General features: G+C 69.4%; 50 protein-coding genes (1 of these 50 cut by a window edge). 28 read left to right on the top strand and 22 right to left on the bottom strand.

Annotated features, from left to right (window positions below; all coding sequences use genetic code 11):
• The 3 genes from Q9G87_RS51310 to fdxA form a co-directional block, all read right to left on the bottom strand.
• A protein-coding gene (locus Q9G87_RS51310; RefSeq protein WP_305923993.1) for a DUF4178 domain-containing protein crosses the window boundary here: on the bottom strand, nucleotides 1-610 show its 5' portion. 53 nt of this gene lie to the left of the window's left edge; the window shows 610 of its 663 coding nt (coding positions 1-610); its start codon is at nucleotides 608-610; its stop codon lies beyond the left edge, outside the window.
• A gap of 77 nt (nucleotides 611-687) precedes the next feature.
• Nucleotides 688-1758, bottom strand: a complete 1071-nt coding sequence (dapC, locus tag Q9G87_RS51305; RefSeq protein WP_305923992.1) for a succinyldiaminopimelate transaminase — start codon at nucleotides 1756-1758, stop codon at nucleotides 688-690.
• Nucleotides 1759-1851: 93 nt separating this feature from the next.
• Nucleotides 1852-2178, bottom strand: a complete 327-nt coding sequence (gene fdxA / locus Q9G87_RS51300; protein ID WP_305923991.1) for a ferredoxin — start codon at nucleotides 2176-2178, stop codon at nucleotides 1852-1854.
• A 105-nt stretch (nucleotides 2179-2283) separates the two neighbouring features.
• Between fdxA and Q9G87_RS51295 the strand changes: the two genes are divergently transcribed.
• The 9 genes from Q9G87_RS51295 to Q9G87_RS51255 all read left to right on the top strand — a co-directional run bounded on the left by Q9G87_RS51295 (nucleotide 2284) and on the right by Q9G87_RS51255 (nucleotide 15849).
• Entirely contained in the window at nucleotides 2284-2514 is a 231-nt protein-coding gene (locus Q9G87_RS51295; protein WP_305923990.1) for a putative acetyltransferase, read from the top strand.
• Between the two features lie 17 nt (nucleotides 2515-2531).
• The gene (locus tag Q9G87_RS51290; RefSeq protein ID WP_305923989.1) at nucleotides 2532-3596 is read left to right on the top strand and encodes an ABC transporter substrate-binding protein; all 1065 of its coding nucleotides are present in this window, start codon (nucleotides 2532-2534) and stop codon (nucleotides 3594-3596) included.
• A 74-nt stretch (nucleotides 3597-3670) separates the two neighbouring features.
• Nucleotides 3671-4474 (top strand): class I SAM-dependent methyltransferase, encoded by an 804-nt coding sequence (locus tag Q9G87_RS51285; protein WP_305923988.1) that lies wholly within the window; start codon nucleotides 3671-3673, stop codon nucleotides 4472-4474.
• Between the two features lie 112 nt (nucleotides 4475-4586).
• The gene (locus Q9G87_RS51280; RefSeq protein WP_305923987.1) at nucleotides 4587-7106 is read left to right on the top strand and encodes an ICP22 family protein; all 2520 of its coding nucleotides are present in this window, start codon (nucleotides 4587-4589) and stop codon (nucleotides 7104-7106) included.
• A gap of 4 nt (nucleotides 7107-7110) precedes the next feature.
• Nucleotides 7111-8931, top strand: a complete 1821-nt coding sequence (locus Q9G87_RS51275; RefSeq protein ID WP_305923986.1) for a UvrD-helicase domain-containing protein — start codon at nucleotides 7111-7113, stop codon at nucleotides 8929-8931.
• 116 nt (nucleotides 8932-9047) lie between these two features.
• Nucleotides 9048-10823: a sigma factor-like helix-turn-helix DNA-binding protein gene (locus Q9G87_RS51270; protein ID WP_305923985.1), complete on the top strand. Its 1776-nt coding sequence runs from the start codon at nucleotides 9048-9050 to the stop codon at nucleotides 10821-10823.
• A 34-nt stretch (nucleotides 10824-10857) separates the two neighbouring features.
• Complete coding sequence (gene cysS / locus Q9G87_RS51265) at nucleotides 10858-12213, top strand: cysteine--tRNA ligase (protein ID WP_305923984.1); 1356 nt, start codon at nucleotides 10858-10860, stop codon at nucleotides 12211-12213.
• A 215-nt stretch (nucleotides 12214-12428) separates the two neighbouring features.
• Entirely contained in the window at nucleotides 12429-14918 is a 2490-nt protein-coding gene (locus tag Q9G87_RS51260; RefSeq protein ID WP_305924035.1) for a penicillin acylase family protein, read from the top strand.
• A 79-nt stretch (nucleotides 14919-14997) separates the two neighbouring features.
• On the top strand, nucleotides 14998-15849 hold the full coding sequence (locus tag Q9G87_RS51255) for a hypothetical protein (protein ID WP_305923983.1): 852 nt from the start codon (nucleotides 14998-15000) through the stop codon (nucleotides 15847-15849).
• A 73-nt stretch (nucleotides 15850-15922) separates the two neighbouring features.
• Here Q9G87_RS51255 and Q9G87_RS51250 read toward each other — a convergent pair whose 3' ends face one another.
• A complete protein-coding gene (locus tag Q9G87_RS51250) occupies nucleotides 15923-16348 on the bottom strand; it encodes a hypothetical protein (RefSeq protein WP_305923982.1) in 426 nt (141 codons plus the stop codon).
• A 201-nt stretch (nucleotides 16349-16549) separates the two neighbouring features.
• Here Q9G87_RS51250 and Q9G87_RS51245 point away from each other — a divergent pair, with 201 nt between their 5' ends.
• Nucleotides 16550-17332, top strand: coding sequence for a hypothetical protein (locus tag Q9G87_RS51245; protein WP_305923981.1), 783 nt, complete (start codon nucleotides 16550-16552; stop codon nucleotides 17330-17332).
• Between the two features lie 229 nt (nucleotides 17333-17561).
• On the opposite strand, the gene Q9G87_RS51240 is transcribed toward Q9G87_RS51245, so the two are convergent.
• From Q9G87_RS51240 to mshB, 3 genes are read right to left on the bottom strand one after another with little or no spacing between them, the layout of a single operon-like run.
• Entirely contained in the window at nucleotides 17562-18056 is a 495-nt protein-coding gene (locus Q9G87_RS51240; RefSeq protein ID WP_305923980.1) for a flavin reductase family protein, read from the bottom strand.
• A 17-nt stretch (nucleotides 18057-18073) separates the two neighbouring features.
• On the bottom strand, nucleotides 18074-18490 hold the full coding sequence (locus tag Q9G87_RS51235) for a DUF6113 family protein (RefSeq protein ID WP_305923979.1): 417 nt from the start codon (nucleotides 18488-18490) through the stop codon (nucleotides 18074-18076).
• A gap of 11 nt (nucleotides 18491-18501) precedes the next feature.
• On the bottom strand, nucleotides 18502-19407 hold the full coding sequence (mshB, locus tag Q9G87_RS51230) for an N-acetyl-1-D-myo-inositol-2-amino-2-deoxy-alpha-D-glucopyranoside deacetylase (protein WP_305923978.1): 906 nt from the start codon (nucleotides 19405-19407) through the stop codon (nucleotides 18502-18504).
• Between the two features lie 79 nt (nucleotides 19408-19486).
• Between mshB and Q9G87_RS51225 the strand changes: the two genes are divergently transcribed.
• Both Q9G87_RS51225 and Q9G87_RS51220 read left to right on the top strand, forming a co-directional pair.
• Nucleotides 19487-21559 (top strand): S9 family peptidase, encoded by a 2073-nt coding sequence (locus tag Q9G87_RS51225; protein WP_305923977.1) that lies wholly within the window; start codon nucleotides 19487-19489, stop codon nucleotides 21557-21559.
• 124 nt (nucleotides 21560-21683) lie between these two features.
• Entirely contained in the window at nucleotides 21684-23114 is a 1431-nt protein-coding gene (locus tag Q9G87_RS51220; protein ID WP_305923976.1) for an alpha/beta fold hydrolase, read from the top strand.
• 141 nt (nucleotides 23115-23255) lie between these two features.
• Here Q9G87_RS51220 and Q9G87_RS51215 read toward each other — a convergent pair whose 3' ends face one another.
• The 3 genes from Q9G87_RS51215 to Q9G87_RS51205 all read right to left on the bottom strand — a co-directional run bounded on the left by Q9G87_RS51215 (nucleotide 23256) and on the right by Q9G87_RS51205 (nucleotide 28501).
• Nucleotides 23256-25013 (bottom strand): ABC transporter ATP-binding protein, encoded by a 1758-nt coding sequence (locus Q9G87_RS51215; RefSeq protein WP_305923975.1) that lies wholly within the window; start codon nucleotides 25011-25013, stop codon nucleotides 23256-23258.
• Between the two features lie 3 nt (nucleotides 25014-25016).
• Nucleotides 25017-27158, bottom strand: a complete 2142-nt coding sequence (locus Q9G87_RS51210; protein WP_305923974.1) for an ABC transporter transmembrane domain-containing protein — start codon at nucleotides 27156-27158, stop codon at nucleotides 25017-25019.
• 179 nt (nucleotides 27159-27337) lie between these two features.
• Nucleotides 27338-28501, bottom strand: a complete 1164-nt coding sequence (locus Q9G87_RS51205) for an MFS transporter (protein WP_305923973.1) — start codon at nucleotides 28499-28501, stop codon at nucleotides 27338-27340.
• Between the two features lie 45 nt (nucleotides 28502-28546).
• On the opposite strand from Q9G87_RS51205, the gene Q9G87_RS51200 reads away from it, so the two are divergent.
• Genes Q9G87_RS51200 through Q9G87_RS51175 form a run of 6 tightly spaced genes read left to right on the top strand, consistent with a single transcriptional unit; the run spans nucleotide 28547 to nucleotide 36389 of the window.
• On the top strand, nucleotides 28547-32041 hold the full coding sequence (locus tag Q9G87_RS51200; protein WP_305923972.1) for a nitrate reductase subunit alpha: 3495 nt from the start codon (nucleotides 28547-28549) through the stop codon (nucleotides 32039-32041).
• The gene (narH, locus tag Q9G87_RS51195; protein WP_305923971.1) at nucleotides 32041-33645 is read left to right on the top strand and encodes a nitrate reductase subunit beta; all 1605 of its coding nucleotides are present in this window, start codon (nucleotides 32041-32043) and stop codon (nucleotides 33643-33645) included. The genes Q9G87_RS51200 and narH overlap by 1 nt, the downstream gene beginning before the upstream one ends.
• Nucleotides 33642-34196, top strand: coding sequence for a nitrate reductase molybdenum cofactor assembly chaperone (narJ, locus tag Q9G87_RS51190; RefSeq protein WP_305923970.1), 555 nt, complete (start codon nucleotides 33642-33644; stop codon nucleotides 34194-34196). Before narH ends, narJ begins: the two co-directional genes overlap by 4 nt.
• Nucleotides 34193-34873, top strand: a complete 681-nt coding sequence (gene narI, locus Q9G87_RS51185; RefSeq protein ID WP_305923969.1) for a respiratory nitrate reductase subunit gamma — start codon at nucleotides 34193-34195, stop codon at nucleotides 34871-34873. The genes narJ and narI overlap by 4 nt, the downstream gene beginning before the upstream one ends.
• Nucleotides 34874-34920: 47 nt before the next feature.
• Nucleotides 34921-35541, top strand: coding sequence for a phosphotransferase (locus Q9G87_RS51180; protein ID WP_305923968.1), 621 nt, complete (start codon nucleotides 34921-34923; stop codon nucleotides 35539-35541).
• Nucleotides 35542-35582: 41 nt separating this feature from the next.
• Nucleotides 35583-36389 (top strand): SDR family oxidoreductase, encoded by an 807-nt coding sequence (locus Q9G87_RS51175; RefSeq protein WP_305923967.1) that lies wholly within the window; start codon nucleotides 35583-35585, stop codon nucleotides 36387-36389.
• On the opposite strand, the gene Q9G87_RS51170 is transcribed toward Q9G87_RS51175, so the two are convergent.
• Both Q9G87_RS51170 and Q9G87_RS51165 read right to left on the bottom strand, forming a co-directional pair.
• Complete coding sequence (locus Q9G87_RS51170; protein WP_305923966.1) at nucleotides 36386-37063, bottom strand: phosphotransferase; 678 nt, start codon at nucleotides 37061-37063, stop codon at nucleotides 36386-36388. The genes Q9G87_RS51175 and Q9G87_RS51170 overlap by 4 nt on opposite strands.
• Nucleotides 37064-37181: 118 nt before the next feature.
• Complete coding sequence (locus tag Q9G87_RS51165) at nucleotides 37182-38369, bottom strand: RtcB family protein (protein WP_305923965.1); 1188 nt, start codon at nucleotides 38367-38369, stop codon at nucleotides 37182-37184.
• Nucleotides 38370-38579: 210 nt separating this feature from the next.
• Here Q9G87_RS51165 and Q9G87_RS51160 point away from each other — a divergent pair, with 210 nt between their 5' ends.
• From Q9G87_RS51160 to Q9G87_RS51150, 3 genes are all read left to right on the top strand, one after another.
• Entirely contained in the window at nucleotides 38580-39185 is a 606-nt protein-coding gene (locus Q9G87_RS51160; protein WP_305923964.1) for a response regulator transcription factor, read from the top strand.
• Nucleotides 39176-40993: a sensor histidine kinase gene (locus Q9G87_RS51155; protein ID WP_305923963.1), complete on the top strand. Its 1818-nt coding sequence runs from the start codon at nucleotides 39176-39178 to the stop codon at nucleotides 40991-40993. The genes Q9G87_RS51160 and Q9G87_RS51155 overlap by 10 nt, the downstream gene beginning before the upstream one ends.
• Nucleotides 40994-41071: 78 nt before the next feature.
• Entirely contained in the window at nucleotides 41072-42526 is a 1455-nt protein-coding gene (locus tag Q9G87_RS51150) for a multicopper oxidase family protein (RefSeq protein ID WP_305923962.1), read from the top strand.
• 16 nt (nucleotides 42527-42542) lie between these two features.
• Here Q9G87_RS51150 and Q9G87_RS51145 read toward each other — a convergent pair whose 3' ends face one another.
• Nucleotides 42543-42836, bottom strand: coding sequence for a cupin domain-containing protein (locus Q9G87_RS51145; RefSeq protein WP_305923961.1), 294 nt, complete (start codon nucleotides 42834-42836; stop codon nucleotides 42543-42545).
• Between the two features lie 248 nt (nucleotides 42837-43084).
• Between Q9G87_RS51145 and Q9G87_RS51140 the strand changes: the two genes are divergently transcribed.
• Entirely contained in the window at nucleotides 43085-43672 is a 588-nt protein-coding gene (locus Q9G87_RS51140; RefSeq protein ID WP_305923960.1) for a recombinase family protein, read from the top strand.
• A 101-nt stretch (nucleotides 43673-43773) separates the two neighbouring features.
• On the opposite strand, the gene Q9G87_RS51135 is transcribed toward Q9G87_RS51140, so the two are convergent.
• Both Q9G87_RS51135 and Q9G87_RS51130 read right to left on the bottom strand, forming a co-directional pair.
• The gene (locus Q9G87_RS51135) at nucleotides 43774-44112 is read right to left on the bottom strand and encodes a hypothetical protein (RefSeq protein ID WP_305923959.1); all 339 of its coding nucleotides are present in this window, start codon (nucleotides 44110-44112) and stop codon (nucleotides 43774-43776) included.
• Between the two features lie 228 nt (nucleotides 44113-44340).
• Nucleotides 44341-44955, bottom strand: coding sequence for a TetR/AcrR family transcriptional regulator (locus tag Q9G87_RS51130; protein WP_305923958.1), 615 nt, complete (start codon nucleotides 44953-44955; stop codon nucleotides 44341-44343).
• Between the two features lie 78 nt (nucleotides 44956-45033).
• Between Q9G87_RS51130 and Q9G87_RS51125 the strand changes: the two genes are divergently transcribed.
• Together Q9G87_RS51125 and Q9G87_RS51120 are read left to right on the top strand one after the other, a co-directional pair.
• Nucleotides 45034-46248 (top strand): amidohydrolase family protein, encoded by a 1215-nt coding sequence (locus Q9G87_RS51125; RefSeq protein WP_305923957.1) that lies wholly within the window; start codon nucleotides 45034-45036, stop codon nucleotides 46246-46248.
• A gap of 100 nt (nucleotides 46249-46348) precedes the next feature.
• Nucleotides 46349-46951, top strand: a complete 603-nt coding sequence (locus tag Q9G87_RS51120) for a transposase (protein WP_305923956.1) — start codon at nucleotides 46349-46351, stop codon at nucleotides 46949-46951.
• A 609-nt stretch (nucleotides 46952-47560) separates the two neighbouring features.
• On the opposite strand, the gene Q9G87_RS51115 is transcribed toward Q9G87_RS51120, so the two are convergent.
• From Q9G87_RS51115 to Q9G87_RS51105, 3 genes are all read right to left on the bottom strand, one after another.
• Nucleotides 47561-49456 (bottom strand): CocE/NonD family hydrolase, encoded by a 1896-nt coding sequence (locus Q9G87_RS51115; RefSeq protein ID WP_305923955.1) that lies wholly within the window; start codon nucleotides 49454-49456, stop codon nucleotides 47561-47563.
• A 323-nt stretch (nucleotides 49457-49779) separates the two neighbouring features.
• Nucleotides 49780-51018, bottom strand: a complete 1239-nt coding sequence (locus tag Q9G87_RS51110) for a serine hydrolase domain-containing protein (protein WP_305923954.1) — start codon at nucleotides 51016-51018, stop codon at nucleotides 49780-49782.
• Between the two features lie 130 nt (nucleotides 51019-51148).
• Nucleotides 51149-51508 carry a DUF1048 domain-containing protein gene (locus tag Q9G87_RS51105; protein WP_305923953.1) on the bottom strand — a complete coding sequence of 120 codons (360 nt, stop codon included), beginning with the start codon at nucleotides 51506-51508 and terminating at the stop codon, nucleotides 51149-51151.
• Nucleotides 51509-51817: 309 nt separating this feature from the next.
• Here Q9G87_RS51105 and Q9G87_RS51100 point away from each other — a divergent pair, with 309 nt between their 5' ends.
• Nucleotides 51818-52546 (top strand): GbsR/MarR family transcriptional regulator, encoded by a 729-nt coding sequence (locus Q9G87_RS51100; RefSeq protein ID WP_305923952.1) that lies wholly within the window; start codon nucleotides 51818-51820, stop codon nucleotides 52544-52546.
• A 32-nt stretch (nucleotides 52547-52578) separates the two neighbouring features.
• Here the strand turns inward: Q9G87_RS51100 and Q9G87_RS51095 are convergent, their stop codons facing one another.
• Entirely contained in the window at nucleotides 52579-52743 is a 165-nt protein-coding gene (locus Q9G87_RS51095) for a hypothetical protein (protein WP_305923951.1), read from the bottom strand.
• Between the two features lie 196 nt (nucleotides 52744-52939).
• Between Q9G87_RS51095 and Q9G87_RS51090 the strand changes: the two genes are divergently transcribed.
• Together Q9G87_RS51090 and mihF are read left to right on the top strand one after the other, a co-directional pair.
• Nucleotides 52940-53656 carry a TetR/AcrR family transcriptional regulator gene (locus tag Q9G87_RS51090; RefSeq protein ID WP_305923950.1) on the top strand — a complete coding sequence of 239 codons (717 nt, stop codon included), beginning with the start codon at nucleotides 52940-52942 and terminating at the stop codon, nucleotides 53654-53656.
• Between the two features lie 447 nt (nucleotides 53657-54103).
• Nucleotides 54104-54415, top strand: coding sequence for an integration host factor, actinobacterial type (mihF, locus tag Q9G87_RS51085; protein WP_305923949.1), 312 nt, complete (start codon nucleotides 54104-54106; stop codon nucleotides 54413-54415).
• A 27-nt stretch (nucleotides 54416-54442) separates the two neighbouring features.
• Here the strand turns inward: mihF and Q9G87_RS51080 are convergent, their stop codons facing one another.
• The 3 genes from Q9G87_RS51080 to Q9G87_RS51070 all read right to left on the bottom strand — a co-directional run bounded on the left by Q9G87_RS51080 (nucleotide 54443) and on the right by Q9G87_RS51070 (nucleotide 57038).
• Nucleotides 54443-55504: a recombinase family protein gene (locus Q9G87_RS51080; RefSeq protein WP_305923948.1), complete on the bottom strand. Its 1062-nt coding sequence runs from the start codon at nucleotides 55502-55504 to the stop codon at nucleotides 54443-54445.
• A 523-nt stretch (nucleotides 55505-56027) separates the two neighbouring features.
• A complete protein-coding gene (locus Q9G87_RS51075; protein WP_305923947.1) occupies nucleotides 56028-56249 on the bottom strand; it encodes a hypothetical protein in 222 nt (73 codons plus the stop codon).
• A gap of 381 nt (nucleotides 56250-56630) precedes the next feature.
• Nucleotides 56631-57038, bottom strand: a complete 408-nt coding sequence (locus Q9G87_RS51070; protein WP_305923946.1) for a Tn3 family transposase — start codon at nucleotides 57036-57038, stop codon at nucleotides 56631-56633.
• A gap of 32 nt (nucleotides 57039-57070) precedes the next feature.
• On the opposite strand from Q9G87_RS51070, the gene Q9G87_RS51065 reads away from it, so the two are divergent.
• A partial coding sequence (locus Q9G87_RS51065) for a hypothetical protein (RefSeq protein WP_305923945.1) occupies nucleotides 57071-57253 on the top strand: 183 nt, incomplete at its 3' end.

Genomic DNA, 57253 nt, shown 5'->3' with positions numbered 1-57253 from the left:
AGCTGGCCGTCCAGCCGCTGCCCTGAATGCGTTCGAAGGACAGCAACCGTCCGTCGGAGGCGCGGTAGTCGGCGAAGTCGAGCAATCCCCGATCGGGGTTACCGGTGTCTCCCTCGCTCCGGAACGCCGCCGTGCCCCGCTCGATCGGGAAGAACTCCACGCCCTCCATGATCAGCATGCTCTTGGCCGGGATCATGCCCTGCGTGGGCACGTCGTTCCAGAGCAACACTTCCAAATGCGGCCGCTCGCCGGCACGCACCTCGACCGAGAGCCACTGGCGGCGCCGGGAAGCATCCCGCAACAGGTATTCGGTCCACTGCTGCCCCTGCCACGAAATGTGCATGGCGCCCAGCACACGGGCGGGCGACCCGAGCACTTCGATCCGATCACCCACCTGGATCGTGCGCGGGTCGATGTAATCGGTGCCGGCCTGCCCCGGCACGCTGACCGGAGCCGGCATGGGGGTCTCGACGGAAGCGACCTCGACCACCGGCGGCGGCGTGCTCGTGCGGCCCTTCCTGTCTTGCCGCAAGGTGGCCACGAAGGCTCCCAGCAGCAGGAGGACCAGGGCGATGCTCAGCCCGAGTACGACCATGGAGGTCACGCTCATCGATCAGCTCGCTCCACTCGCGGCCTGCCTCGGCGTAAGCCCTTATCGATTTGTTGGCTTGCTTTTGACGGGCGATCCTACTGGAGGCGGCGCACCGCCGCACTGATGCGTTCGTCAGTGGCGGTGACGGCGATCCGGATGTGCCGCGCACCTGCCGCTCCGTAGAACTCGCCGGGGGCGACCAGAATACCGATTTCGGAAAGCTTGCCTACCTGGTCCCAGGCGTTCTGCCCGTTCGATGCCCAGAAGTAGAGCCCTGCCGTCGAATGGTCGATCTGCCAGCCCGCCTGCTCCAGCGCGGGCCGCAGCAGGGCGCGGCGCGCGGCGTAGAGCTCGCGCTGGGCGTCGGCGTGCGCGTCGTCCCCGAGCGCGGCCGTCATCGCGGCCTGCGCGGGGGCCGGCATCATCATGCCCGCGTGCTTGCGGATCTCCAGCAGCCGCTTGACCAGGACGGGATCGCCCGTCACGAACCCGGCACGGTAGCCGGCCAGGTTGGAGCGCTTGGAGAGTGAGTGAACCGCGAGCAGCCCTTCGTGGGAGCCGCCGCAGACGTCGGGGTGGAGGATCGAGACCGGCTCCTCTTCCCAGCCGAGCTCGATGTAGCACTCGTCGGAGGCGACGATCGTGCCGCGCTCGCGGGCCCAGGAGACGACCTTGCGCAGGTGCTCGGCGGGCAGCACCCGGCCGGTGGGGTTGCCGGGCGAGTTGACCCAGAGCAGGTCCACCTGCTCGGGGCCGAGCGCGAGCGTGCTGTCGGAGGCCGTGGCCACGGCCCCGGCCAGGCGGGCGCCCACGTCATAGGTGGGGTAGGCCAGCTCGGGGAAGACCACGCGCCGGGCGCCGAGATAGGTGGGCAGCCAGGCGACGAACTCCTTGGAGCCGATCAGCGGGAGCACGTCCTGCTGCTCGACGGTGACGCCGTGCCTGCGCCGCAGCCACCCCGCCGCGGCCTCGCGCAGCGCCTTGGTGCCGTGGGTGAACGGGTAGCCGGGGCTGTCGGCGGCCTGGACGAGGGCGTTCATGACGACCTCGGGCACGGAGTCGATCGGCGTGCCGATCGAGAGGTCGACGATGCCGTCGGGATGTGCGAGCGCGCGCTCCTTGTACGGCTCCAGCCGGTCCCAGGGGAAGTCGGGCAGGTTGTTCACGGTTCTCCAGGGTGTCGCATTGCCGTACGAAAAGCACACGCCGCGAGGGCGCATCCGGACCGGATGCCCCCTCGCGAGGCGTATCAGGACCGGTTAGTGGTCCTCAGCCTGCGGCGGCAGGGCGGCCACCACCGGGTGGTCCTTGTCGATCTTCCCGACCTTGGAGGCACCACCGGGCGAGCCGAGGTCTTCGAAGAAGTCCACGTTCGCCTTGTAGTAGTCCTTCCACTGCTCGGGAAGGTCGTCCTCATAGAAAATCGCCTCGACGGGGCATACAGGCTCACACGCGCCGCAGTCCACGCACTCGTCGGGGTGGATGTAAAGCATGCGCTCGCCCTCGTAGATGCAATCGACGGGGCATTCCTCGATGCACGCCTTGTCCAGGACGTCCACGCAAGGCTGCGCGATGACGTAGGTCACCTCGAGCTCCTTCTTCTCCGCACCATGGCATGAGTCTGACCGCGGTTTGCTACGCCCTAGTATTGCCGTGCTTGCCAGCTGGCCGAAACGGAGGGTGGCAAACTCGTGGCCGCACGCCTCGTTATCGCGATCACAAGTCAGGACACAGGTAAACGGATCACCACACGCAGGCGCGTACCTGGAGGGTATCGCGATGCGGTAGGGATCCTCGAGTCCTGGGAGTCTGGCGTGCTCAGACTTCGTAAAAAAGACGGCACGCTGGTGGAGATTCTTGAGGAGACGCTGGTGGCGGCCAAGGTCGTCCCGGCCGCGCCTCCTCGACCTGAGCGAATGTAACGGTAAGTATTTCAAGTGTGACTGTACGTACCTGCGCCGCCGCAGCAGCCCTTCTCGCCAGCGCCGGATGCGGCGCGTCCACATCATCGTCGCAACCGGCTGAGAACCTGCCGCCGGTCAACGTGCAGGCGGGCTCGCTGAAGTCCGGCTTCGCCAACATGGAGCGCCTCGCCGAGGCCGCCAAGCGGGAGGGCGAGCTCAACGTGATCGCGCTGCCCCGCGACTGGGTCAACTACGGCGAGATCATCGACACCTTCGCCGACAAGTACGGGCTCAAGGTCAACGAGCTCGAGCCCGGCGCGAGCAGCCGCCGCCAGATCGACGCGGCCGCGCAGCTCAAGCCCGACGTGTTCGACCTGACCCTGGACGTCGCGGTGCGCGAGGCGGCCAGGTTCGCGCCATACAAGGTGCTGGGCTGGCAGGACCTGCCCGACGACGTGAAGGATCCGTCCGGCGCCTGGTACGCCGCCTACGGCGGCTACATGTCCATCGGGTACGACCCGCGCGCGGTCAAGCCCCCTGCCTCCTTCGCCGACCTGCTCCAGCCCGGCTACCGGGTGGCGCTCGACGGGGACCCGCTGCGCTCGGCGTCGGCGTTCGGCGGCGTGATGGCGGCCTCCATGCGGGCCGGAGTGCCTCGGCCCGAGCAAGGGGTGGAGCTGTTCGCCAAGCTCAAGCAAGGCGGCCGGCTCACCGACCTGGCCAGGGCCAACACGATCGTCGCCTGGGATCACCTGAACGCCGCCCGCAGCGCCGGCCAGCCCGACGCGTGGCAGGTGACGATCCCGCGGGACGCGGCGCTCGGCGGCTACCACGTGCAGGCGATCAACAAGGCCGCCCCGCACCCGGCCGCGGCCCGCCTGTGGCAGGAGTTCCTGTTCTCGGACGAGGGCCAGAACCTGCTGCAGAAGGGCTGGGCCCGGCCGGCCCGCGGTGAGGCCATGACCATGAAGGGCACGCTCGACACGGCCCAGGCGGCCAAACTGCCCAAGGCGCCCGGGCCGCCCGTCCTCATGACGATTCCCCAGGCAGACGCGGCGAAGGCGTACTTGAAGAGGGAATGGACGAAGAGCGTGGGATGAGTCCAATGTGACTTGATATGTCCTAGGGACGTTCAGGCTCTAAAGTGAACAGACAGCACGGCCACGGGGGCCCGATGTCTGACGAATGTGAGCTGATCGTCTTGCGATACGACACACCGAGTTTGGAGCGGTGGAACAGTCGCGCCTACGACAGCAGCTTCGGCTACGTCTCCACACAGGGCGCACCGCTGGTCGACCTGCTGGATCCGCGGCCCGGCGAGCGCGTGCTCGACCTCGGGTGCGGCACGGGCGTGCTCACCGCGCAGCTCGCCTTCAGGGGCGCGGACGTCCTGGGCATCGACGGCTCGTCCGCCATGATCGAGAAGGCGCTGGCGCAGTACCCGGGCATCAACTTCATCGTCGGGGACGGGCACGACTTCACCGTGGTGGACCCGTACGACGCGGTCTTCTCCAACGCGGCGCTGCACTGGATGAGCCGGGATCCCGCCGTCGTGATCGCCAACGTGCGCGAGGCGCTCACGCCCGGCGGGCGCTTCGTCGCCGAGATGGGCGGGGCGGGCAACTGCGCCGAGCTGACCGCCGCGATGCTGACCGCCTGGCGCGAGTACGGCCTGCAGGAGCCCGACCTGCCGTGGTACTTTCCCACGCCTGCCGAGTACGCCCGCCGGCTCGAGCAGGAGGGGTTCGTCGTCAGGCTGCTCGAATACTTCGACCGGCCGACCCCACTTGACGAATGCCCTGGCGGGGCGGCCGATTGGGTACGCATGTTCGCCGCCTCGGCGCTCAAGGGGCTCGCGCCGGACATCGTGGAGCCCCTGCTTCGTCGGGTCAATGAGCTGGCAGCGCCCGCGCTTCGCAGGGAGACTGGCTGGATGGCCGACTACGTGCGTTTGCGCTTTGCCGCTGTTCGGCGCTGATGCGTAGTGCATGATGCGTAGGGCTGTTTTGCCGGACTATGGTCTGTTCCGTGGGCGGCGAGATTATGGCTGCACCGCTGCGGCGGCGTGAGGGGCTGGTGAACGGAACGGGATGAACTTCTGCCTGAGCGACCTCGTACCACCGTTGAGGTGGAGCGACGCGTCGACGATCACGCTACTCACCGGGCAGCCGGACCTGCCGGATGCGTGGTGGCGCAGTCTGCCCATGCCGCATGTCCTCGCCGCCATCGGCCCGGAGTCCCTGGGCGAGCTGCTGACGGAGATCGCCCTCGAGCAGTGGCCGGCGGCGGCACTGGGTGACGTGCTGCCCGCGCTGCACGTGCTCGACCCGGATGACGCCGACGAGCCCGCCGTCGCGATCGCGCTCGACCGGGCCGGGTCGTGGCCCGGGCTGCTGGGGCTGACCAGCCAGGAGCTGGTCGACCAGCCGTTCATTCAGGCGCGCCCAGTACTCAACACGCTGTTCGCGGCCGTGTTCGCCCGCATTGCGTCCCCGCAGGCCGCCCGGACGGCCTCGGTGGCCTCATCGGCGGCCGGCCCGGCTCCCGCGGCGGCTATCCCCGCGCCGCGGGACGAGCAGCACGGCCTGCCACAGCCCACCGAGCCCGCATCCGCGCCGGAACCCGAGCCCGCGCCGGAGCCGGTGCCCGCGACCGAGCCCGTCGCTGAGGCGCCGCAGTCGGTGCCAGCGCCCCAGGAGCCCGCGCAGGCCGCGCATGCGCCGGTCGAGCATGAGGCCGCCGCGCTGGCCGAAGGCGACCTCCAGCCCGCCGCAGCAGGCGCGGACGGCCTCGAGAGCGCCCCCCAGGAGGCGGCGGCTCAGGAGGGCGCGGCTCAGCAGGCCGCGGCTCAGCAGGCCGCGGCTCAGCAGGCCGCGGCTCAGCAGGCCGCGGCTCAAGACGTGCCGGAAGGCGCCGCGCCGGTGCTGGACGCCGATGCCGAGCCCGCTGTCGAGGCGGGCGATGGGCCCGAGCCCGTGCTGCACGCGGCCGAGGAGCCCACGCCGGAGCCGTCGGCCGAAGAAGCGGCCGCGTTTGCGGAAGAAGCGCCCCGGCGCACTCCCGAGGCCGAGGGCACCCCGGAGCAGGCCGCCGAAGCCGCGGGCGCTCCGGAGGAAGGCGCCGCGCCGGTGCTGTACGCCGACGCCGACCCCGCCGTGGAGGCGGGCGATGGGCCCGAGCCCGTGCTGCACGCGGCCGAGGAGCCCACGCCGGAGCCGTCGGCCGAAGAAGCGGCCGCGTTTGCGGAAGAAGCGCGCCGGAGCTCGCCCGAGGACGATGGCGCCCCGGAGCAGGCCGTCGAAGCCGAGGACGCTCCGGAGGAAGGCGCCGAAGTCGTCGGCGCACCGGAGGAGACCCCCGAAGCCGTCGGCGCACTCGAGGAGAGCCCCCAAGCCGAGGGTGCTCTGCAGGAAAGCGCGGAAGCCGAGGGAGCCCTGGAGGAGCGCCCCCAAGCTGAGGGCGCTCCGGAGGAGAGCGCCGAAGCAGGACAGGCGGACGAGGAAGAGGAGCCGGCCGCGGCCGAAGCGCACGAGCAGGAGCTCCCCCAGCTCATCGAGTCCGCGTTCGCCGGGCTGGACGACAAGAGCTGGGCCGTGGCGCAGAACCGGGTGTTCACGGACGAGCCCTCGGCCGTGGACCAGCTGGCCAAGCTGTTCGCCGTCCCGCCGGCCGAGATCTCCGCCACGGAGGACGAGTTCCGCGACCGCCTGAACCGCTGGCTGGCCAGCGAGGAGGCGGCCCCGTACCGGGCGCATCTGGACGAGCTGCGCAGGACGCTCGGCCCCGCGGCACCCAAGGAGCAGCTGATCGGCGCGGCCGACTGGCACAGGGTGGAGATCCGCGCGCTGGAGGTGCCCGCCTGGCAGTTCGTGCTGGCCACGCTGCCTGGCCAGGCCCAGCCCGTGGCCCAGCAGCCCCAGATCGACCTGCCACCCCCGCCGCGGCCGCACCCGCCGATGGAGCTGCCGCCGCAGTCGGCGTTCGGCCACGTGCCGATGCCGCCGCCCCCCGGCCCGCCGCAGTTCCAGGCGTTCGCCCCGGCCGCGCCCCCGCCGGGCGAGTCCAACGGCGGGCAGGGCGAGCAGAAGCCGTACCAGCCGCTGAAGGACGTCTCCCAGACCAGGCGCTGCTTCAGGCAGCCGGACGGCCGCTGGTGGTTGCGCATCGACGTGACCGCCGAGCAACTGGCGGGCGGCGAGTGCGCGCTGCCGACGGGCTTCGCTTCCTACCTGGGCTTGTCGCCGGGCGAGAGCAGGACGGTCAGGAGCGCCGCGGGCGAGCTGACCATGACCTGGCACGGCAGGCCGGTGCTCGAATCCATCGAACGCCTCCTCGTGGACGTCGGCGCCCGCGAGGGCGGGCACCTGTTCCTGACGCTGTCGGACGAGGGCGTGCTGCGGGCCAGGCACCTGCCGGTCGCCGCGCAGGGCGCCGAGAAGATCACCAAGGCGCTGCGACTGGTCGGGTACACGGCTCCGGGCGGTACCAAAGATCAGGCGGCTCGGGTGATCGCCACGAGGATCGGCATGACGGGTCCGGTCAGCCTGCCGGACCTGCTCGTCAGGCTCCGCGAACGCGGAGACCGCGATTTGCTCGCCCTCTTGGACTGAGCCTGTGCCGCGGCTCGCGATCGGCCCTGAGTTTCCCAGGGAGCTCAGCGCACTGGCCCAGCCAGTGCGCAGGGACGCCGTGGTCGCGCTGCGCCGGTTCCTGCTGAACGTGGCCGGCGCCCCGCACCCCCAGCGGGTGCGGGGGGCCAGGGATCCGCGGGTCGCCACGCTGCGGCTGGCCGAGGGGCATCGCGGGGTGGTGGTACGCCAGCGGGACGTCTATTGGCTGCGTACGGTCCTGCCCGACCCCGAGGCCTGGTCGTACGCGCAACGCCACAGATACGGCGTCAATCCCGTGGTCGGCGTCGTCGAGGAGTGGGACGCCGAGGCCCTGGAGCGGGTGGAGCCCGCGTTACGCAGGTCCGCCGGCTCGTCGCGGCTGTTCGCCCCGATCTGCGACGGCGACCTGCTGGCGCTCGGCCTGGACGGGCACGCCCTGCCCCTGTTCCGGCTCATCACGACCGAGGCCGACGTGGCCGCGCTCGAACCCCTGCTGCCGCCCACCCAGCACCTTCCGCTCGCCGTGCTGGCGCGCGGCGGCTCGCTGGCGGAGGCCTGGCGCGAGCTGGACGCCTGGCGCGCCTCGGACGACGACACCGGGGCGATCGACCCCGAGGACCTGCACGCGGCGCTGCGGCGCAGCCCGGACCGGGCGGCGTTCGCGGCCGACAAGGTGGCGCTCGACCGGGTTCTGGGGGCGCCGGAGTGGTGCACGTTCCCTCATCCGGCACAGCACCGGCTGTCCAGGGCGGCCCGCTACGAGCATCCGGTGCTGGTGGTCGGCGGCGCGGGCACCGGCAAGACCGTCATCGCCCTGCACCGCGCCGCCCACCTGGCCGCGAACGGCAGCGGTCCCGTCCTGCTCATCACGCTCTCGCAGGGCCTCGCTGAGGAGCTGTCGGCCAGGCTGGACGAGCTGATCGAGGACGAGATCATCCGCAAGCGGGTCGAAGTGGACAATGCCGAGCGCCTGGCCATGCGCATCGTGGCCGACGCGGAGGGCCGCCGCCCGCCGCTGGTCGGCCCGGGGGCGCGGTCGCTGGCCCAGCTGACGGACGAGGCGCTCAGGCTGTTGTCGCTCACGACCGGCGACCTGCTGGACGACGTGGAGCCGGAGCGCAAGCCGTACCGTCACATCGTGGTGGACGAGGCGCAGGACATCAGCCCGGCGCAGTGGCGGCTGCTGCGGGCGGCGGTGCCGCGCGCCCACGACGACCTGTTCATCGTGGGCGATCCGCACCAGCGGGTCACCGACACGCGGGTGGCTCTGGGCGCCCTCGGCATCCCCGCCCAGCAACACTCCCTGAAGGTTTCCTATCGGCTGCCGCAGGAGCTGCTGTCCTTCGTGGTCCGGCTGCGCGGCGGCGGCCCGGCGCCCGGCCTGGTCAGGGGCGCGACCGAGATGTACGGCTACCGCGCGATGCACCATGGCGAACGCCCGATGATCAGGGCGTACGACTCGCCCGAGTCGGAGCTGGCCGGGCTGCGGGCCACGATCGAGTCGTGGCTGGCCGACGGCGTGCCCACCGGCGAGATCGCCGTCGGCGCCCGCACCACCCGGCTCGTCCGGCAGGCCAGGAAGGCGCTGGCGGGCCTGGACGTGCGGGCCTCGACCTTCCAGCATCTGAAGGGGCTGGAGTTCGAGCGGGTGGCGCTGATCGGCGTGGCGGAGGGCGTGGTGCCCGAGCCGCCGCCGGAAGAACCTGGCGCAAGGGCTCGAGCCCTGCAGCGCGAGCGGAGCATACTGTTCGTCGCCTGCACACGTGCGCGGGCGATGCTCTATATCTCCCATTCCGGAAGAGGCAGCCCCTTTATACCCCTCTGATCACATACTCTGAACTGCGGATACTTCCCATTGCCGGTTGGACCTCAATGAATCTCAGCCTGAGCGACCTCGCGCCACCTGTGCGCTGGACCTCCCCTGGTCAAATCGCGCCGATCGTGGAGGAGCCCCAGCTGCCCGAGGCCTGGTGGCAGGCGATCCCCCTCGACCGCGCGTGCGCCATCGTCGGCACCCAGACCGTGGCGAGCCACCTGGCCGACCTGGCCGTGGCCTGCTGGGCGCACTTGATGCTCGGCGACATCCTGCCGCTGGTGCGCTTCTCCGATCCCGCCGAGGCCGAGCGCACGCCGGAGTCGCTGGGCAAGGACGTCGTGCAGAAGCTGTTCACCGGCGTGTTCGAGCGCCTGCTCGAGCCCGTGCCCGACGCGGTGCCCGCGCCCTCCCTGCCGGACAGGCCGCTGCCCGAAGTGATCGACGCGCTGTTCGCGGCGCTGGACGAGCGGCAGCGGGCCATCGCCCGCGACCGGCTGTACGCGGCGCAGCGGGCCACGCTCGACGAGCTGGCGCAGCGCTTCTCGGTGACGCGGGAGCGGATCAGGCAGATCGAGCGCGACCTGCGCGACCACGTGGAGGCCTGGCTCGCCGGGCCCGACGCGGTGGCGCTGGTGGCACACGTGGCGTGGCTGCGTACCCGGCTCGGCTCCGCCGTCCCCGCCGACGACCTGCAGGCCGCCGTTCCGTGGCACGGGACCGAGCTGCGTACGCTCGGGATGCCCGCGTGGCGGTTCGTGCGCACGCTGCTCACCGGCTTTGAGCAGTCCGACGGCTGGCTCGTCGCGGGCGGGGCGGACGAGCTGCGCGAGAAGACGCGCCAGCTGTTCGCCGACGGGCCGCACCCGCTCGGCGAGGCCCTGTCCATGGTGTCCCAGCTCGGCGTGCGCGAGGACGTGGCCGAGCGGTGGATCCTGGCCGTGCCGCAGCTGCGCGTGCTCGGCCAGCACGTGGTGCCGTGGCCGCGCAGCATCAACGAGAAGGCGGAGGCGGTGCTGGCGGTGGCGGGCGCGCCCCTGGCGCCCGAGGAGATCCAGGAGCGCATCGGCGAGGACTACAGCCTGGTCGGGATCCGCAACCAGCTCACCGCCGACGAGCGGTTCATGCGGGTGGACAGGAACAAGTACGGGCTCACCCGGTGGGGCGGTGAGGAGTATCTGGGGATCAGGGAGATGATCGCCAGGGAGATCGAGCGGGCCGGCGGCGAGGCGTCGGTGAGCACGATCGTGACGAACCTGACCTCCCAGTACGACGTCAGCGAGAGCTCGGTGCGGGCGTACTCGGGCGGTCCCGGGTTCGAGCGCACGCAGCGGGGCTGGATCCGCGTGGCGGGCACCTCGCCGAGCGGGGAGTCGGAGCCTTACCAGCCGCGCAAGGACGTGTCGGAGACCCGCCGCAGCTTCCGCTCCCGCGACGGGCGCTGGTGGCATCGGGTGGACATCAACGCCGAGCACCTGCGCGGGTCGGGGTCGCCGCTGCCGACGGGGTTCGCGGCCTACCTCGGCATGGCGCCCGGTGGGCAGCTGACCGCCTCGGCGCCGTCCGGTGACGTGGTGATCAGCTGGCACAACCAGCCGACCATGGGGTCGATCAGGAACGTGCTGGCCGAGTACAAGGCGAGCGAGGGCGACCACGTCTTCCTCACCGTGTCGGACGGCGGCGAGTTGCTGACCCGCTACCTGCCTGCCGCGCCCGTCGGGATGCCGCCCATCAATCGTGCGCTCTACCTGTTCGGCTACACCGCTCCGGTCAGCTCGGAGATGGAGGGGCTGCGGCTGATCGGGGCCAGGATCGGGCTGCCCGACACGGCCACTCGCGAGGAGATCCTGGGCAGGCTGCGCGAGCGCGGCGACCGGGACATCCTCGGCTTCCTGGGCGAGTGAGCTGCGGCTGTCCGGGGTCGGTTAGGCTCGGGAGATGTTGCGGATCTACGACACGCGGACCAGGCAGGTCGAGGAGCTCACCTTCGGGCGGGCGGCGCGGATCTACACCTGCGGGCCGACGGTCTACCGCTACGCGCATGTGGGCAACCTGCGCACCTACCTGCTGTCCGACCTGATCAGGCGGGTGCTCGAGCGGCGGCGGACGCGCGTGCTGGCCTGCCAGAACATCACCGACGTCGGCCACCTGACCGACTCCGGGGTCGACAAGGTCGTGGCGGAGGCGCAGGCCGAAGGGCGCTCCGTGCGGGAGCTGGCGCGCTTCTACGAGGACGCCTTCAGGTCCGACACCGCCGCGCTCAACCTCCGTCCGCCGGAGCATACGCCGCGCGCGAGCGAGACGATCGAGCTGATGATCGAGCTGATCACCAAGCTGATCGAGAAGGAGCACGCGTATGTGGTGCCGGACGGATCGGTGTTCTTTGACGTACGGACATTTCCCACCTACGGCGAAATTTCTGGAAATCGCCTGGATGCACTGAAGCCGGCCCACCGCGTGGACACCGTCGACCCGCGCAAGCGCTTCCACGCCGACTGGGCCCTGTGGAAGCCCGCCGAAGGCGAGCTGACCTGGGAGGCTCCGTGGGGGCGGGGGTTCCCGGGGTGGCACGTCGAGTGCTCGGCCATGTCGCTGCGCTACCTCGGGGCGCCCTTCGACCTCCACACCGGCGGGATCGACCTGCGCTTCCCCCACCACGAGGACGAACGGGCCCAGTCCAACGCGGCGGCGGGGCAGGAGGTCGTACGGCACTGGGTGCACGGGGAGCACCTGCTGTTCGACGGGCGCAAGATGGCGAAGTCGACGGGCAACGTGGTGCTGCTGTCCGACGTGGTGGCGGCCGGGCTCGATCCGCTCGCCGTGCGGATGGCGTTCATGGAGCACCGCTACCGGCAGCAGATGAACCTGACGTGGGACACGCTGCGAGCGGCCGATCGCACGGTGCGGCGGTGGCGGACGCGCGTGGCCGAGTGGGCCGAGTCGCCCAGCGCGCCGATGGCGTCCACGTACGTGGAGCGGGTGGAGGCCGCCTTCGCCGACGACCTGGACACGCCCGAGGCCTTGCGGGTGCTGCGGGAGCTGGAGCGGGACGAGTCGGTGGCCCCGGGGGCCAAGTTCGAATCATTTCTGCACCTGGACCAGGTGCTCGGGCTGGATCTGTCCACGGACATCGGCAAGGTGCGCGTGCTGCCCCCGGGGGCGGGGGAACTCCTGGAGGCGAGGGCCCGGGCGCGCGAGGCGATGGACTGGAAGGAGGCTGATCGCCTCCGGGACGAACTGTCCGCTCTGGGGGTCCGCGTCTCTGACACCCCCGACGGCCAAACCTGGACCTGACCCACCCTTACCGCCGCTCGCCGCATCACCGTGCGCCGCCGGGCTGTTCATGACCCCAACCGTCTACGGCGGGTGAGACCTCGGCAGCCTCCTGTGACCGCCACCTCAAAGTCGCCTGCGAAGGCCCGTGAAGTCGGCTGGAGCAGTGATCGCGGGCTGTCAGACTTAGTGCCAGTTTCGGCAAGATGGAGGTGCCGGTGAGGCCCTATGCGTGGATGCCGCGGCCGTTGCGGTGGTTCGCTCGGGTGTTGACCGTTCTTCTCGCCCTGGCCCTCGTGCTGGCAGGGGTCGTCGTCTACACCGTGCGGAAGTCGTTCCCGCAGGTGGATGGATCGTTGCGACTACCCGGGTTATCCGACGATGTAGAGATTTCTCGCGATAAATGGGGAGTCCCCCATATCTACGCCGGCAGCGCCGCCGACCTCTTCATGGCCCAAGGGTTCGTCCACGCCCAGGACCGCTTCTACGAGATGGACTTCCGCCGCCATATGACCGCGGGCCGCCTCTCGGAGCTCTTCGGCGCGTCCACCCTCGGCACGGACAAGGCGCTCAGGACCATGGGCTGGCGCAGGGTCGCCGAACAGGAGCTGCCCGAGCTGGCCAAGCCGACCCAGGACTACCTCAACGCGTACGCCAAGGGTGTGAACGCCTGGCTCAGCGCCAACCCCAACGCCTCTGATCGCAGCCTCGAATACTCCGTTCTGAAGCTCCAGAACAGCGCCTACCAGCCGGAGCCGTGGACCGCGGTCGACTCCCTCTCCTGGCTGAAGGCCATGGCCTGGGACCTGCGCTCCAACATGGAGGACGAGATCGACCGGGCGCTGATCGCCGCCACGCTGCCCAGGGAGCGGGTCGAGCAGCTCTACCCCGGCTACCCGTACGACCGCCACTCCCCGATCGTCACCGAGGGCACCATCGATGAGGACCGCTTCAACCAGCGAGCCGAGCCGCGGCTGCGCGCCGGCGTCGGCGCGCTGACCCAGGCGGCCGCGACGATGGACGCCGTGCCGAGCACGATGGGCACCGAGGACCGCGAGGGTGTCGGGTCGAACTCGTGGGTGATCTCCGGCGCGCACACCGCCAGTGGCAAGCCGCTGCTGGCCAACGACCCGCACCTGTCCCCGCAGATGCCGTCCGTCTGGTACCAGGCGGGGCTGCACTGCAGGAAGGTCTCCGAGGAGTGCCCGTTCGACGTCACGGGGTTCACCTTCTCCGGCGTTCCCGGCGTGATCATCGGGCACACGGACAAGATCGCGTGGGGTTTCACGAACCTGGGTCCCGACGTGGCCGACCTGTTCCTGGAGAAGGTGGACGGCGACACGTACCTGCACAAGGGCGAGCAGCTGAAGCTGGAAACCAGGCAGGAGCAGATCAAGGTGGCCGGCGGCTCCCCCGTCACGATCACCGTGCGGAGCACCGTGCACGGCCCGCTGATCAACGAGGTGATCGGTGACGCCAAGCCCACCGGCGAGGCGAACGCGGTCGCGCTGCAGTGGACGGCGCTGACCCCTGGCAAAAGCGCCGACGCGATCTTCGCGTTGGACAAGGCCGCCGACTGGCAGGAGTTCAAGGCCGCGGCGGCGCTGTTCGACGTGCCCGCGCAGAACCTGGTGTACGCCGACACCACGGGCAAGATCGGCTACCAGGCGCCCGGGCGTATCCCCGTACGCCAGAAAGGCGACGGCACCTGGCCCGTCCCCGGGTGGACGGGCGAGTACGACTGGAGGGCGGCGCCCATCCCGTACGACCAGCTGCCGTCAGTGGAGGACCCGGCGGACGGTTTCATCGTGACGGCGAACAACGCGGTCATCGACCCCAGGCGCTACCGGCCGCTGCTGACCGCGGACTGGGCGCACGGCTACCGCTCCGAGCGTATCCGCGACCTCGTCAAGGACGCGATCGAGAAGGGCAAGGTCGACGCGGCGACCATGTCCCGGATCCAGCAGGACACCCACAACGGCTTCGCGGACACGCTGGTGCCGGCGCTGATGGAGGTGGACCTGGCGGGCCCGAGCGCTCAGGCCAGGGAGCTGCTGAAGGCGTGGGACGGCACGCAGAGCGCCGATTCCGCACCCGCCGCGTTCTTCAACGCGGTCTGGCGGCAGCTGCTCGTGCTGACGTTCAACGACGAGCTGCCGGAGGGGGCCAGGCCGGCCGGAGGCGACCGCTGGTACGAGGTGATCAGGCGCCTGCTCCAACTCCCGGACGACCCCTTCTGGGATGACGTGACCACGAAGAACCATACGGAGAAGCGTGACGACATCCTGCGGCAGGCAATGGCGTCGGCCTACCACGAGCTGTCGGAACGGCTCGGGACGGACGCCGGCGCGTGGCGGTGGGGCGACCTGCACCAGCTGGAGCTGGTCAACGGCTCGCTGGGGACCTCGGGGATCGCGCCGGTCGAGTGGCTGTTCAACCGCGGCCCGTTCGCCGTGGCGGGGAGCAAGGACGCGCTGAACGCCACGGGTTGGAACGTTCAGAGGGACTACACGGTCAGCGCCGTGCCGTCGATGCGCATGATCGTCGATCTGTCCGACCTGGACGCCTCCCAATGGATCAACCTGACGGGCGCTTCCGGGCATGCCTTCCACGACAACTACTGGGACCAGGCGGAGGTGTGGGCCAGGGGCGACCTGCTGCCGATGAGCTCCACACCGGAGTCGGTCAAGAAGGCCGCCGCGCACACCCTCAGGCTGACGCCCTGAACGTACGACCGGGGTCGTAGTCACGATCCAAACCGTGGGCCGACGCGCGCGGCGGGGTCCGGCTGTCAGCATGACGCGTATGAATCGCCTGTGGTATCTCGTTGGGCTCCTGCTCGTGCTCACAGGCCTCGTCCACCTGGGCGTGTTCGTCGTGGACGGCGGGCCGTGGGAGGGGGCGGTGTCGTGGCGCAAGCCGTTCACGTTCGGCGTGTCGTTCGGCCTGAGTGTCCTGACCCTGACCTGGGTCTCTCAGTTCGTACGGATCCGCGCCCGCCCGCTCTGGGTCGGCGCCTTCGCGATCGCCTCGACGGTGGAGGTCGCCCTGATCACCCTCCAGGCGTGGCGCGGCGTCCCGTCGCACTTCAACATGGAGACCGCAGTCGACGCGGCCATCGCGAGGACCCTGGCGGCGGGCGGCGGGGTGCTCGTCGCCGTCGCTGTCGCCATGACGGTCGCCGCCTTCCGCGCGGGCCCCGGCCTCGCGCCCAGCATGCGCCTGGCCGTGCGGGCGGGCTTCGCCACCTTACTGGCGGCCATGGTCTTCGGCGCCGTGATGATCGCTCGCGGGGTGGTCGAGGTGGTGACGGGCAACCAGCAGCTCGCGTACACGGTGGCCGTCACGCTGAAACCGGCCCATGCCGTGTTCATGCACGGAGTCCTGCTCCTGCCCGCATTGGCCTGGCTGCTGGCCCGCACACCGCACCCAGAAGATGTGCGCCTGCGCCTGGTGCGCATGGCGACCTGGACCTACGTCATGTTCGCCGCCATCGTGTCCGCCCTCGCCCTGGCCGGTGTCACGCTCGTGAGCCCGTCGACGGCGTCGTTGCTCTGTGCCGGCGCGATCTCCGGCCTGGCCGTCGGCGTCCTCACGCTCGGTCGGCTCAAACAATGGCAGTCCGGGGACGCCGACCGTAGACCCACAGCGTCCTGACGGTCCGGCGGCTCCTCCAGCCCACGACTCCAGCCGGGCTCCCTGATCCGAGCATCAACTTGACTGAAGGCTGTCAACCTGGGCTGCCGCCGCCCCTTCGCCACCACAACTGCGCACGGGGATAACCGCCGTCCTCCAGATCGGCCAGGCGCTCGAAGATGTTGTACGTCGCCTGGTGCCCGCACATCAGAACCGAGACCAACATCGCCAGGAGGTAGAGCGGCAGCATGGGCAGCCCGAGGCACCATGCCCACTGGGTGGCGTGCCGCCCCTCGTGCAGGACGAGACGGTCACTGAGCGAGTCCCACCTGGTCAGGACGACGTTCCCTACGGTGAACGCCCCCGCGATGGGGAAGCGGTAGCGGTAGCCGAAGGCGAGGATGAGGCCGTCGGGGCCGGGTCGGCGGGTGGCGCCACCGATGATCGAGATCAGCAAACCGAGCGGAGTGGCGAGGTTGATGAAGTTCGCCACGCGCCGGAACCGAAAGCGCCTGTCCATGCGTCTCAGTCTTGACCAATCTTGACATGTCGGAATAATGGCCAGGGTCCTGAAATCTCCTACAAGAGCAGGATTATGAGATTCTCTCTCCTGGGCGCGCTGCTCGGCACCGTCGCACTGGCAGGAGCCGGCGGAGTCGCGATCACCCAGACGTCAACGTCCGATCCCCTACGATTCTCTGACACGTCTGCCGATGGGCGAGTGGCTTTAGCCGCCGCGACTCCGACTGCTTCTCCCACGGAGACGCCGCCGCCGCCCACTCCCACTGAGACGCCGCCGGCCCCCACTCCCACCGAGGCTCCACCAGCCGAGGACTACGTCGTCACGACGGCGGTGGTCAAGAGGAGAGGCACGTCCTACCTGGACGTCTCCATTGAGTACACCGGGGCCGCCATCTTCAGCGTCAAGCAGAAAGTGTGCAAGCGAAGGTCGTGCAAGACCGCGAGCGCGGACATCCCGGTAACCGAAGGAACAGCACAATCCATCAAGCGACTGGGCTGGGGCTCGTACAAGAAGCGTGGTGAGCCCGCCGTCGCCATGACGCCTCTGCCGACCGTCACGGTCACGGAGCCGGGCCCCACGGTCACGGTCACCGAGCCAGGTCCGACGGTGACGGTCACCTGCCAGCCCGCACCGACGGACACCGCCACGCCGACCGACGTCCCCACGGACACGCCGACGGCGACGGTGACCCCGACAGAGACGCCACCGACCACACCGACCGAGACGCCGACCCCGACCGTGACTCCGACGGAAACGGCGACAACCACTCCGACGGACACGCCTACCGAAACCCCGACAGGAACCCCGACGGACACGCTGCCGCCGACGGTGACTCCCACGGAGATCCCCGTCTGCCCGGCGCCGGAGCAGCCCTCGGAGCCCCCGACGGACACGGCGCCACCGCCGACGACACCGACCGACGTCCCGACGGAGACACCGACCGCGACACCGACGGGAACGGTCACCACTCCCGCTCAGTGACAGTGGAGTTACGACCGACCGTCTGACCGGGCCAGGCCACCGTGCCTGGCCCGGCTCATGCCCAGACACCGCCCGCTCGCGCGGCGACAGCAGGTGGCAGCACCCGCGCGGCGACAGCACCCGCACGCCGAGCCCGCTCAACGCCTTGGCGATCCTGATCAGCGTCGTTGTCTTCGCCCTCGCCGCGGCGGACAGGGCGCCGATGGGGCGAAGGCCGCCTCCGACAGCACTAGAGGCGCTTGTAGCGCCCCTCGTGGTACATGAGCGGCGCCTCCTCGGACGGCGTACCCATCGCGGTCACCTCGCCCACCACGATCGAATGGTCTCCACCCTCATGGACATCCGTCGTCGTGCACTCCAGCGTGGCGATCGCCTCGTCGAACAACGCCACCCCCGAATGCCCGCGATGGTGCGCCCACTTGGTGAGCTGCCCGTTCAACGGCCGCCCCCGATGCGCGAAGAACCGTGAGGCGTCCTCCATCGAGACAGGCAGCACGGACACCCCCCACACCCTCGTCTCCAGCACCACGTCGTGGAAGCGGGCCACCTTCTCGGCGCAGAACAACACGAGCAGCGGTTCGAGCGAAACAGAGGTGAAGGAATTCACCGTCATCGCGTGATCGATGCCGCCGAGCCTGGTCGTGACGATCGCGACTCCGGTGGCGAAGCGGCCGACGACCTTGCGATATGCCTCAGGGTCCACAGGCCGCTCTATCGAATGCACGAAGTCACTGTATGCCGCTACATCGGATTCTTTGGAGAATACCCCCGCAGAAGCCACGATTCCCCACCGGACGAGGGCGAAAGCAAGTAGGCCACAACGAGAGCTACGAGCCCCCCGTACAGGTAGAGGTAGCCGGCAACGCCGTGCGCGATCACGAGGTCACCGGATCCCAGCTCCAGCGCGAACGGCATCGTCACCAGCAGCCACCCGCCTCCCGTCGTCACGACCCCGAGCCGCGCGCGCATCAGCTTGCCCGCCCCCAGGCACACCCCGAACAACGCCAGCATCCACACGACGGCCGCGACCGGAATCGGGCCGATCTGCCACACCGGATGCGTGAACCCGCCCACGACCCCCATGACGACCCCCAGCACGAACAGCATGCCGTAGGCCGCCCCACCCAGCGCCGACTCGGCCTGGCTGCGATGCTCCATGTCGAATGAGGTTAGTGGATGCCCGCGAAGAGATCGTTCTCGCGGTTGTGCGGCTCACCGAGGCCGCCTGCCTCGACCGGCGGCCCGGGCACCGGCCGGCCGGGCACGCCGACGGCCAGGATGTAGTGCTCGACGCCCAGCACCTCCTGGCCGATCTTGTTGGACAGGGCGAACCACGGGTCCTGGACGCTGATCTGGGTGACGTGCGCGCGCATGGCCTCGATCTTGTTGCCGATCCACGGGCGCGCGTCGATCTCGGTGGTGATGTCCTCGTCCCGGTTGCCGAACGGCAGGTCATCGACGTTTTCGGTGATGAAGTCCACATCGGCCTCGCGCAGCGCTTCCGCCGTGCGTCCCATGACGGACCGGGGCAGAGCCGTGTGGTAGAACTTCGCGATCTGCCACGGCTCGCCCTCGCCGAAGCCTGGCTTCGCGGCCAGCTCGAACGCTCTGCGCGAAACACGGTGCGCCTGGATGTGGTCGGGGTGACCGTAGAAGCCGTTGTCGTCGTACGTGACCAGCACCTGCGGGCGTATCTCGCGGATGACCTTGACCAGCTCGCCCGCGGCCTCGTCGAGGTCGGCGCACCAGAACGCCCGGGGATGGTCATTGGACGCCACCCCCATCATCCCCGAGTCCCGCCAGCGTCCGGGACCGCCGAGGAAGCGGTGGTCCTCGACGCCGAGCGCCTGGCAGGCGGCCTCGAGCTCGCCGATCCGATAGGGGCCGAGCGCGTCGTCCTGGTCGGCGGCCAGGTGGGCGAGATCGCCGGGAATGATCTCCCCTTCCTCACCCAGTGTGCACGTCACGAGCGTGACGTGGGCGCCCTCGGCGACGTATTTGGCCATGGTCGCGCCGGTGCCGATCGACTCGTCGTCCGGGTGGGCGTGCACGAGCAGGAGCCGTCGATCAGTCATGGCCACGAGCGTACCGACCAGGGTCCTGTTCCTCAGCCCCCGGCCCGGCCATCGGCCCGGCGGTGGCAGGATTGGGGCCATGAGCGAGAGCTTTCCGCGTCTGTCTGCCAGGACCCGCCGGTTCACCCTCGGGGTGCCCAGGGGCTTCACTATCTCGCCGGACGGCGGCCGCGTGGTGTTCCTGCGGACGCGATCGGGCACCGACCCGGTGACGTGCTTGTGGGAGCTCGACACGGAAACGCACGTCGAACGCCTGGTCGTCGACCCGCGTACGATCCACGGCGACGACGAGGACCTGCCGCCCGAGGAGCGGGCCAGGCGCGAGCGCAGCCGCGAGGCGGCGGGCGGCGTGGTCGCGTACGCCACCGACACCGGCGTGACGACTGCCTGCTTCGCCCTGTCCGGCGGCCTCTACGCCGTCGACCTGGCCACCGGCCGGGCCCGCAAGCTGGACACTCCGGGCGCGGTCATCGACCCCCGGCTGTCCCCCGACGGGCGACATGTCGCCTACGTGACGGGAGGCGCGCTCCACGTCCAGGACCTGGTGTCGGGCGAGGACCGCGCGCTGGCCACGCCGGAGTCGGAGACGGTGACGTACGGGCTGGCCGAGTTCATCGCCGCTGAGGAGATGGACAGGATGCGCGGCTACTGGTGGGCGCCGTCGGGCGACGCGCTGCTGGTGGAGCGGGTGGACGAGGCTCCGGTACGCACCTGGCACATCGCCGACCCGGCCAATCCCGACCGGCCGGCGACGGCTCAGCGCTACCCTGCCGCCGGCACGCCCAACGCGATCACCAAGCTCTACGTGCTGGGGCTCGACGGGTCGCGGGTCACGGTGCCGTACGCGGAGGAATACCTGACGACAGCCGTCTGGGACGCTCACGCGCTGTCGATCGTGACGCTGACCCGCGACCAGAAGACGATGCGGCTGTTCACGGTCGACCCGGCGACCGGCGCCTCCACCCTCGTCCGCCAGGACAACGACCCCGCCTGGGTCGACATCGTCACCGGCGTGCCCGCTCACCTCGACGACGGTTCGCTGGTCTGGGTGGCCGGCTCCGACGGCGGTCACCGCCTCTTCGTGGGCGACCGCGCCGTCACACCGCCGACGCTCCAGGTGCGGGCCGTGCTCGACGTCGACCACGACAGCGTGTTGTTCAGCGCGAGCGGCGACCCGACCGAAATCCAGCTGTGGACGTGGGACGGGCACTCGCTGTTGCCGGTCTCGACCCGTTCCGGGGTGTTCTCGGGGCGGATGGCAGGCGGGGTGGGCGTGCTCAGCGAGCAGAGTCTCGACACCGAGGGCGTGTCGACCACGGTCGTACGCCGCGACGGCATGGCCGTGCCGATCCCGTCCTTCGCCGAGCGCCCCGGACTCGACCTGCGGGTCTCGATCGGCCGCTCGGGCCGCAGGGAGCTGGCCACCGCCGTAGTGCTGCCCTCCTGGCATGAGCAGGGCTCGGGCAAGCTGCCTGTCCTCATGGACCCGTACGGCGGCCCGCACGCGCAGCGGGTGCTCAACCGGCGGGGCGCGTTCCTGGAGAGCCAGTGGTTCGCCGAGCAGGGCTTCGCCGTCGTCGTCGCCGACGGCCGCGGCACCCCCGGCAGGGGCACCGATTTCGAGCGGGCGGTGCGGGGCGACCTGGCGACCCCGGCGCTCGAGGACCAGATCGACGCCTTGCAGGGCGTGGCCGAGCAGTACGGCGACGACCTCGACCTGACGAAGGTGGCCATTCGCGGCTGGTCGTTCGGCGGCTTCCTGGCCGCGCTCGCGGTGCTGCGACGCCCTGACGTGTTCCACGCGGCCGTGGCGGGAGCCCCCGTGACGGACTGGCGGCTGTACGACACCTGCTACACCGAGCGATACCTGGGCCATCCGGACGAGCAGCCCGAGGTGTACGAGAAGTCCTCGTTGTTCGCGGACGCCGACAAGCTCGATCGGCCGTTGCTGCTGATCCACGGCTTGGCGGACGACAACGTCGTGGCCGCGCACACGCTCCGCCTGTCGTCGGCTCTGCTCGCGGCCGGTCGCCAGCACAGCGTGCTCCCGCTCTCCGGCGTCACGCACATGACGCCTCAGGAGGTCGTGGCGGAGAACCTGCTGCTGCTCCAGGTCGACTTCCTGAAGAAGTCCCTGGGCGTGACCTCCTGACCGGCCGCCACCACGATCGCCGGGCGCCGGCTGGGTCTGACAACCCGTGGTAGGACTAGGCGCCCGGCAAAACCAAACCCTGGTCTGACGCGCCCGCGGCCGCCGGTCCGCGATCGTTAACGCCATGCTGAAGCCCATCCTCATCACCCTTTCCGTGCTCACTGTGAGCGTCCCGGCGGCGACGGCGACGGCGGCACAGGCCGGACCTCGCTCGGTGAGACCGGCCGAGACGGCGACCACCATCCACGACTGGAGTCCCTGCCCCAACGACAAGATCGGCATGGAGTGTGCCGACCTGCGAGTCCCGGCCGACTGGAAGAAGCCCGACAGCCGCACGATCACCCTCAAACTGGGGCGGCTCAGATCCACCGGCACCTCGGAAGGCTCTGTCCTGGTGGCCTACGGCGGCCCCGGCGGCCCGGGCATCGCCATCACCCAGTCAGCCGCCTCGACTTGGTGGACCGATCTCCGCAAGCGCATGGACATCGTCACTTGGGACACCCGCGGCTACGGCGAGCAGTTCCAGGGTCTCAGCACCGGCCTGCCCTGCGTCTGGACCCGCATTCCCCTCCCCGACCTCCCCCAGGACGACGCCGACTTCGGCCGCCTGTCCGACACCAACCGCGGCTACGCCGAGGCATGCCGGCTCAAGGACCCCGAGCTGTTCGCCAACATGAGCTCAGCGGACCAGGCCAGAGACATGGAGGCGATCAGAAAGGCCCTGGGCGACCAACCGCTCAACTACTACGGCGCTTCTTACGCCGGCTTCTACGGCCAGGCATACGCCCGCCTCTTCCCCGGCCGGATCCGCACGGTGGTCCTCGACGGCACCTGGAGCCACAGCGCCGCCGACTGGACCGGCGAGCTGGAGGAAATGGCGAAGTCGAACGAGCAGGCCATGCGGCGCTTCTTCACCTGGTGCGCCGCGAACGGCTGCGATGACGTCCCCGGCCTCTGGCGTGAGCTGATCGTCCGAGCCGACCGCACGCCCATCCCCACCACGACCGCCAACGTGGCCTACAAGGCCCGCGACCTGCAGTCCTTCGCCCTGTCCCACGCCCGCCAGGGCTCCACGGCCTGGCCCGGGCTGGCCGAGGCCATCCGCAAGGCCGCCAAGGGCGATGCCTCGGCCTTCGTCCCGTCTCGCGGCTCCCGCTACCCCGACCAGGCCACCGGTGTGACGGAATGTGCAGACTGGCCCCGTTTCGCCAACCTCAAGGAAGCCGTCGCCACGACTCGCCGTCTGCTGCGCCTCGCTCCCAACACCGGCACCGCCAACACCATGGCCTCGGCGACGCTGGGCTGCATCGGCTGGCCACAGCCGGTGAGCAACCCGCCCGCCCCGCTCCCCAAGAGCCTGCCGCCCATGCTGGGCGCGGGCGCGTGGGGCGAGTCGGACGCGGTGGCCCGCGTCCTGTCCCAGGTCCCGGGCAGCGTCACCATCTACCATGACGGCCCGGGCCACACGCTCTACGGCAACAACGCGTGCGCCCGCGCCCACGTCAACCGCTACTTCACCGACCGCACCCTGCCCTCCCAGCCGGCAAAGTGCTGACCACCAACCGCACCCTGCCCTCCCACCCGGCAGAGTGCTGACCACCGACCCCCGCCATCGTCCAGGACCAGGCAGTGCCCGCGCCTCACGGGCCGCTGTCCTCAGGACCGGGCAGTGCCCGCGCCTCCGGGCCCGCTGTCCTCAGGACCGGGCGACCGTCGCTGTCCCGTGCCAGCTGGCCCACAGCGCGGCATAGGACCCGCCCTCGGCGACCAGCTCATCATGCGAACCCAGCTCGCTGATCCGCCCGTCCTCCACGACCGCCACCCGATCGGCGTCATGCGCCGTGTAGAGCCGGTGCGCGATCGCGATCACCGTACGCCCGTCCAGCACCGCGGCCAGGGAACGCTCCAGGTGCCGGGCCGCCCGGGGGTCGATGAGGGAGGTGGCCTCGTCCAGGACCAGGGTGTGCGGGTCGGCGAGCACCAGCCTGGCCAGTGCCAGCTGCTGGGCGTGGGCAGGCGAGATGGCCAGCCCACCGGACCCGACCTGCGTCTCCAGTCCGGAAGGCAGCCCTTGCACCCAGTCGAGCGCGTCCACCGCCTCCAGTGCCTTGCGCACCGCCGCGTCGTCGGCGTGGGGCCGGGCGATCAGGAGGTTGTCGCGCACGGTGCCCTTGAACACGTGGTGCTCCTGGGTGACCAGTGCGACGTGCCCCCGCAGATCGTTCAGCGGCAGGTCCACGAGCGGCACGCCGCCGACGCTCACCGAGCCGGTGCGCGGCCCGTGGATGCCCGCCAGCAACCGTCCCAGCGTGGACTTGCCCGCCCCGGAAGGCCCGACCATGGCCAGCCGTTCGCCGGGCTGCACGGTCAGCGACACGCCGTGCAGCACGTCGCGGCCCTCGCGGTAGGCGTACCGGACGTCGGAGGCCTCCAGCAGCTCACCCGAGGGCTGTGCGGAGGAGGGCACGCGGTCCTCGGGCACGTTGGCCACGCCGAGGAGGCGCGCCATGGCCGCACCGCCCACCTGCAGCTCGTCGATCCACATCAGGAACCTGTCGAGCGGGTCGATCAACTGCTGGGCATAGAGCGCGGCGGCGGTCACCTGGGCGAGCGTCACCCAGCCGTTGGTGTAGAACAGGCCGCCGACCAGCAGCGCGCTCACCACCGGGATGATGTAGCCCAGCTCGACGGCGGGATACCACCTGACGCGCAGCCCGAGCGTATACCGCTCGGCCGCGTACGAGTTCCGGATGTCGCCGTCGGTACGCGCCCGGCGGCGCTCCTGGAGGCCCAGCGCCTCCACGGCCCTGGCGCCTTCGACGGTCTCGGCCAGTCCTTCGGTCATGTCGGCGTACGCGGCGTTCTCGCGCAGGTAGCCGTCACGCGCCCGCTTCAGATACCAGCGGGTGGCCACCCAGAGGACCGGCCCCGCGATCAGCATCGGAAGCATGAGCAGCGGACTGACCAGCACCAGCGCGCCCATGGTGATCAGGAAGGTGACCATCGCGATCAGCGTCTCCGGCACGGCGTGCCGGACCGTGCGCGACAGGGAGTCCACGTCACGGGAGGTTCTGGTGATCAGGTCGCCGGACCCGGCCCGCTCCACCGTGGACAGCGGCAGGGCGAGCACCTGGTCCACGAATTCCTCACGCAGCTCGGCCAGGACCTTCTCGCCGAGTTGGGCCGAGGCCAGCACGGCGTACCGCATGAGCACGCCCTCCAGGAGCAGGAACCCGCCGATGGCGGCGGCCACCAGGGTGACGTGGACCTCGGCGCCGCGCTCGACGTCCTCGACCAGGGCGCCGAGCTGCCACGGCACGACCAACCCGGCCACTGCGGCCAGCCCGTGCAGCAGAAGGGCGACGGTGAGCTGGCGCGGATATTTGAGCGTCAGCCGCCGGGCGTATGCGCGCACCTGCTTCCGGTCGGCGACCGGCAGAATGTCACGGGCCACGGGTCAGTCCTCTCCACGAGTGACGGTCGCCGCGTATTCAGGCGAGCTGTCCAGCAACTGCCGGTGCGTGCCCTCGGCGAGCACTCGGCCGTTCTCGATGTAGATCACGTGGTCCGTTCGGTCGAGCACCAGCGGGCTGGTGGTGCAGATCAGCGTGGTCTTGCCGGCGCGGCTCGTGGCCAGGCGCTCGGCGATGCGGGCCTCGCTGTGGGCGTCGACGGCGCTGGTGGGCTCGACCAGGATGAGCACTTCGGGGTCGGCCAGCAGCGCCCTGACCAGCCGCAGCCGCTGCTGCTGTCCACCGGAGAACTCCCGGCCCGCCTCCGCCACCCACGTGTCGAGCCCGTCGGGCAGGGCTTCGATGATGTCGTCCGCACAGGCCGTGTAGAGCGCCTCGCGCATCCGCTCACCGTCGGCGCCCTCGCTGTCCCGCACCTTCCACCCTGCGTTGGCCAACCCGCCGTCGGCCAACCCGCCGTCGGCCAACCCGCCATCGACCAACCCGCCGTCAGCCGACCCTCCACCAATCAGCCGCCCATCGGCCAGCTCTCCGTCGGTCGGCCCTCCACCAATCAGCCGTCCATCGGCCGGCTCTCCGTCGGTCGGCTCTCCGTCGGCCCCATCGATGAGGCTGATGGCGCCGTCCAACCCGCCGTCGTCCAACCCGCCGTTCCCTGGCCGGCCGTCGTCTGGGAGGCCGCCGTCTGGGAGGCCGCCGCGCCGCGCAGAGGTGTCGGCCCGGACGAGCGCTCGCATCCGGCCGGGAGCCGCATCGCGGGTGTCCGGCCTTGGACCGGCGTCGGTGCCGAGCGCCGGATCGACGCCGAGGGCCGGGTCGGTGCCCAAGGCCGGATCGATGCCCAAGGCCGGATCGGTGCGGATGGTCAGTTCGTCCCGGAGCCGGCCGGTGAAGAGACGGGCGGCGTTGTCGGCGACGAGGATGCGGCGGCGGACTTCATCCAGCGGCAACGTGCCGAGGTCGGCCGCCCCGAACATGACGTCCCCGACGGTGTAGCGGCCGAGCCGGTCGGCGATGGCGATGGCGTCCTCGGGCGCGTTCGCGGCCACCGCCGTGAGCATGCCCGGCTGCACCGTGACCCCGCTGTACGAGTCCCGCAGCACCCCACCCGGGCTGCTCCCCTGACCGCCCTTGACCTCGGGCTCCAGGGACAGGATGCGGATCACCCGTCCGGCGGCCACATGCCCCTTGGTGAGCTTGTCCGCCATCTCGGTGAGCGTGCGCATGGGCCCGATGAGGAACACCGCGTACAGGTAGAACGCGACAAGTTGCCCGGTAGGGATCTCCCCAGCCACGGCGAAGGAGGCCCCGACGCCGGTGACGACCGCGATGAGCAGGCCGGGCAGCAGGATCTGGGCGCCTTCCAGCACCGATTCGACCCGGGCCACCCGCACGCCGGCCTGCCGCGCCCGCTGCGACTCCTCCCGGTAACGCTCGGCGAACACCTGCTCGCCGCCGATGCCGCGCAGCACCCGAAGCCCGGCCACGATGTCGGCGGCCCTGGTGGACAGCTCGCCGGTCAGCTCGCGTTGCCTGGCCTGCCGTCGGTGCAGGGGCCTGAGCAGCGGCCCGACCGCGACGGCCATGAGCGGCACGCCGAACAGCACGAGCAGCCCGAGCGGCAGCGAGGTCGAGATGAGGATCACGGTGACGGTGATGATCGCCACGACGGAGCCGACGCCGCGCAGCAGGATGTCCATGGAGCTGCCGATGTGGGCGATGTCGGAGTTGCCGACGCTGATGACCTCGCCGGTCGAGAGCCGTTTAGGCAGAGTGGCGCCGAGCCTGGCGGCCTGCCTGGCCGTGAGCTGCACGGTGCGGTAGGCGGCGGCCAGCCAGTTGTAGACGGCCAGCCGGTGCCGCATGACTCCGCTGAACGCCTGCAGCAACCCCAGCCCGAACAGGATGGACGACCAGATCAGCAGCGCCCGCGTGTCCTTGGCGGTCACGGCCTCGATGCCCTGCCCGAGCACGGCCGGCATCAAGGCCTGCACCAGCCACCACAGGGTCGCGTAGCCGATGCCCGCGAGCAGGGATGGCATCTGCCGCCGCGCGGTCCACCACAGAAAGCGGAGCGGGCTGCGGATGTCGGGCACGCCGGGATCGGCCTCAGGAAGGGAGCGCATAGCTCGACAAGATTGACAAGATGTTCCCCGGTCCAGCAAACGGTTTTCCCGTGCGGCCTGGCCTGAGCATCCGAAACGCCGTCAGGGCACGTCGCCCCCACGGCTGTCCCGTCCGCACCTCCAGGGCACGTCGCCCCCGCGACTGCCCCGTCCACAATTCCACCGAAGGGTGCCCGCGGTCAGACGGCATGGAAGGCTCGCCATGCGTACGCCAGCGCGACCAACGCCGTCACCGTCAGCAACACGTACCCGATCGTGTACGCCCCTGTGGTGCTGTAGACGACGCCCATCACGAGCGGCGGGAAGTACCCGCCGAGCCCTCCGGCCGCGCCGACGAGACCGGTCACCGTGCCCACCTTGGAGGCCTCGACGACCTTGGCCACCAACGCGAACACACCGCCCGTCCCGAGCCCCAGGAAGAAGGCCATGAGTACGAAGCTCATCCCGGCAGGCACCTCGAGAGGCGGCCGCCACGCCAGGACGAGCGCCATGACCGCGATCCCAGCGAACGCGATCAGCAACACCCGCACGGCCCCGATCCGGTCGGAGACGGTGCCGCCCAGTGGCCTGGACAGCACGGCCGCGATCGAGAACCCGGCCGAACGCAGCCCGGCATCGGTCTGAACGAACTGGTAAACGTTCGCCAGCAACGTCGGCAGGTACGTGGAGAACGCCACGAACCCGCCGAACGCGACCGCGTACAGGAACGCGCACTGCCAGGTCGCCTTGATGCGCAGCGCCTCCCGGGCGGCCGGCCCGGAGGCGGTGGCGGGCGACCAGCGGGGCGAGTCGCGGCTGCCGCCCAGCATGATCACGCCGATCAGCGCCAGCAGCGCCGCCATCAGCACATGGGCAGCCCCCCGCCCGAAGGCCTCCACCAGGCGCGGCGTGCAGAACGCCGACAGCGCGGTCCCGCCCATGCCCGCCCCGAACACGCCGGTCGCGAAGCCCCGGCGGGCAGGCTCGTACCAGGCGTTCACGAAGGGGATGCCGATCGCGAACGACGTACCGGGAATGCCGAGCAGAAACCCCCAGAACAGCAGCCACCCGTACGAGTCCGACCACCCGACGAACAACACGGGCACAATCGAGACGAAACAGACCGCGGCGAACATGCGCCGCCCGCCGAGCCGGTCGGCCAGCATCCCCGCCGGAATCCGCCCCAGAGCACCGACCAGCACCGGGATCGCGACCAGCAACGACGTCTGCGTCGGCGACAACCCGAGTCGCCTGCTGTAGCTCCCCGCCAGTGGCCCGATCAGGTTCCACGCCCAGAACGTGATCGCGAACGCCATCGTGGCCAGCACCAGGTTCCGCACCTGACCTTTACGGAGCTCAGACATATACCCTGTGTAACAGAGGACTACGTTCTGTGATGAAGTGGGGGTATGAGCGCGGAGGACGTCCTACTGAAGATGGGCCGGTTCCTACGCAGGTCGGCCACGAGCCCGGACCTGCGGGCCATCCACCTGACGGGCGGCGTCGAGGGCGACGCCTTCTACCGGGACCGATGGAGCCACGACAAGGTGGTCCGCTCCACGCACGGCGTGAACTGCACGGGATCGTGCTCGTGGAAGGTCTACGTCAAGGACGGCATCATCACGTGGGAGGCCCAGCAGACCGACTACCCGAGCGTGGGCCCCGACCGCCCCGAGTACGAGCCGCGCGGCTGCCCGCGCGGGGCCGCCTTCTCCTGGTACACCTACTCGCCGACGCGGATCCGCTACCCGTACGCCCGGCGCGTCCTGCTCGACATGTACGCCGAAGCTCGGCAACGCCTCGGCGACCCGGTGGCCGCATGGGCCGAAATCACGACAAATCCGGAAAAGCGGGAAAGGTACCAAAAAGCCCGTGGCCGAGGCGGCCTCGTCCGCGTCAGCTGGGACCTGGCCACCGAGATGATCGCCGCCGCCCACGTCCACACCATCAAGGCCTACGGCCCGGACCGCATCGCCGGCTTCTCCCCCATCCCCGCCATGTCGATGGTCTCCCACGCGATCGGCTCCAGGTTCGTGTCCCTGATCGGCGGCACCATGTTGTCCTTCTACGACTGGTACGCCGACCTGCCGGTGGCCTCCCCCCAGGTGTTCGGCGACCAGACCGACGTGCCGGAGTCCGCGGACTGGTGGGACGCCGCGTACCTGCTGATGTGGGGCGCGAACGTCCCCGTCACCCGCACCCCCGACACCCACTGGATGGCCGAGGCCCGCTACCGCGGCCAGAAGGTCGTGGTCGTGAGCCCCGACTACAACGACGCCGCCACCTTCGCCGACGAGTTCCTGAGCGTGCGACCGGGCACGGACGGCGCGCTGGCCATGGCCATGGGGCACGTCCTGCTCAAGGAGTTCTTCGTCGACCGCGAGACGCCGTTCTTCACCGACTACATCAAGCGGTTCACCGATCTGCCCTTCCTGGTGCGGCTGGAGGAGCACGAGGGCGCCTGGCTGCCCGGCAAGTTCCTCACGGCGCGGGACCTGGGCTCGGACGAGGAGGCAGCCGAGTGGAAGACCGTCCTCATGTCGCGGGACGGCGTGTCGGTGGTACCGAACGGCTCGATCGGCTTCCGCTGGACGGAGTCGGGCAAGGGCCGCTGGAACCTGAACCTCGACACGGACCCCGAGCTCACCCTCCTCGGGCGCGGGCAGAGCAAGGAGGTGCTGCTGCCCCGCTTCGACGGCGGCGCCGCGACCCACCGGGGCGTGCCGGTGGTGAAGGTCGGGGACCATCTCGTCACCACGGTGTTCGACCTGCTGCTCGCCCAGTACGGCGTCCAGCGGGAGGGGCTGCCCGGTGATTGGCCCACCGGCTATGAGGACGCCGCGCAGCCGTACACGCCGGCCTGGCAGGAGCCGATCACGGGCGTCCCGGCCGAGCGCGCCACCAAGATCGCCAGGGAGTTCGCCAGGACGGCGGAGGTGTCCAAGGGCCGCTGCATGATCATCCTGGGGGCAGGCACCACACAATGGTTCCACGGCGACACGATCTACCGGGCGTTCCTGTCGCTGCTCCTGCTGACCGGCTGCCAGGGCCGCAACGGCGGCGGCTGGGCGCACTACGTGGGCCAGGAGAAATGCCGCCCGCAGACCGGATGGGCGCTGCTGGCGAGCGCCACGGACTGGTCGCGGCCGCCCCGGCAGACCCCGGGCACGCCGTTCTGGTATCTGCACACCGACCAGTGGCGCTACGACCGCTTCGACGCCGGCGAGCTGACCTCGCCTCTGGCCCGCGGCACCTTCCGCGGCAAACACACCGCCGACCTCATCACGGAGGCCGTGCGCAACGGCTGGATGCCGATGTCCCCGATGTTCGACCGCAACCCGCTGGACCTCGGCGACGCGGACGACCCCATCGCCCACACCCGCGCCGAACTGCAGGCGGGCAGGCTCGGGTACGCCGTCGAGCACCCGGACGACCCACGTAACTGGCCGCGCGTGCTCACCCTCTGGCGCTCCAACCTCCTCGGCTCCTCGGCCAAGGGCGATGAGTACTTCCTGCACCACCTCCTGGGCGCGACCTCCAACCTGGAGCACCCCGACGAGGAGGCGGCGACGGGCAAGCTGGATCTCCTCCTCACCCTCGACTTCCGGATGACGTCCTCGACGGTCTTCTCCGACATCGTGCTCCCGGCCGCCACCTGGTACGAGAAGCACGACCTGTCCTCCACGGACATGCATCCGTTCGTGCACGCGTTCAACCCGGCGATCACCCCTCCCTGGCAGACGAAGACGGATTTCACCGCCTTCCACCTCATCGCCCGCGCCTTCAGCGATCTCGCCAGAGAGCACCTGGGCGTGCGCCGCGACGTGGTCGCGACCGCACACCAGCACGACACCCCAGGCGAGCTGGCCCGGGACGCCGGCCCGGACCTCAAGCTCGTCGAGCGCGACTACGGCGCGATCGCCGAGAAGCTGGGCGCGCTCGGCCCGCTGACGGAGAAGCTCGGCCTCCCGGTCAAGGGCGTGACCTTCCTGCCCGACGAGGAGGTGGCCTGGCTGGGCCAGCGCTGTGGCCTCGTCCCGCGCGGCGTGGCCAAGGGCAGGCCGGAGCTGGACACCGACTCCAAGGCCTGCGAGGCCATCCTCGCCCTGTCGGGCGTCAGCAACGGCCGCCTGGCCGTCCAGGGTTTCCGCCAGCTCGCCGCACGGACCGGCACCGACCTCGACGGCCTCGCCCACGAGGGTCACCGCATCGTCTTCTCCGACACCCAGGCCAGGCCGGTGCACGTCGCCGCCAGCCCCGAATGGTCCGGCAAGGAGGCGCACAACCGCCGCTACTCCCCCTTCACGATCAACGTCGAGAACGGCAAACCCTGGCACACCCTCACCGGCCGCATGCATTTCTTCCTCGACCACGACTGGATGCACGAGTACGGCGAGGCCCTGCCGATCTTCCGCCCCCCGCTGGACCTGGCCGCGCTGCTGGGCGAGACCGGCACGCTGCGGTACCTGACCCCGCACAGCAAGTGGTCGATCCACTCCGAGTATCAGGACAACCTGCTCATGTTGTCGCTCTCCCGCGGCGGCCCCACGATCTGGATGTCCGTCGAGGACGCCGCCAGGATCGGGGTGGCCGACAACGACTGGATCGAGGCGGTCAACCGCAACGGCGTGGTCGTGGCGCGGGCGATCGTCTCCCACCGCATGCCGGTCGGCACGGTCTACATGCACCACGCCCAGGACCGCCTGATCGACGTGCCGAAGTCGGAGGCCACCGGCCGTCGCGGCGGCATCCACAACGCGCTGACCAGGGTCCTCATCAAGCCGACGCACATGATCGGCGGTTACGCCCAGCTCTCGTACGGCTTCAACTACCTCGGCCCCACCGGCAACCAGCGCGACGAGCTGACCACCATTCGTCGCAGATCCCAGGAGGTACGTTACTGATGCGGATCATGGCCCAGATCGCCATGGTGATGAACCTGGACAAATGCATCGGGTGCCACACCTGCTCGGTCACGTGCAAACAGACCTGGACCAACCGGCCCGGCGTCGAGTACGTCTGGTGGCAGAACGTCGAGACCCGCCCCGGCCAGGGCTATCCCAGACGGTACGAGGACCAGGACCGCTGGCACGGCGGCTGGACCCTCGACCGGAAGGGCAAACTCCAGCTCCGGGCGGGCGGCCGCCTGCGCAAGCTGCTCACCATCTTCGCCAACCCGATCATGCCGTCCATCCAGGACTACTACGAGCCCTGGACCTACGACTACGAGAACCTCACGAACGCACCCCTCTCCGAGGACATCCCCGTCGCGCCGCCCAGGTCGCTGATCAGCGGCGAGCCCACGAAGATCCGCTGGAGCGCCAACTGGGACGACAGCCTCGGCGGCGACCCCACGCCCGACCCGGTGCTGGAGCAGGTGTCGGAGCAGGTCAAGCTGTCGTTCGAAGAAGCGTTCATGTTCTACCTGCCGCGCATCTGCGAGCACTGCCTCAACCCGTCGTGCGTGGCCTCCTGCCCGTCGGGGGCGCTGTACAAGCGCGAGGAGGACGGCATCGTGCTGGTGGACCAGGACCGCTGCCGCGGCTGGCGCATGTGCGTGACCGGCTGCCCGTACAAGAAGGTGTACTTCAACCACAAGACCGGCAAGGCCGAGAAGTGCACATTCTGCTATCCGCGGGTCGAGGTCGGCCTGCCGACCGTCTGCTCGGAGACGTGTGTCGGCCGCCTCCGCTACATCGGGGTCCTGCTGTACGACGCCGACCGGGTCTCAGCGGCCGCCTCGGTTCCTGACGAACGCGACCTGTACGAGGCGCAGCTGGACATCTTCGTCGACCCCGACGACCCGGCCGTCGCCAGTGCCGGCCTGCCTCCCGACTGGGTGGAAGCCGCGCGCAGATCGCCCGTCTACCAGCTGATCAAGAAATACCGGATCGCGCTCCCCCTGCACCCGGAGTACCGGACGCTCCCCATGGTCTGGTACGTCCCGCCGCTCTCCCCCGTCGTGGACGCGCTCGCCGGCACCGGCCACGACGGCGAGGACGCGGTCAACCTGTTCGCCGCCATCGAGGCGTTGCGCATCCCCGTCGGCTACCTGGCCGAGCTGTTCACCGCGGGCGACCCGGCGCCGGTGACCACCGCGCTGCGCCGCCTGGCCGCGATGCGCTCGTACATGCGCGCGGTCAACCTGGGCGTGCCGCAGCCGGTTCCGCCCGACGCGGGCCTGGAGGAGGACGAGCTGAACGCCATGTACCGGCTGCTGGCGATCGCCAAGTACGACGAGCGTTATGTGATCCCGACCGCGTACGGCAATCCGCCGGGGATCTGGGAGGAAGGCGCGTGCAGCCTGGACTACGACGGCGGTCCCGGCATGCAGCCCCCGTTCGGCGAGGCGTCGGGCCATCCCGTGCCGGTCTCGATCGAGAGCTTCCACGGCCTGAAGGAGCGCCAGACCAGCGACGAGACCACCCACGACCGGGTGAACCTCCTCAACTGGGACGGCCGGGGCACTCCGGCCGGGCTGTTCCCGCCGCGGAGGAAGAAGACATGACCGAGCGCGTGCTCTGGCAGGCCGCCGCGCATCTGCTGGCCTACCCCGACGAACGGTTCTGGCGACGTCTGCCACTGATCAGGGAGGCGGCCGAGCCGTACGTCGCCGAGTTCCTCGGCCGGGCCGCCGAGCTGGGTCCCGGCGAGCTGGCCGCGCACTACGTGGAGACGTTCGACCTGAACCGGCGCTGCTGCCTCTACCTGACCTACTACACCGACGGCGACACCCGCCGCCGGGGCGAGTCGCTGGCCGCGCTGAAACGCCGCTACCGCGCCGCGGGATGGGAGCTGATGGAGGACGAGCTGCCGGACTTCCTGCCGGTCGTGCTGGAGTTCGCCGCGCTCGACCCCTCCGGGCCCGCGCTGCTCGCCGAGCATCGTGTTGGGCTGGAGCTGCTGCTGGCCTCCCTGGTGGCACGCGAGTCGCCGTACGCGCACGTGATCGGCGCCGTGTGCGCCGCGCTCCCGCCGCTCACCGCCGCCCAGCGGGCCGCGGCGAGCCGGCTGGCCACGGGCGGGCCGCCTGCCGAGACCGTGGGGAGGCACGCATGAGCTGGGGCGAGAGCGTGATGTGGATCGTCCTGCCGTACGTCACGATCGTGATCTTCGTCGGCGGCCTGCTCTGGCGCTACCGGTACGACAAGTTCGGCTGGACCACGCGCTCCTCCCAGCTCTACGAGAGCCGGCTGCTGCGGGTGGCCAGCCCGCTGTTCCACTACGCGCTGCTCTTCGTGATCGTCGGCCACATCACCGGGCTGCTCATCCCGGCGAGCTGGACCAACGCCATCGGCGTGAGCAACCACGCCTACCACGTGAACGCGCTCACCTGGGGCGGGATCTCCGGCCTTGCCACGCTCGTGGCGGTGGGCCTGCTGATCTACCGCCGCCGCACCACCGGTCCCGTGTTCCTGGCGACCACGACCAACGACAAGACCATGTACGCCGTGCTGACGGCGGCGATCTTCTCGGGGGTGGTGACGACCGTGGCGGGGTTCGTGCCCAGCGAGGTGAGTTACCGGACCACGGTCGGACCTTGGTTCCGCGGCGTGCTCACCTTCCAGCCCGACGTGACGGCGATGGGACAGGCGAGCGGCCTTTACAAGGTGCACACATTGATCGGGATGGTGCTGATCGTACTTTTCCCGTTCAGCCGCTTGGTGCATGCGCTTTCCGCCCCGTTGGGCTATTTGTTCCGTCCTTACATCGTGTATCGGAGGCGGCCGAGGTAGCGCGCGCGGGTCCCAGGAGGGGTTTTCGTGCGCCAGAATCGACCCTTGTGAAGCACGGGTACACCAACAGCACAGTCGGCGACGGCGCCCTGGTCGTGAAGTGCTACCAGGGTCCCGAGGCGGCTTTCAGGCTGCGCACGGAGAGCAGATACCTGCGCCGGCTGCGCGGCCGCCTCCCGGTCCCGCGCCTTCACCAGGTCACCGAGACGAGCCTGACCACCCGCTTCGTCTCCGGCGCCCACGGCCAGGACCTCCTGGACGAGGGCCGCGCGGTGGAGGTGCTCACGGAGTGCGGCCGGATCTTGGGCGGCATCCATCGGCTGGGCATCGTGCACGGCGACTTCGGCCCGCAGAACATGTTGTTCGACCCGGCCACGTTCGAGACGACCGCCATCCTGGACTGGGAGTGGGCCCACCCCGGACGGCCGGTCGAGGACCTCGCGTGGTGCGAGTGGATCATCCGCAGCCACCACCCCGAGCACGTGCCGCTGCTCCGGCACTTCTTCGCCGCCTACGACGGGTCCGTCCCAGGATGGCCGGAGCGGCAGGCGGCCATGGTGGCCCGGTGCCGCGACCTGCTCGACTTCTGCGCCCGGTGGGAGCCGGGCGGGGACGCCGAGAAGCTCTGGCACCGCCGCCTCGACACCACGGCCTCCTGGACGGAGTAGCGGGTGCGTTTCTGTCGGTCGCCTTTGCTTGACTCGGGGGCATGGCTCAGCATGTGATCCTTGTCCTCGGCGCGACCGGCTCCACCGGCCGGCGGGTGACCGGCCTGCTGCGTGCCTCCGGCCACGCCGTGCGGGCGGCGTCCAGGAGCGGCGAGACCACCTTCGACTGGTCCGAGCCGAGCACCTGGGAGCCCGCGGTGGCCGGCGCTTCCGCCGTCTACCTCATGGCGCCCGACGGCATCCCGGTCGATCCGCGGTTCGTGTCCCTGGCCGTCGAGCGGGGCGTCCGGCGCATCGTGCTGCTGTCCAGCACGGCCATCGAGCCCATGGGCGACGAGCGCCTGATGTCCGCCGAGCGCACCGTGCGGGAGTCGGGCGCCGAGTGGACGATCCTGCGGCCGAGCTGGTTCGACCAGAACTTCGACGAGGGCTTCTTCCAGTCCTCGATCCTCACGGGCGAGGTGGTGGTGCCGCTGGGGGACGTGCGGCAGGCGTTCGTGGACGCCGGCGACATCGCGGCCGTCGCCGCCGCGGCCCTCACGGAGGACGGCCACGCGGGGCGGACCTACGAGATCACCGGCCCCCGCTCGCTGACGTTCGGGGAGGCCGTGGAGATCATCGCCCGGGCGACCGGCCGCGAGGTCCGCTATCGGGGAGGCGACGAGGACTACCTGACGGCGATGGGCTCCTCGGAGCAGGCGATGGCCGAGGTCAAGGCATTCGCCGCACTCCGCGACCTCGGCGACCAGCCGGTCTCGGAGGCAGTGCGCCAGGTCACGGGCAGCCCGCCCAAACCCTTCGAGGCCTACGCCACGGAAGCCGCCGCTCAGGGCGCCTGGCGCCCTTAGAGAGACAGCTCCCTGATCAGGCTCCCGGCCGCGTCGATCAGCTCCACCTCCCGCGCGGAAAGCGTCGGATTCGCCCCCCGCGTGCGCTTGGCCTGGTCGAGCCCGTCACCGTAGTCCATCGCGCCGCCGAGCTCGCCGAGCAACGCGACGAGCATCTCGCGCGCCGGCATCGCCAGCTCGTTCTCCTCGTCCACCGCGACCTGCGCCATGATCAGGGCTGACATCGCGCAGTCCTGCCCGGGCAGCCCTTCCCGGCTGTTGCACCAGTCGATCACGAAGGGCCCGTCCGGCGTCAGCAAGACGTTGTCCGGATGCAGATCCAGATGCAGCACCCGATCACGCGGATCACCCGAAACCAGGGCCGGGATCGTGTGCAGCCGAAGCAGCAGCCGCGCCGTGACCCGCCCCGCCTCCGCGGGCGTGATCTCCCCGTCGATCGCCGCCCGTAACATCGTCGGCCCAGACAACCGCCGCATCACCAGATCGGTGGCATGCCCTTCGCCGACACCGGGATAGACATCGGGCACCGGGAACCCGTGCCGCGCCACGTGCGCCATGACGGCCACCTCGCGCCGCGCGTCGAGAGGTTCCCGGTAACGGCGCAGCACCCGGTCACCATCAACGGCGTACACGTCCGCACTGCGCCCTGACCCCAGCAGCTCACCGATCTCCATGCGCCAAACCTACCGACCGGGCCAGCTCTGCCCGCTGGGCCGCGTTCGCCCACGCCTGCCCGTAGGTCTTCAGCACGGCCCGCGCCGATTGGGCGGGCAGGTCTTTGAGCCAGTCGCGTCAACCCTTGATGCAGATGAGCTGCCGCAAGTGGGCCACGACCTGCACCAGGTCGGTCTGGGCGGCCATCACGGACTCCAGGTCCTTGTACGCCCCCGGAATCTCGTCGATCACTCCCGGGTCCTTGCGGCACTCCACACCCAGCGTCTGCTCCTGCAGGTCCTTGACCGTGAACGTCTTCTTGGCCTTGGTCCTGCTCATCTTCCGTCCGGCCCCGTGCGAGGCCGAGTTGAACGCCAGGCTGTTGCCCAGGCCCTTGACGATGTAGGTGCCGGTGGCCATCGAGCCGGGGATGATCCCCAGCTCACCGGAGCCGGCCCGGATGGCGCCCTTCCTCGTGACGAGGACGTCCACGCCGTCGTACCGCTCCTCCGCCACGTAGTTGTGGTGGCAGGAGATCGGCTGCTCGAACGTGATGTTCGGCAGGTGCCGGCGCAGCACGTCGCAGACCAGCCCCATCATCAGCGCCCGGTTGCGCCGCGCGTAGTCCTGGGCCCAGAACAGGTCACGCCGGTAGGCGTCCATCTGCGGCGTGTGCGCGACGAACACCGCCAGATCGCGGTCGACCAGCCCTTGGTTGTGCGACAGCCCGTGCGCGACGTCGATGTGGTGCTCGGCCAGCTCCTTGCCGATGTTGCGCGACCCGGAGTGCAGCACGACCCAGACGGCGCCCTCGTCGTCGGCGCACACCTCCAGGAAGTGGTTGCCGCCGCCGAGCGTGCCCATCTGCACCTCGGCCCGCTCCCGCAATCTCCGCACGGTCGGCGCCAGATCGTCGAAGCCCTCCCAGAACTCCGCCCACCCGGACGTCTTCATCCCGGCGACCTTCCCGGGATCGACCGGCCGCTTATGGTGATGGAACCCGACCGGCACGGCCTGCTCCAGCTTCCCCCGCAGGTAGGCCAGATTGTCCGGAAGCTGCGACGCCTTGTAGGAGGTCTTCACGGCCGTCATCCCACAGCCGATGTCCACGCCCACCGCGGCCGGCGACACGGCGTCCCGCATCGCGATGACCGACCCCACCGTCGCACCCTTGCCATGGTGCACGTCGGGCATGACGGCGACACCGTGCACCCACGGCAGGTTCGCCACATTTCGCAGCTGCTGCATCGCCTGCGGGTCGACCGACTCGGGCTCGGCCCACATCCTGATCGGATGCCGGGTCCCGGTCACCTCGTGGTACGTCATCGCGTGTCGCCTCCTTCCCGATCACCGAACTGGATCTATCAGGCCAGAGGTCCCATACCCACCGCAACCGAATAATGCGAGTCGTCGACCCCCGCCAAGTGAGACGAGACAGCGCCTCGCTCAGGGCGTGAATTCTTCATGATCCACAATGAAGATCTCCCTAGATGGTAGAAATGGGTCGAAAGTGTGTCCTGATGGTGGGGGCGATGGATGATCCGGGTTCTGCTCGCCGAGGATATGCACATGGTCCGAGGGGCACTGGTCGCACTGCTCGAGCTCGAACCCGACATCAAGGTCGTCGCGGAGGCGGCGACCGGCGACGAGATCGTGCCCATGGCGCTGGAGCACGCGCCGGACGTGGCGGTGATCGACGTCGAGCTGCCCCACGTCGACGGGCTCACCGCCACGGCCGAGCTGCGCAGGCGGTTGCCGCGATGCCGGGTGCTGATCGTGACGAGCTTCGGCCGCCCGGGAAGCGTCCGCAAGGCCTTCGCCGCCCAGGCCTCCGGGTTCGTGGTCAAGGACGCCCCGCCGGATCAGCTTGCCGATGCGATCAGGAGGGTCGCGGCAGGTGAGCGGGTAATCGATCCCCAGCTCGCCGTGGCCGCGCTGGAGGTGGTCGAGAGCCCGCTCAAGCCGCGTGAGCTGGCAGTGCTCGGGAGGTTCTCTGACGGCGAGGACGTGGAGCAGATCGCCGAGGCGCTGTTCCTGTCCGTGGGCACCGTACGCAACTACCTCACCGGGATCGTTGCCAAGCTGCACGCCCGCAACCGGCTGCACGCCGTCCGGATCGCCCAGGACGCCGGTTGGCTCTGAGCCCGGCCCGCCTGCTCGCCGGCTTCATCTGCGTGATGTGCCTGCTACGGGTGAGCTTCCACCTCGGCGAGGCCTCGGCCGGGCCGTTGACCGTGGCGAGCATCATCGGGGTCGCCACCCTCCAGCTGCCGATCTCACTGCCGGGCCGGCGGCGCCTGTCCGCCGTGCTCTTCCCGCTGCAGGCGGTACTGAACTACCTGCCCTTGCTCGCCGAGGCCGACAGCTGGCGGGCGGGCGGCTCGGGGTTCGTCGCCGCCTCGGCCCTCCTCGTGGTGCACGGTCCCTCCGCCTGGCTGATCTTCGGGCTGATCGCGGTCGCCGAGGGCGCCATAGCGACCGCGCTGGTCCTCGCTCCCGTGTACGTCTATTACGCAGTCGTCGCCCCCCTCACTGTCGGCCTGATGCTGTACGGTCTCAGCCGGCTCGCCGACCTGCTGGACCGGGTCCAGCGGGAGCGGTCCGAGCTGGCCGCCAGGGCCGGCGAGGTCGAACGGCTACGGCTGTGGGGGCACGTACACCGCCTGGTCGTGAGCAGCGTGTCCGCCGTCGAACGGCTGGCGCGGCGCGCTCAGCGCCAAGGCGACGTGGAGGCGGTGCAAACAGCGATCTCCCGGGCCGTCGCCGTCGCGCGGGAGGCGCTGGATCAGGTACGGTCCCTGCCGCCCGCCGAAGCGGCGATCCCGGTCCCGCCTCGCGATGACGACACGCGGATCCTTCGACTGGCCACGCCGATCCTCATCGTCACGCACGTCCTGTTCATCGGGCAGTCGCTGTTCAACTTCGCCGCCGACGAGACGCTCGATCCCGGGTCTGGGGACGTCGGCTACCTGGCCCTGCTGCCCGTGACCTTCGGCCTGCAGTTCTGGCACCTGGCCGCCCTGCGCACGCGCAACCGGCCCAGGGGCCTGGCCTGGACCATGACCGCTCAGGCGCTCACCATCTACGCACCGCTGGTGCAAGGCGAAGCGTCCGGGCTCCTCGTATCGGGGTTCTTCGCCGGTGTCGTCCTGCTCTACATACGGGCGCCGCTGTCGTGGCCGCTGTGCGTGGTGATCTGCGGCCTCCCCGCCGTCGAGGCCTGGCACGCCTGGGGCCCGATCGCTTCCACCTACCGATCCTTCAGTACCCTGTCCACCGCCCTGGCGGTCTACGGCCTGACCCGGCTGGTCGCTCTCGTCACCGAGCTCAAGCAGACCCGGGCCGAGCTCGTCGAGGTGGCAGCCCTGCGCGAACGACTGAAGGTGGGCAGGGACGTACACGACCTGCTTGGCGGCGGTCTCACCACGATTGTCCTGCACGGGGAGCTCACGCTGCGGCTGCTGGAGGCGGACCCGAGCCGGGCGATGGGGCAACTCGAGCGGGTGTCGCAGGCGGCGCGGGCCGCGCTCGCCGACACCGCCCGGCTGAGCACACCGGACCGGCGCCTGTCGCTGGCCGCCGAGGTCGACTCCGCCAGAGCCGTACTGGAATCAGCGGGAGCGGCCGTACGGATCGATGCCGCGCCCGTGCCCGGGCCGGTCGAGCCCGTGCTCGCGGTAGTGCTGCGCGAGGCGGTCACCAACGTGCTGAGGCACAGCACACCAGGCGAGTGCCTGATCGAGATCGCCGTCGAGGACGGCCGCGTACGGCTGCGGGTGGCCAACGACGGAGCCGCCCCCGACTCCGACGAGCCCGGCACGGGGCTGCGGAGCCTGCGTGCCCGCCTGGCCGCCATTGGCGGCGAGCTCACCACCACCCGGACCGGCGACCGCTTCGAGCTCCTCGCCCGCGCACCAGTCGATCATGAGGATCTCACGCCCACGAGGTGAATCCGGCGACTGTGCCGGGGAGCGCCCGGTAGCTCACAGTGGATCCGCCACACTGACACGAAAGATCAACCGGGGACCATGAATCGTCGACAGTTCCTCACGGCCGCCGCGCTCTCCGGCCTCGCCTCCGCCTGCGGCTCCGGCGCCGCAGGCGCCCGTGCTCCGCGCGATCCGGCCGCCTTCCGTACCGAGCTGCGCGTGCCGCCGCTGCTCGAGCCCGAGGTGGACAAGGACGGAACGCGGAGATACGTACTGACGATGCAGCGGGGCCGCAGCGAGATCCTGGCCGGAAAGCCGGTCGAAACCTGGGGGTTCAACGGCCCGCACCTAGGGCCGACGATCCGGGCGGCACGCGGCGACAGGGTCCGGATGGCGGTCACCAACCGGCTGGACGAGCCGAGCACCGTGCACTGGCACGGAATGCGGCTGCCCGCGAAGATGGACGGTGGGCCGCACCAGATGATCGACCCGGGCGCCACGTGGAGTCCGCACTGGACCATCGACCAGCCCGCCGCCACGTCCTGGTATCACCCGCACCCACATGGCAAGACCGCCACGCAGGTCTACCGCGGCCTCGCCGGCATGTTCATCATCGACGACCGGACCACAGCCGCGCTCCCCGCCACGTACGGGGTCGACGACGTCCCCCTCATCCTTCAGGACAAGAGCCTCGCCGAGGACGGCTCACCGACGGGCGACCCGTTGAAAGGCACTTTCGGCATCCTGGGCGACCACATCCTGGTCAACGGCACGTACGCCCCTTTCGTCAACGTCCGCACCGAGCGGGTGCGCTTTCGGGTCCTCAACGGATCGAACGCCCGGATGTACCACCTCACGTTCGCCGACGGCCGCGCGTTCCACGTCGTCGGCAACGACGCCGGCCTGCTGCCGGCGCCGGTCCAGGTCGACCAGGTCTCCCTCACCCCGGGCGAGCGCATGGAGGTCGTCGTGACCTTCGTCGCCGGCGAGCAGGTACTCCTGCGCACGGTCTCGGGGTCCGACGACATCGACGAGGGAGACTTCGACCTTCTGAAGATCGTCGCGGCGCCGCGGCTCGCCTCCTCCCCTCGCCTGCCGGCCCGCCTGGCCACCCCCACTCCGATCGTGGTTCCCCCGAACGCCAAGGTCCGCCGGTTCCGGCTCAACGGCCACGACGCCATCAACGGCAAGGAAATGGACCTGTCGCGAATCGACGAGGTGGTCCCCGCCGGCGCCATGGAAATCTGGGAGATCGAGAACACCGTCTACGCCCACAACTTCCACATCCACGAGGTGGCATTTCAGGTGCTCACCGTGGATGGGGAGAAACCTCCCGCGTACGCGAGCGGCCACAAGGACACCGTCTACGTGCCGCCGAAGAGCACGGTACGGCTCGCCGTCCAGTTCGGCCGGTTCACCGATCCGGCGACGCCGTACATGTACCACTGCCACATCCTGCGGCACGAGGACTCCGGCATGATGGGGCAGTTCGTGGTCGTGGAGCCGGGCACTGAGAACCAGGTGCCCCGCACGATATCCGCCCACCACATGTAGCGCCGCCGGCCGCAGCTCAGCTGCCGTATTGCCGGGTCTCGGCCCGCTCCACCAGCAGCACGTGAGCGGGCTCGTCCGCGACCGGCCGGTGCCGCAGTCCCTTGGGCACGACGAAGACGTCGCCCGCCACCATGGTGACCGGGTCGCGACCCTCAATCTCGATCCGGAACGTGCCGTCCCAGCACAGGAACAGCTCGTCCTCGTCGTGATCGTGCCAGGGGAACTCGCCGTGCAGCTGGGCCAGTCGCACCACGGCGTCGTTCGCGCGGGCCAGCTCCCGTTGCTGGAAGGAACCCCTTCCCAGAGCCAATAGCCCTAAATTGGACCGTTTCTCGAACCAATCAGGGGTGCCGGTAAGAAACGTGTCATGAGCCCCAAACGAGCGGCTTCTCTGACGACGCCGCCAGTTTGATCTTGTCCGGAATCGATCATTTCTGAGACACGCTGCAGGCGCAGTCCTGCTCTCGGTGTTCGACCTCGCGATCATGTCTCATAACCCGCGTACGAAAACTATGTTTCACTACCCTGGAGCCTGGCCGTTTATTAGACAATGTCCAGATGAGCAGGATCGGCTACGGCAGGGTTTCCACTCGCGACCAGAATCCTGACAGCCAGCGCGACGCCCTCACAGAGGCCGGTTGCGACCGGATCTTCGTCGACAAGGCATCGGGAAAGGTCGATCGACGCCCTGAGCTCGACAAGGCGCTGGACTACCTCAGGCCTGGCGACACCTTCGTCATCACCCGCCTGTCGCGCGCCGCCCGTTCGCTGCGCCACCTGCTGGACTTGGCGGCGCAGCTCCGCGAGCGCGAGGTCGATCTCTTGGTGCTCAAGCAGGGCATCGACACCTCCACGCCGGGTGGACGCCTGCAGTTCCACATGTTCGGGGCCTTCGACGAGTTCCTCCGCGAACTCATCGTCGAGGGCACCCTAGAAGGACTGGCCTCGGCCCGAGCACGCGGCCGCGTCGGCGGGCGGCCGGCGGCCCTGGACGCCCACGGGGTGGAGATGGCCCGCGCGCTGTACGAGATGAAGGGCGATGACGGCAAGCGCCGCTACACCGTCCAGCAGATCGCCGACCGGCTCGGCGTCAGCCGCGCCACGATCTACCGCCACCTCGATCCCGACAAGCCGGTCTCGGCGTAGGAGAAGCACGGTGCTGCCCCGGTCACCTACTACGGCGCCAAGGCCGAGCTGAGCTTGTTCTCAAGAATCTGAAACGATCTCGCCAGCGCCAAGGTTGAAGGTCAAGGTGGCGGAGCCGTGCGGCGGAGCCGTACCACCACAAAGGCGAGCAGCCCGAGGGCGGCCAGCGCGAAGACCGCGTTGCCGATGAGGTCCACATTCGCGGGCGCTGGGAAACTCGGCGGCTGAGGGAAGCCGTGCCACGCGTAGGTGACCAGGCCGGCAGCGCCCAGGGCGAACCTGTGCCAGGGTCCCCAGCCCGCGCGCCGGGACCAGCGCAGGATGAGCAGCGTCATCGTGGCGTAGAGCGCGAGGTAGAAGCCGACCGTGATCCACGCGGGCACGACGGACTCCAGCTTGATCCCCACCAGGGCGAGCAAACTGGGCAGCCAGAACGCCAACCCAGCCGCGATGGTGATCGCGAAGACGGTCCACGGACTGGCCGGCGTAGCCGGGAGACTTGTGGTTTAAGGTCGCATGTGGGTTCTCGCCCGATGTTGCAAAAATGATCATTTGAGAACGGATGCTGCGGTGGGATCGGCTGTGATGGCCGATTGAAGGCTTTGAAGCGGTGTACGTGACGCGCCACGGGACCCGAGCGGCGGATGCCGTTGGCCCGGTTGAGGCGTCTATTGGGCGGCATCCGGGGGCTTGGCGAATCCGTGGAGGATGGCGTCGGCGAGTGACTGAGCTTGCTGCGCAGGTGAGAACAGGGCAGGGCATGCCAGCCAGGTGGCGGCGGTGCCGTTGACCGCGTTGATGATCGTGAGCGCTGCGGTGTTCGCGGTGACGCCCGGGCGGAGTTCGGCTTTGGTCAGCAGCTGCACCATCTGCCGCCGCCAGCCTTCCATGATGGCCTGCTTGTCGTGCAGGCCGCGTTCTAGTTCGGCCACGCCCTCCGCGCTGCGCATCGACAGCGCGAACACTTCCCGGAACGTCGAATCCTCCTCCAGTGCCGTGAAGAACGCGACGAGGAAGTCGGCGACGCGCTGCAGAGGTGGTTCTGGGCCGTCGAGCTTGTTCCAGACGGGCGTCGCGGCCTCGGCCCACAGCTCGCTGATCGCCGACAGGCAGAGCGCCGCCTTGTCTGTGAAGTGGTGGTAGAGCGCGCCGCGGGTGACTCCCGCCCGTGCGGCGATCCCCGCGAGGGTGGCCGCCGCGTAACCAAGCTCGGCGAACTCTGCAAGAGCCGCGACCAGCAGGGCGCGGCGGGTGGCCGCCGCCTCCTCCGCAGTTCTCCGCATGACGGACAGTTTCTCATACATGCGGGCATGTATGCTTCACTAAAGATACGTATCTGCATGTATGTAAAGGAGCTTGCCATGCTGCTATTCCGCGACGTCAAGGTGTTCGACGGCGAGGAGGTCCTTCCGCCCACCCACGTCACCGTCGCCGAAGGGCTCATCGCCGCGATCGGAGAGGCGGAGGCACCCGGAGCGGTCGTCATCGAAGGGCGCGGAGCCACCCTGATACCCGGCCTCATCGACGCGCACGCGCACGCCTTCCCCGGCGATCTGGAACAGGCCTCGATATTCGGGGTCACGACCGTCCTCGACATGATGGCCGACCCCGCCCAGGCCGCCAAGCTCCGTGCCACGGCTGCAGCCGCCCCCGAGCTGGCGGACCTGCGCACCGCGGGCACCGCCGCCACGATTCCCGGCGGATACGGCTGGTACCTCGTCGAGATGGGCCTCCTGCCGCCCTTCCCCACGCTCACCGCCCCCGAGCAGGCCGAAGCTTTCGTGGCCGAGCGACTGGCCGAGGGGTCCGACTACCTGAAGATCCTTCTCGACGACGGCTCAACCGTAGGCATGCCGACCCCGACAATGCCCAACGAGACACTCCATGCGCTGGTCGCCGCCGCCCACGACAGAGGCAGGATCACCGTCGCCCACGCGCTGACCGCGGAGTCCGCCCGGCTGGCAGTCGCGGCAGGTGTCGACGTGCTCGGCCACCTCTTCGTCGACCAGCCCGCCCCAGAGCTCGCCTATGAACTGGCGGCAAGGGAAACCGTGGTCATCCCCACCCTCGCCGTACTCGGAGAGCTGTTCGGCAGATCACAAGGCCGGCAACTGGCCGCAGACCCCCGGGTGGCGCCATACCTGGGCGAAGGGGCGCGGCGCATGCTCACCATGGAACCCGTGCCGCTCGGCGAAGGCGCACGCCACGACTTCGACGTGGCGACCCGCACGCTGGCAGAGCTACGCGACGCCGGCGTCACCGTGCTGGCCGGATCCGACGCCTCCAACATGGGAACCGCCCACGGCGCGACCCTGCACCATGAACTGCGCCAGCTCGTGGCCGCAGGCTTGACGCCCCGGGAGGCCCTGACCGCCGCCACCGCCGCCCCCGCCCGCTGCTTCGGCCTCACCGACAGGGGCAAAATCGCGCCCGGACTCCGCGCCGACCTGGTACTCATCGACGGCGATCCCACGGCAGACATCGACCACACCCTCGACATCCTCGGCGTTTGGCGAGACGGACAGCGCTTAACGCGCGAGCACCAACTCGGTGACGAAGGTCCGCTTACCAGCTGAGGGCAGCCGGTGGACGCCCCACCGGAAACGAAGATCTAAAACGATGGCCGTGGAGTCCAGTATGCCGGTTACGCCAACGCGGGCGGGAGAGCCATCGACGATGAGCTCGTTGGAGATGGCGAGGCTGCGGGAGTTCCGGGCGGGCTGGCATGACTGCCTGACCAGGCGTGGGAACGCATTATTCGAGCTCACCGACGCCGTGTTGTGCGCACCGACGATCACATCGCTGCCCTATCTGAGTTTGGAGCCGGTGTTCCGCCGCAGCTGGGGCAGCCTGTACGACGGATTAGCCGCGGGATCGATCGATGCCGGACGGGTGCGTGAGCTGCTGGTGAGATCGGGCCCGGCGGACTGGCCGCTGACCTTCGCCGTGGACGCCAGCACGCACCCGCGTCCATATGCCGAGACCAGTCCTGGGCGTGAATGGCATCACCTGTCGGGACCAGGTGGCGTGGACGGCGGGGTACCCGGGTGGGCCTGGCAGCACGTCACCCAGCTCAATCTCGATCACGATTCCTGGGTCGCACCGATGGACGTGACCCGGGTGGCCACCGGCGGCCCGGCGCAGACGCTGGCCGCCGTCGGCCAGATCCGAGCCATGGCCGACCGGCTGCGGACAGCTGGGCGAGCAGGGCGCAAGCTGTTCGTCCACGACGCCGGATACGGCCCTCCGCTCCCGAACATGTCCCCAGCCGCCAGGTAGAACTTGATCCTTGATCAGCAACTGAACGGCCCACGGGAGCGCGCCGGTCGGTCAGGAACTCCGGTGCGGCCAGTTAAGCAGCCGGCGGTGGGCGGCCCAGTGCACATCCTCGATCGCACCGCCCTTGGAGACGACACGGGCGCGGCGGAACTCCGGGTCGAGGTCCTCGACATAGAGGGTATGGATCTCCTCAGTCTTCGCGCTGGATCAGCTTCACGAGAGCTGGCAGAGAGGCGCGTCCATTGTTATCTAGGGTTGTCGAACCCTTCCAGCAGGTCAGAGGATGATGATCTCTTCCTTCACGTAGGCCAAGTTGGCCGAGCTCGCCGATCGCCTAGCAGGATGCAGTGTGGGCCTGGGCCAGTTCGGTGACGCCGCCAGTTGACCGCAAGCGGATTCGCTACGGCGGTCCGTGGCCAGGTTGTCAGTCGAGCCGTGTAGCGGACCAGCTGACGCGTTGCGCTGCCACTCCGCCGCTCTCCCATCCGCTCCCACCTGCGTGAATGTCGCCCGGCCCGCGAGCTCCCCGCTGTGCCTGTGCCGTGCTCGGGACGTCATGCGTACGGTCGCGCCCCTCGGCCGCGACCGTACGCATGATCGGTCATGGTGTTACTTGCTGGGAGCGCCGTTGACCACCGGTAGGGAGATCGAGGTGCCGGTCAGGTCGATGGTGACCTTGGCTCCGGTGCCGGGTTCTGCCTTGTTCTCGGTGCCGTGGCCGTCCGCGGCGACGTTGAAGTCGTCGTTGGTTCCGGTCAGGACCAGGCCGAGGCGGTGTCCGGCCTTGAACTGGTAGTCCTGCGGCAGCATTTTCCAGGTGATCTGGTAGGACTTGCCTGGCGTCAGCGGTGTCTGGCGGCTGAGCGACTTGTGGTTCTGGGCGTCCAGGATGCCGCGGGTGACCACGTTGAAGTCGGTGGTCGCCGTGTTGTCGCCGGCTTTGAGGTAGCAGCCGTCGTCATCGGTCGTGCTTGGGCCGACGCAGTCTTCGCCGCCGATGAACTTGAAGCCATAGGCTCGATCTGCGCCGAGTTCACGGACGTTGATGCGGGTGTCGGTGCCGTAATCGACGAGCAGGACGCCTAGGTTGGCGGTCGGCTTGTCCAGCTTCAGGCGCAGGCTCACCGACGGCGTCCCGGACAGCCTGAGCGCGTTCTCCAGCGGCGGGGTCAGGAAGGCCAATCGGTTCGGGTTGGTGGTGGCGGGGTTGTCGGCCATCGCGATCTCGGTCTGGGCGGTGTCGAGATAGCTGCCGGTGCCAGCCGAGGGCGTGCGCCCCAGGGAGCCGTCCCGCTGCGGCCGCAGGGTCGTCGTTCGCGCCGCGGGTGCCGGCCAGTCGGCCTGGCTGATCCACCGGTCCGGGCCGTGCTGCACGTCGATGCGAGGCTGGCGCATAATATCGTTGGCCGCGCCCATCAGTTCGTGGTCGAACCACTTGTTCAGGGTTGTGAGCCACACCTCGCGGCGGGTCCAGAACGGGTCGAGGTGCGCATACTGCGTCACCCACGCCTTGCGCTGCACGGTGCGGGGCAGCTTGGCCCACCACTCGGCAAACTGGCTGCCCACCACGTTGCGGTCCTGCATCCCATAAACGCCGAAGACGCTGGCGTGCACGTTGCTCGCCTTGGAAATCGGTCCGGTCCGGTAGTTGCGCTCGTGCCAGTAGGCGTTGTAGTTGCCGGTGGCGTCGTCGGAGCCCTCGCGAAGGCGCTGGTGCACCGCCGCGCATTTCTCATCCGGATCGGCGTCGAGCCGCTTGGCCATGAATTCCTGCGTGCCCTTGGAGAAGGTGAGGGCGCCGTTGATCCGCGACGTCTCATACCCGCTGGTGTAGGACGCGATCGGCACGATCGTCTCCAGCCCTTGCACGCCGGTGCCGGCCACGCCGATGCCGAGCGCTCCCTCGTAGGAGTGGCCGATCATCCCGGTACGCCCGGTGGTCCAGGAGGCCTTGACCGGGTCGCCCTTGTCGTCAATGGCGGTCGCCCGGCCGTTCAGCCAGTCGATGACCGCCTTGCCGCCGAGCACGTCGGGGGCGCCGTAGGTGGTCGGGCAGCCCTCAGACAACCTGGTGCCGATCATGTCGACGGACAGGAACGCATACCCACGCGGCACGAAGTAGTTGTCGTAGAACATCGGGAACTTCGTCGCATTCCCGTTCGCGTCATACTTCTTCTTTTCCACCTCGAAACCGGCACCCGGTTCGTCGAAAGCCGGGCTTTCGTGCATGATCACCGGGACCTTGAGTCCGGGACCGCTCTCTTTCGGCCGGATGATGTCCACCCGGATCAGGTCCTTCTTGCCGTCGCCGTCACTGTCGACCGGCGACTGCACCCGGACGTGCTCACGGATGGCGCCGGCGTAGGAGAAGACGGGCTGCGTCACCCCGCCGGAGACTTTGATCTCCGGCTTGTCCGCCGCGGAGGCGGCGGGAGCACCGGCGATCACGAGTGGGATCGCGAAGGTGACTGCGGCGAGGAGCCCTCGCCGTGGGCGGTTGGACATGTGCCCTCCTTTGGGGCTGGTCATTGCGATGGGTGGCACCGAAAGCGTTTGCGCTGGTCAGCGCGGAGTGTGCTGGCCAGATCAGCGGGATTTGCGGCGGTGGGCAGAGCATGCCGGGGCGGCGGCGAGTGCGCCGGCGGGCAGCGGCATGCTCGTCGTGCGCGAGCGAGTGGCCCTGGTGCAGCGCGAGCGCTGTAAGCAGTCGGTGCAGTGCCTGGTGGAGAACGTGTCGTGCTGCGGGTTTCGGCCTGAAGGTGCCGGCGTCGAAGGCCGAAGCCCGGTCGAGGTGTTGTGCCGGAGCGACCTCGACCAGGTGGGGCGGGTCAGTTGTCGATGGCCTGGTAAAGGGTGGTCCAGAAGTCGTGGATGGCGTTGGCTGAGTCGGGGGTGGACATGCCGACCTGGGTGAGCAGGATGCCGACGATGCCGTTCTCGGGGTCGGCGTAGGTGGTGGTGCCGGCTCCGCCGTCCCAGCCGAACTGGCCGATGGGCGCGTAGTCGCCGCGGTAGGTGCGGACCGCCATGCCGAAGCCCCAGCCGCCGTGCTGTCCCAGGCCGTACCCCGTGTGCAGGACGTTGCGGGCATAGACCTCCCGGGCGGCTTGCTGCTCGGGAGTGAGACGGTTGGTGGTCATCAGCTCGACGGCGGCCCTGGACAGGATGCGTCGGCCGTCGTGCATGCCGCCGTTGAGGAGCATCCGGAAGTAGGCGTGGTAGTCGTCGGCGGTGGAGTCGAGTCCGCCGCCGCCGGACGGGAAGGCCGGAGGCTTGCTGTGGTGCCCGCCTTCGGCCGGGTCCTCCACGTTGAACTCGCCGGTCTGCCAGTCGGGGGAGTACAGCGGCGGGAAGCGGTGGATCTTGTCGGCGGGCACGTGGAAGCCGGTGTCGGTCATGCCGAGTGGCTCGAAGATGCGCTCGTGCAGGAACGTCTCGAACGGCTGGCCGCTGACCCGGGCGACCAGCACGCCGAGCACGTCGTCGCCGAGGTTGTACTGCCACCGCTCGCCGGGCTGATAGGCCAGCGGCAGCGTGCCCAGGCGGCGCATCCACTCATCCGGGTCCGAGCCCGGCAGCAGCCAGCCGTCCGCCTGGCCGTAGACCCCCTGCTCGAAGAGCGCGCCCAGGATCGGGGCGGTCTTCGCCGTCATGTCGATGCCGAGCCCGAGCGTGGAGGTCAGCAGATCCCGTACGGTGATCGGCCGCCGCGCGGGCACGGTGTCGTCCAGCGGGCCGTCGGGTCGCGTCAGCACCTGCCGGTCGGCCAGCTCGGGCAGCCACTTCTCGACCGAGTCGTCCAGCCGCAGCCGGCACTCATCCAGCAGGACCATCGTCGCCGACGCGGCGACCGGCTTGGTCGTGGAGGCCATCCGGAAGATGGTGTCGCGGCGCATCGGCTCGCCACCGTCGTGGCGCATCGTCCCGATCGCCTCCACATGCGTCTGTTCGCCCCGGCTGACCAGGGCGACCAGCCCGGGGAACTTCCCGGACTCGACATGCCCTGCCAGCACCTCGCGCAGTCTGTCCAGCCCGGTCTTGGAGAAGCCGCTGTTGCTGTGTGCCATCACAAATTTCCTTACATACAAGCGTTAGATACAGAATTTAGATCTTGCGTGCCCCGTCCCGGCGTGGCGCTCGGCCTCGGGCGCGACGTGCGGGGGTGCGGGGTGTGTCAGAGGGTCTTGTCGTGTTTTCTTAACCGGCGGCGCGCTCGATGGCGTCGGTCAGTTGCTTGCGGGCACGGGCGGGGACGTAGCCGCCGTCGGTGTAGTCGCGGACGAACGTCTCGGCGAATGTCACCGGGTCCGGCCCGACGATCTCGCGGATCGGCGTTCCGTCCGCCGCGGCCTGCTCGAACAGGGCGGCGAGGTCTTCGAACCTGGACGCCTCACTGTCGGCGTCGGTCGGCACGAAGTGCATCATGTGCCGCTGAATCGCTTCGACCGCCGCCCGGTAGTTCGGCGGAAGCTGTCGTACGCGTGCCTGGTACTGCCGCCACCGTCGCTTGGGGCCGATCATCGTCGCGATGAAACCGCCGAATGTGGTGTCGGTCATGGTGATCGTCTCCTTGATGGAGCTGTTCGAGCCGTTGTGTGGGGAAGCTCCGGATCCGCCACTGGGCCGTTTGTTCATGCATCGCTGAACGCCTGCGACAGTACATTGCATTCATAGATAAGTCAACGTCTATTGGAAGCGAACATGCCTGTTTAAGCGCGCTTTTACGGCGAACACTGCAATGAGCATGGCACTGATTGCAATAGATGATCAAGTCATGTGTTGCAATGGACTTCGAGTGATTGCATACTGTGCGGCGGGAGTGCGCGCGCCGAGGCGCGCATGCCGGCAGATGGGAGACGAGCACCGATGCCCGGAGACAGACTCACCAATGAGGACCGCCAGCAGATTGCTGCGGGGCTGGCCGAGGGGCTCGGATACACCGAGATCGGCCGGCGTCTCGGGCGGCCCGGCTCGACCATCATGCGGGAGGTCACCCGCAACGGCGGCCCCGACGACTACCGGGCGCAGCGGGCGCAGGAGGCCACAAAGCAGCGTGCGCGCCGGCACCGGCAGGCCAAACCTCCGGCGCCGCCGATCGGCGACAGCAGCCACGGGCGCGACCCGCAGGCGGTCCACGACCTCACCGAATCCTTCGCCACGCTCCTGGAGCAGCAAGGGATGCCCCGGATGGCGGCCAGGGTGCTGGCCTGCCTGCACGTCACCGACTCCGGCGCCCTCACCGCCGCCGAACTGGTCCAGCGGCTGCACGTCAGCCCCGCGTCGATCTCGCAGACCGTCGCCCTCCTCGAACAGCAGGGACTCCTCAAGCGGGAACGAACTCCCGGCGGCCGCCGCGAACGCTACGTCGTCGACGACGAGCTCTGGGTCCGCTCCACCCTCGCGGCTCTGCAGATGAACGAGACCCTGGCCGCCGCATCGCAGCGCGCGGCGGAGATCCTCGGGGCCGATACCCCGGCCGGCGCCCGCTTCGACATCTCCGCCGAGTTCCTGCTCCTCGTCAACGCGAGCCTCGGACAGGTCATGCGGCAGTGGCAGCAAGATCAGGCCGCCCGCAACGCCGAACGCCAGTCATGATTACTCGCGACCTTCGGTCGGGGCTCTGGGTGTCACGCCGGCGCCCGCTGGAGCTTCTCGGGAATGGTGCGTCTCATCGTCCCAGCTGACCAGGGCGGCAGCCCGGGAATCTGCCTGGATTCGCAATGCCCTGCCAGCACCTCAAGCAGCCTGCGCAGCCCCGCTTCGGAGAAGCCGCCGTCGCTCTTTCCCATCATGAATCCCCCTTTGCCTACGGTGTTCGATCTTGTGACCGCTGACGCGCCTCCGCATCGGGCCTGATCGCCGCCGAACAGCAACCTTCTTGGTTGCTGCCTTAGGACGCTGTGTCCTTAGGACGCTGTGTCCTTAGGACGCTGTGTACGCTAGCCGCAGACGATATAGGATGGCAAGAGCCGATTGACAGGGAGTGGGATGATGGACCCGACACGCACCGTTGAGCTGCTGTGGGGACTTCGCGAGCCGTGGACCGGAGGCGGCCCCAAGCCGACGCTGAGCATCGAGCAGATCGCGCGCACCGCCGTGGCCATCGCCGACGCCGAGGGATTCGACGCGGTCACCATGCAGCGCGTCGCCGGCCGGCTCGACTACACCAAGATGGCGCTCTACCGGTACGTCGCCAGCAAGGATGAACTGATCGCCGCCATGATCGAGGCGGCCGTCGGCGAGCCACCGGATCTGACCGGGGTGTCCGGTGGCTGGCGGGGCAGGCTGGAGGAATGGGCCAACCGGATGTGGGCGGCCTGGGAGGCCCATCCATGGCTACCGGACGTCACCGTCGGGAACCGGATCATGGGACCCAACGAAGTCGGCTGGATCGAGGCCGCTCTCAGCACACTCACCGACACCGGACTGAACGGCGATGAACGAATGGACGCCGTACGCCTGGTCAGCAGCCACACCCGCAACACTCGCTCGGCGGACAATGCGGGAACTGTCCCGTGGACCGCCGACGGACAGCTTCCCGACACCATCGGCGAACAACTTCGCGAACACCGCAAACGCTACCCATCGGTGACAGCCGCGATCGCGGCCGCCAACCCCGCCAGGCACAACACCCGCACGTTCGGCCTGCACCGCATCCTCGACGGCCTCGAGCAGCTCATCTCCACCAGATCGCGCGAGGGTTGACGCCTGCGAGTGGAGGAGCCCTCGCTGGTCGGACCACATGGTCGGCGTCGACACCGGCCGAACTGCCACCCCCACACAGGTCGTTGGCGCTGAGATTGATCTTGGGCCTTCGCGGGGTGTCGTTATTAACTGCGGCAGCTCAGTGAGGTCCCCGACCTGCCCGACCTGCCCGACAGCGGCGACCTGGAGGAGGAGGAAGGGGTGTAGGGCTCCCCCCGGCTCGCGGGGGCCGACCGGTCCCCGCGAGTGTGGCCCGTACCGGGACGTCACTCCTTCCTGCCCGTGCTGGTGGTTCGTCGAGGACGGCCTGCCAGTAGGAGCGGAACGGCGAACCGGGCTTGGTGTCACATCTGGTGACGCTGTACGGGATGATGATCAGCGGCTGCCCCGTCGTGATCTCTGGCGGGAGTCATTGACCAGCTGATATCTCTGCAGAAGAGGTACCTGATGGCCCTGTCGGCGATGACGGCGGAGCGGCGTGCGAAGGCGTTGGCGAAGGCGGCCGAGGCGCGTACGGCGCGTCGTGCGCTGCTGGCGGAGGTGGCCTGCGGCGTGGTGAGTGTGGCGGAGGTGCTCGAGCGCGGCGGGCAGGATCTGGTCGGCAGGACGCGGGTGGTTGCGGTCCTGCGGGCCGTTCCCGTATATGGGCCGGCCCGGGTCGCGGCGTTGATGGCCATCTGCGGGGTGGCGGAGAAACAGCGGGTTGGCGCGCTGAGCGAGCAGCAGCGCGAGCGGCTTGTGCGGGCTTTGATCAGGTGACAGCGCCGGGGCTGATCGTGTGCGTGCTTATCGGAGTTCCGCGTCCGGGTGAGGCTGGCTCTGCAGGCGATGGCGAAGGTCGGCCTGCTCCGCCGTCAGCGCCTGGCCCGGGCGCCGGATGCGGGCCGGGCGGGGTCGGGGGATGTCGTCGCCGTGCAGGAGGGCGAAGTCGGCGTGAGCCGCCTCGACGGCTTCGGGGTAGGCCTGGGTCTTCTCATGCTCGGCCAGGGCCCGGTAGATGCTGGCCAGGGACGGGTTTTCGCCCTTGCGTTTCCCGGTCGGGATGATCAGGTTCTTGCGGATGTCTTCGACGCGTTCCCCGGCGGCCTTGCGGCGTAGCACGGTGTGCAGCATGTCGTCGGTGATGACCGGGGGGCGGCCGCCGTGGTTGCCCTTGCGGGCGGCGGCGTCCAGGCCTTCCAGGGTGGACTCGCGGATGGCTTCGCGTTCGGTCTCGGCCATCGCGGCGAAGAACGCGAACAGCATCCGGCCGGGCCCGGACGGATCGTAGATGCCAGCCAGCGGCCCGGCGAGCATCTCCAGCACCAGGCCGTGCGCGGTCAGATGGTCGGCCAGCGCGGTGAGCTCGGCGGCGTCGCGGCCCAGCCGCTTCATCTCATACACCGTCAGGATGACGCGGCAGTGCGGGGCGTGCGCCTTGATCTGGCGGGCCAGCGCGAGCGCCGCCTCGAACTGCGGGCGCACCTTCACCCGGGTCGAGATCTTCTCGGCGAAGATCTTCTCCCGCGGAATCCCGTGCGCGGCGAGTGCGTCCAGTTGCGACTGCAGTTCCTGGGTGAGGGCGGAGCAGCGGGCGTAGCCGATCCGGATGTCGGCGGAGGGCCCATCGTCACTGAGCGGTGCGGGCGGTGGGGTGCCGGGCCGCCACGGCTGCCCGGGCCCGCGGTCGGCCGGGGTGATGACCCGCAGCAGTTTGGCCAGCCGGGGGATCTTGGTGAAGCGGCCGGTGTGGTAGGTGCCGGCCACCGCGCCCGAACGCGACCGGCACGGCGAACCGGGCGCGACGGCGCATCGCGGGCACGGGTGACGTTCGATCTCATCGGCGTCACGGGTGCCTTCCTCGGCCATAGCGGGCAGATGAGCTGATTCAGCGTGTTCGCGGGGTTCCGGGGCTTCGGCCATGCCCCAGATGCTCTCACAAACATTTCCCAGAATCCGGAGCTCCGCCGACTTGCATGAGAACGAGTTCTGAGAGGAAATCAGCCTCTCGGATGATCGGAACCGGCCCTGCGAAGCCGTCTGGTGATCTTCTCTGGCAATCGCTCGTTTCTGAGAACGCGAACGCCTTGGCTCATCCGCGGAGGCGCCCATACCGACCAACGCCTATCGGATCTTGGCCGACGACGACGGCGGAACACCCGACCAGAAGCTGATCACCCCATCCTGGGTGGCGATCACCCTGTTCTCGAACTCCGCCACAAGATCGAAACCCATCGGATGACCGGCCGCGGCGTCGAGTGCCCGATCGATGAGATGAACCGGCCCGCGGCCGCCAGGAGGGCCTGGCTACCGCATGGCGATCGTAGGGCGCTCTGGGCTGATCATCGTGATCGGGAACCGAGACTTCGACGTGTCCGCCAGACCAGCGTGCTCAGTCGATGGGATTATCCAGCCATTGACCGTCCCGCATGACGGTGCGCCCGACGAATTCGTGAAGGCCGTTCCAGACCTGGATGCGCCGGGGGTGCAGGCGTAGGTAGACGAACGTGCCCTCCGGGTAGGTACGGGGGTCTGTGGAGACTTTGGCGTAGTGCTCGGCGATGCCGGCGTCGATGTCGGAGACATCCACGAGCGACGCACTGGTGTCGATCATGATGACATTCGCGGTGTCGCCGACAGCGACTCGCGCTTGCGGGTGTCCCTTGATATTGGCGACGGTGCGGCTCTTAACAAAAGTCGCGGTATACAGGGCTGCGCCGCGGCGCGACCTCCCGCCGTGATCAGATCGCTGGGATTGTGCCCCGGATTCCACGTGCTGTGGTCCAATCGCCCCCTCAACGCCCACGAGGCCCTGTTCGACCCCGTAACGAAACTCCCGCACGCAGCGCCACGCCAAGGCACCATGGAACGAAACTCCGTGCGAGGCTCCCGAATGCGGGCTGACCATCATCCAGCCTGCGACGGGACGTCGGCGCCGCCTACTGCTCAACCGCCTGCCGAGTTCGCGCGCATCGGACTACGACGCGATCGTGACCTACTCCGGGCTGCCCGGCTGTGCGACATCTCCGCTCAGCGCCAGCCGCTTGGCGACGTCCAGCCGTACCTCGCCGTAGGGCTGGACGTGCTGCCAGAACAGCGGAGTCAGCCCGCGCCGGTCGGCGGGCTTGAGCAGCGCGGCCCACTCCGGATCGGCCAGGACGTCCTGCAGCATCAGCGTGTTGATGTACACGAGCGCGGCCTGCAAGATACGCAGGCACAACACGCTCATCTCCAGCTCCTCGCGCCGGTTGGTGGCGATGTCGCCGCCCTTGCCGTAGAAGATCACCGAGTTTGCGCCGTTGGACGACTCCACTACGTTGAGCCCTTCCTGGATCTCCCGCTGGAGCTCGCGGAGCCGGAGATAGCTATTAGTTACGTGGAATCTGACGGTAGGAATGATCATTCTCCTATCGGACCACGGACTGAGGAGATCCATTGGGCAGCACGGTGGTGCTGGAGGAGAAGTGGCCGGTGCTCGACCGGCACGAGCGGGCGGCCGAGTGGCTGCGGATATGGACGGACTTGGGGCGAGCGCCCCGAACGATCGACGCTTACGCCTGCGGCCTGGCCGAGTATCTGACGATGTGCGACCGCGAGGGCATCGACCCGGTCACGGCG

Origin of the sequence: Nonomuraea turcica (assembly GCF_030718205.1) — a bacterium.
Classification (GTDB): Bacteria; Actinomycetota; Actinomycetes; order Streptosporangiales; family Streptosporangiaceae; genus Nonomuraea.
This window is presented reverse-complemented; position numbering and strand designations above follow the sequence as displayed.

Excerpts from the sequence above, each read along its gene's own strand:
- Q9G87_RS51090 (WP_305923950.1), top strand. The coding sequence starts at position 52,940 with ATGATGGACCCGACACGCACCGTTGAGCTGCTGTGGGGACTTCGCGAG.
- Q9G87_RS51220 (WP_305923976.1), top strand. The coding sequence starts at position 21,684 with ATGCTGAAGCCCATCCTCATCACCCTTTCCGTGCTCACTGTGAGCGTC.
- mshB (WP_305923978.1), bottom strand. The coding sequence starts at position 19,407 with ATGACTGATCGACGGCTCCTGCTCGTGCACGCCCACCCGGACGACGAG.
- Q9G87_RS51250 (WP_305923982.1), bottom strand. The coding sequence starts at position 16,348 with ATGGACAGGCGCTTTCGGTTCCGGCGCGTGGCGAACTTCATCAACCTC.
- Q9G87_RS51105 (WP_305923953.1), bottom strand. The coding sequence starts at position 51,508 with ATGACCGACACCACATTCGGCGGTTTCATCGCGACGATGATCGGCCCC.
- Q9G87_RS51175 (WP_305923967.1), top strand. The coding sequence starts at position 35,583 with ATGGCTCAGCATGTGATCCTTGTCCTCGGCGCGACCGGCTCCACCGGC.
- Q9G87_RS51200 (WP_305923972.1), top strand. The coding sequence starts at position 28,547 with ATGAGCGCGGAGGACGTCCTACTGAAGATGGGCCGGTTCCTACGCAGG.
- mihF (WP_305923949.1), top strand. The coding sequence starts at position 54,104 with ATGGCCCTGTCGGCGATGACGGCGGAGCGGCGTGCGAAGGCGTTGGCG.
- Q9G87_RS51225 (WP_305923977.1), top strand. The coding sequence starts at position 19,487 with ATGAGCGAGAGCTTTCCGCGTCTGTCTGCCAGGACCCGCCGGTTCACC.
- Q9G87_RS51170 (WP_305923966.1), bottom strand. The coding sequence starts at position 37,063 with ATGGAGATCGGTGAGCTGCTGGGGTCAGGGCGCAGTGCGGACGTGTAC.
- Q9G87_RS51285 (WP_305923988.1), top strand. The coding sequence starts at position 3,671 with ATGTCTGACGAATGTGAGCTGATCGTCTTGCGATACGACACACCGAGT.
- Q9G87_RS51260 (WP_305924035.1), top strand. The coding sequence starts at position 12,429 with ATGCCGCGGCCGTTGCGGTGGTTCGCTCGGGTGTTGACCGTTCTTCTC.
- Q9G87_RS51255 (WP_305923983.1), top strand. The coding sequence starts at position 14,998 with ATGAATCGCCTGTGGTATCTCGTTGGGCTCCTGCTCGTGCTCACAGGC.
- Q9G87_RS51110 (WP_305923954.1), bottom strand. The coding sequence starts at position 51,018 with ATGGCACACAGCAACAGCGGCTTCTCCAAGACCGGGCTGGACAGACTG.
- Q9G87_RS51150 (WP_305923962.1), top strand. The coding sequence starts at position 41,072 with ATGAATCGTCGACAGTTCCTCACGGCCGCCGCGCTCTCCGGCCTCGCC.
- Q9G87_RS51120 (WP_305923956.1), top strand. The coding sequence starts at position 46,349 with ATGAGCTCGTTGGAGATGGCGAGGCTGCGGGAGTTCCGGGCGGGCTGG.
- narH (WP_305923971.1), top strand. The coding sequence starts at position 32,041 with ATGCGGATCATGGCCCAGATCGCCATGGTGATGAACCTGGACAAATGC.
- Q9G87_RS51235 (WP_305923979.1), bottom strand. The coding sequence starts at position 18,490 with ATGGAGCATCGCAGCCAGGCCGAGTCGGCGCTGGGTGGGGCGGCCTAC.
- narJ (WP_305923970.1), top strand. The coding sequence starts at position 33,642 with ATGACCGAGCGCGTGCTCTGGCAGGCCGCCGCGCATCTGCTGGCCTAC.
- Q9G87_RS51100 (WP_305923952.1), top strand. The coding sequence starts at position 51,818 with ATGCCCGGAGACAGACTCACCAATGAGGACCGCCAGCAGATTGCTGCG.
- Q9G87_RS51075 (WP_305923947.1), bottom strand. The coding sequence starts at position 56,249 with ATGATCGACACCAGTGCGTCGCTCGTGGATGTCTCCGACATCGACGCC.
- Q9G87_RS51080 (WP_305923948.1), bottom strand. The coding sequence starts at position 55,504 with ATGGCCGAGGAAGGCACCCGTGACGCCGATGAGATCGAACGTCACCCG.
- Q9G87_RS51095 (WP_305923951.1), bottom strand. The coding sequence starts at position 52,743 with ATGATGGGAAAGAGCGACGGCGGCTTCTCCGAAGCGGGGCTGCGCAGG.
- cysS (WP_305923984.1), top strand. The coding sequence starts at position 10,858 with ATGTTGCGGATCTACGACACGCGGACCAGGCAGGTCGAGGAGCTCACC.
- narI (WP_305923969.1), top strand. The coding sequence starts at position 34,193 with ATGAGCTGGGGCGAGAGCGTGATGTGGATCGTCCTGCCGTACGTCACG.
- Q9G87_RS51070 (WP_305923946.1), bottom strand. The coding sequence starts at position 57,038 with ATGATCATTCCTACCGTCAGATTCCACGTAACTAATAGCTATCTCCGG.
- Q9G87_RS51115 (WP_305923955.1), bottom strand. The coding sequence starts at position 49,456 with ATGTCCAACCGCCCACGGCGAGGGCTCCTCGCCGCAGTCACCTTCGCG.
- Q9G87_RS51125 (WP_305923957.1), top strand. The coding sequence starts at position 45,034 with ATGCTGCTATTCCGCGACGTCAAGGTGTTCGACGGCGAGGAGGTCCTT.
- Q9G87_RS51205 (WP_305923973.1), bottom strand. The coding sequence starts at position 28,501 with ATGTCTGAGCTCCGTAAAGGTCAGGTGCGGAACCTGGTGCTGGCCACG.
- Q9G87_RS51140 (WP_305923960.1), top strand. The coding sequence starts at position 43,085 with ATGAGCAGGATCGGCTACGGCAGGGTTTCCACTCGCGACCAGAATCCT.
- Q9G87_RS51160 (WP_305923964.1), top strand. The coding sequence starts at position 38,580 with ATGATCCGGGTTCTGCTCGCCGAGGATATGCACATGGTCCGAGGGGCA.
- Q9G87_RS51280 (WP_305923987.1), top strand. The coding sequence starts at position 4,587 with ATGAACTTCTGCCTGAGCGACCTCGTACCACCGTTGAGGTGGAGCGAC.
- Q9G87_RS51210 (WP_305923974.1), bottom strand. The coding sequence starts at position 27,158 with ATGCGCTCCCTTCCTGAGGCCGATCCCGGCGTGCCCGACATCCGCAGC.
- Q9G87_RS51165 (WP_305923965.1), bottom strand. The coding sequence starts at position 38,369 with ATGACGTACCACGAGGTGACCGGGACCCGGCATCCGATCAGGATGTGG.
- Q9G87_RS51130 (WP_305923958.1), bottom strand. The coding sequence starts at position 44,955 with ATGCGGAGAACTGCGGAGGAGGCGGCGGCCACCCGCCGCGCCCTGCTG.